Source organism: Methylobacterium sp. 190mf, assembly GCF_900107945.1.
Lineage (GTDB): Bacteria > Pseudomonadota > Alphaproteobacteria > Rhizobiales > Beijerinckiaceae > Methylobacterium.
In genome coordinates, this window is the sequence record NZ_FNVI01000036.1 from 1 (window position 1) to 43,973 (window position 43,973).

The 43,973-nt window shown below is 63.6% G+C and carries 41 protein-coding genes and 3 pseudogenes; 19 read left to right on the forward strand and 25 right to left on the reverse strand.

What is annotated here, in order from left to right; all coding sequences use genetic code 11:
- Window positions 1-348, reverse strand: a 348-nt coding sequence (locus C4T42_RS28130; protein WP_181049231.1) for a cytochrome b/b6 domain-containing protein, incomplete at its 3' end; no start/stop codon positions are given.
- Window positions 349-522: 174 nt separating this feature from the next.
- Between C4T42_RS28130 and C4T42_RS28135 the strand changes: the two genes are divergently transcribed.
- Both C4T42_RS28135 and C4T42_RS28140 read left to right on the forward strand, forming a co-directional pair.
- A complete protein-coding gene (locus tag C4T42_RS28135; protein WP_020096138.1) occupies window positions 523-1,509 on the forward strand; it encodes an AraC family transcriptional regulator in 987 nt (328 codons plus the stop codon).
- A gap of 664 nt (window positions 1,510-2,173) precedes the next feature.
- Window positions 2,174-3,040, forward strand: a complete 867-nt coding sequence (locus C4T42_RS28140; protein ID WP_020096139.1) for an alpha/beta hydrolase — start codon at window positions 2,174-2,176, stop codon at window positions 3,038-3,040.
- Between the two features lie 198 nt (window positions 3,041-3,238).
- On the opposite strand, the gene C4T42_RS28145 is transcribed toward C4T42_RS28140, so the two are convergent.
- Both C4T42_RS28145 and C4T42_RS28150 read right to left on the reverse strand, forming a co-directional pair.
- Window positions 3,239-5,950 carry a hypothetical protein gene (locus C4T42_RS28145; RefSeq protein ID WP_020096140.1) on the reverse strand — a complete coding sequence of 904 codons (2,712 nt, stop codon included), beginning with the start codon at window positions 5,948-5,950 and terminating at the stop codon, window positions 3,239-3,241.
- Between the two features lie 11 nt (window positions 5,951-5,961).
- The gene (locus C4T42_RS28150) at window positions 5,962-7,899 is read right to left on the reverse strand and encodes an amylo-alpha-1,6-glucosidase (RefSeq protein ID WP_103986288.1); all 1,938 of its coding nucleotides are present in this window, start codon (window positions 7,897-7,899) and stop codon (window positions 5,962-5,964) included.
- Window positions 7,900-7,902: 3 nt separating this feature from the next.
- Between C4T42_RS28150 and C4T42_RS31660 the strand changes: the two genes are divergently transcribed.
- Together C4T42_RS31660 and C4T42_RS28155 are read left to right on the forward strand one after the other, a co-directional pair.
- On the forward strand, window positions 7,903-8,094 hold the full coding sequence (locus C4T42_RS31660; RefSeq protein WP_146074056.1) for a hypothetical protein: 192 nt from the start codon (window positions 7,903-7,905) through the stop codon (window positions 8,092-8,094).
- Between the two features lie 36 nt (window positions 8,095-8,130).
- Window positions 8,131-8,394, forward strand: a complete 264-nt coding sequence (locus tag C4T42_RS28155) for a hypothetical protein (RefSeq protein WP_020096142.1) — start codon at window positions 8,131-8,133, stop codon at window positions 8,392-8,394.
- 7 nt (window positions 8,395-8,401) lie between these two features.
- Here the strand turns inward: C4T42_RS28155 and C4T42_RS28160 are convergent, their stop codons facing one another.
- The 10 genes from C4T42_RS28160 to C4T42_RS28200 all read right to left on the reverse strand — a co-directional run bounded on the left by C4T42_RS28160 (window position 8,402) and on the right by C4T42_RS28200 (window position 17,574).
- Window positions 8,402-8,614, reverse strand: a complete 213-nt coding sequence (locus tag C4T42_RS28160; protein WP_020096143.1) for a zf-HC2 domain-containing protein — start codon at window positions 8,612-8,614, stop codon at window positions 8,402-8,404.
- A 41-nt stretch (window positions 8,615-8,655) separates the two neighbouring features.
- Entirely contained in the window at window positions 8,656-9,300 is a 645-nt protein-coding gene (locus tag C4T42_RS28165) for a sigma-70 family RNA polymerase sigma factor (protein WP_103986289.1), read from the reverse strand.
- 4 nt (window positions 9,301-9,304) lie between these two features.
- Window positions 9,305-9,877 carry a chlorite dismutase family protein gene (locus C4T42_RS28170; RefSeq protein WP_026605405.1) on the reverse strand — a complete coding sequence of 191 codons (573 nt, stop codon included), beginning with the start codon at window positions 9,875-9,877 and terminating at the stop codon, window positions 9,305-9,307.
- Window positions 9,878-10,356: 479 nt separating this feature from the next.
- Window positions 10,357-10,617, reverse strand: coding sequence for a hypothetical protein (locus C4T42_RS31665; protein WP_146074057.1), 261 nt, complete (start codon window positions 10,615-10,617; stop codon window positions 10,357-10,359).
- A 1,179-nt stretch (window positions 10,618-11,796) separates the two neighbouring features.
- The gene (locus C4T42_RS32145) at window positions 11,797-11,955 is read right to left on the reverse strand and encodes a hypothetical protein (protein WP_181049232.1); all 159 of its coding nucleotides are present in this window, start codon (window positions 11,953-11,955) and stop codon (window positions 11,797-11,799) included.
- Between the two features lie 139 nt (window positions 11,956-12,094).
- Window positions 12,095-12,865 (reverse strand): SDR family NAD(P)-dependent oxidoreductase, encoded by a 771-nt coding sequence (locus C4T42_RS28180; protein ID WP_103986291.1) that lies wholly within the window; start codon window positions 12,863-12,865, stop codon window positions 12,095-12,097.
- A 2-nt stretch (window positions 12,866-12,867) separates the two neighbouring features.
- On the reverse strand, window positions 12,868-15,168 hold the full coding sequence (locus C4T42_RS28185) for a xanthine dehydrogenase family protein molybdopterin-binding subunit (protein WP_103986292.1): 2,301 nt from the start codon (window positions 15,166-15,168) through the stop codon (window positions 12,868-12,870).
- A complete protein-coding gene (locus C4T42_RS28190; protein WP_103986293.1) occupies window positions 15,165-16,172 on the reverse strand; it encodes a xanthine dehydrogenase family protein subunit M in 1,008 nt (335 codons plus the stop codon). The genes C4T42_RS28185 and C4T42_RS28190 overlap by 4 nt, the downstream gene beginning before the upstream one ends.
- A 13-nt stretch (window positions 16,173-16,185) precedes the next feature.
- On the reverse strand, window positions 16,186-16,818 hold the full coding sequence (locus C4T42_RS28195) for a 2Fe-2S iron-sulfur cluster-binding protein (RefSeq protein WP_103986294.1): 633 nt from the start codon (window positions 16,816-16,818) through the stop codon (window positions 16,186-16,188).
- 66 nt (window positions 16,819-16,884) lie between these two features.
- Window positions 16,885-17,574: an SDR family NAD(P)-dependent oxidoreductase gene (locus C4T42_RS28200; protein WP_103986295.1), complete on the reverse strand. Its 690-nt coding sequence runs from the start codon at window positions 17,572-17,574 to the stop codon at window positions 16,885-16,887.
- Between the two features lie 100 nt (window positions 17,575-17,674).
- Here C4T42_RS28200 and C4T42_RS28205 point away from each other — a divergent pair, with 100 nt between their 5' ends.
- Window positions 17,675-18,607: a LysR family transcriptional regulator gene (locus tag C4T42_RS28205; RefSeq protein WP_026605408.1), complete on the forward strand. Its 933-nt coding sequence runs from the start codon at window positions 17,675-17,677 to the stop codon at window positions 18,605-18,607.
- Window positions 18,608-18,621: 14 nt separating this feature from the next.
- On the opposite strand, the gene C4T42_RS28210 is transcribed toward C4T42_RS28205, so the two are convergent.
- From C4T42_RS28210 to C4T42_RS28220, 3 genes are all read right to left on the reverse strand, one after another.
- Window positions 18,622-19,338: an SDR family oxidoreductase gene (locus C4T42_RS28210; protein WP_020096153.1), complete on the reverse strand. Its 717-nt coding sequence runs from the start codon at window positions 19,336-19,338 to the stop codon at window positions 18,622-18,624.
- A gap of 55 nt (window positions 19,339-19,393) precedes the next feature.
- The gene (locus tag C4T42_RS28215; protein ID WP_020096154.1) at window positions 19,394-20,068 is read right to left on the reverse strand and encodes a peroxiredoxin-like family protein; all 675 of its coding nucleotides are present in this window, start codon (window positions 20,066-20,068) and stop codon (window positions 19,394-19,396) included.
- 83 nt (window positions 20,069-20,151) lie between these two features.
- Entirely contained in the window at window positions 20,152-20,787 is a 636-nt protein-coding gene (locus tag C4T42_RS28220) for a glutathione binding-like protein (protein WP_020096155.1), read from the reverse strand.
- Window positions 20,788-20,909: 122 nt separating this feature from the next.
- On the opposite strand from C4T42_RS28220, the gene C4T42_RS28225 reads away from it, so the two are divergent.
- From C4T42_RS28225 to C4T42_RS28255, 7 genes are all read left to right on the forward strand, one after another.
- On the forward strand, window positions 20,910-21,815 hold the full coding sequence (locus tag C4T42_RS28225; RefSeq protein WP_103986296.1) for a LysR family transcriptional regulator: 906 nt from the start codon (window positions 20,910-20,912) through the stop codon (window positions 21,813-21,815).
- 97 nt (window positions 21,816-21,912) lie between these two features.
- On the forward strand, window positions 21,913-22,683 hold the full coding sequence (locus C4T42_RS28230) for an enoyl-CoA hydratase/isomerase family protein (protein WP_020096157.1): 771 nt from the start codon (window positions 21,913-21,915) through the stop codon (window positions 22,681-22,683).
- 176 nt (window positions 22,684-22,859) lie between these two features.
- Window positions 22,860-23,486, forward strand: a complete 627-nt coding sequence (locus tag C4T42_RS28235) for a substrate-binding domain-containing protein (RefSeq protein WP_103986297.1) — start codon at window positions 22,860-22,862, stop codon at window positions 23,484-23,486.
- A 103-nt stretch (window positions 23,487-23,589) separates the two neighbouring features.
- Complete coding sequence (locus C4T42_RS28240; RefSeq protein WP_020096159.1) at window positions 23,590-24,705, forward strand: carbon-nitrogen hydrolase family protein; 1,116 nt, start codon at window positions 23,590-23,592, stop codon at window positions 24,703-24,705.
- Window positions 24,706-24,808: 103 nt separating this feature from the next.
- Window positions 24,809-25,105: a DUF485 domain-containing protein gene (locus tag C4T42_RS28245; RefSeq protein WP_026605410.1), complete on the forward strand. Its 297-nt coding sequence runs from the start codon at window positions 24,809-24,811 to the stop codon at window positions 25,103-25,105.
- A gap of 12 nt (window positions 25,106-25,117) precedes the next feature.
- On the forward strand, window positions 25,118-26,674 hold the full coding sequence (locus C4T42_RS28250) for a cation/acetate symporter ActP (RefSeq protein WP_103986298.1): 1,557 nt from the start codon (window positions 25,118-25,120) through the stop codon (window positions 26,672-26,674).
- A 36-nt stretch (window positions 26,675-26,710) separates the two neighbouring features.
- A protein-coding gene (locus C4T42_RS28255) for an IS630 family transposase (protein WP_103986299.1) occupies window positions 26,711-27,807 on the forward strand; the annotation gives its coding sequence in 2 pieces (ribosomal slippage) (window positions 26,711-27,242 and window positions 27,242-27,807; 1,098 coding nt in all).
- A 439-nt stretch (window positions 27,808-28,246) separates the two neighbouring features.
- Here the strand turns inward: C4T42_RS28255 and C4T42_RS28260 are convergent.
- The 3 genes from C4T42_RS28260 to C4T42_RS28270 all read right to left on the reverse strand — a co-directional run bounded on the left by C4T42_RS28260 (window position 28,247) and on the right by C4T42_RS28270 (window position 31,282).
- On the reverse strand, window positions 28,247-29,206 hold the full coding sequence (locus C4T42_RS28260; RefSeq protein ID WP_181049234.1) for a PDR/VanB family oxidoreductase: 960 nt from the start codon (window positions 29,204-29,206) through the stop codon (window positions 28,247-28,249).
- Between the two features lie 11 nt (window positions 29,207-29,217).
- On the reverse strand, window positions 29,218-29,994 hold the full coding sequence (locus C4T42_RS28265) for an MOSC domain-containing protein (RefSeq protein WP_181049235.1): 777 nt from the start codon (window positions 29,992-29,994) through the stop codon (window positions 29,218-29,220).
- 295 nt (window positions 29,995-30,289) lie between these two features.
- The gene (locus C4T42_RS28270) at window positions 30,290-31,282 is read right to left on the reverse strand and encodes an alpha/beta hydrolase (protein WP_020096163.1); all 993 of its coding nucleotides are present in this window, start codon (window positions 31,280-31,282) and stop codon (window positions 30,290-30,292) included.
- 295 nt (window positions 31,283-31,577) lie between these two features.
- Between C4T42_RS28270 and C4T42_RS28275 the strand changes: the two are divergent.
- Both C4T42_RS28275 and C4T42_RS28280 read left to right on the forward strand, forming a co-directional pair.
- Window positions 31,578-31,658: pseudogene (locus C4T42_RS28275) on the forward strand (MucR family transcriptional regulator); the annotation flags it as partial.
- Between the two features lie 368 nt (window positions 31,659-32,026).
- Window positions 32,027-33,030 (forward strand): annotated as a pseudogene (locus C4T42_RS28280) (IS481 family transposase).
- A gap of 174 nt (window positions 33,031-33,204) precedes the next feature.
- On the opposite strand, the gene C4T42_RS28285 reads toward C4T42_RS28280, so the two are convergent.
- On the reverse strand, window positions 33,205-34,113 hold the full coding sequence (locus C4T42_RS28285; protein ID WP_026605412.1) for a LysR family transcriptional regulator: 909 nt from the start codon (window positions 34,111-34,113) through the stop codon (window positions 33,205-33,207).
- Between the two features lie 190 nt (window positions 34,114-34,303).
- Between C4T42_RS28285 and C4T42_RS28290 the strand changes: the two genes are divergently transcribed.
- Complete coding sequence (locus tag C4T42_RS28290) at window positions 34,304-35,158, forward strand: alpha/beta hydrolase (RefSeq protein ID WP_020096165.1); 855 nt, start codon at window positions 34,304-34,306, stop codon at window positions 35,156-35,158.
- A gap of 643 nt (window positions 35,159-35,801) precedes the next feature.
- Complete coding sequence (locus C4T42_RS28295) at window positions 35,802-36,803, forward strand: alpha/beta hydrolase (RefSeq protein ID WP_244603299.1); 1,002 nt, start codon at window positions 35,802-35,804, stop codon at window positions 36,801-36,803.
- 466 nt (window positions 36,804-37,269) lie between these two features.
- Here C4T42_RS28295 and C4T42_RS28305 read toward each other — a convergent pair whose 3' ends face one another.
- From C4T42_RS28305 to nthB, 5 genes are all read right to left on the reverse strand, one after another.
- On the reverse strand, window positions 37,270-38,325 hold the full coding sequence (locus C4T42_RS28305) for a HoxN/HupN/NixA family nickel/cobalt transporter (protein ID WP_244603300.1): 1,056 nt from the start codon (window positions 38,323-38,325) through the stop codon (window positions 37,270-37,272).
- 188 nt (window positions 38,326-38,513) lie between these two features.
- On the reverse strand, window positions 38,514-39,005 hold the full coding sequence (locus C4T42_RS28310; protein ID WP_103986303.1) for a DUF1097 domain-containing protein: 492 nt from the start codon (window positions 39,003-39,005) through the stop codon (window positions 38,514-38,516).
- An 82-nt stretch (window positions 39,006-39,087) separates the two neighbouring features.
- Window positions 39,088-39,426: a nitrile hydratase accessory protein gene (locus C4T42_RS28315; protein WP_103986304.1), complete on the reverse strand. Its 339-nt coding sequence runs from the start codon at window positions 39,424-39,426 to the stop codon at window positions 39,088-39,090.
- Window positions 39,427-39,440: 14 nt separating this feature from the next.
- Window positions 39,441-40,049, reverse strand: a complete 609-nt coding sequence (gene nthA / locus C4T42_RS28320) for a nitrile hydratase subunit alpha (RefSeq protein ID WP_103986305.1) — start codon at window positions 40,047-40,049, stop codon at window positions 39,441-39,443.
- Window positions 40,050-40,102: 53 nt separating this feature from the next.
- Window positions 40,103-40,777 carry a nitrile hydratase subunit beta gene (gene nthB, locus C4T42_RS28325; protein WP_103986306.1) on the reverse strand — a complete coding sequence of 225 codons (675 nt, stop codon included), beginning with the start codon at window positions 40,775-40,777 and terminating at the stop codon, window positions 40,103-40,105.
- Between the two features lie 538 nt (window positions 40,778-41,315).
- Here nthB and C4T42_RS28330 point away from each other — a divergent pair.
- The 3 genes and pseudogenes from C4T42_RS28330 to C4T42_RS32920 form a co-directional block, all read left to right on the forward strand.
- A complete protein-coding gene (locus tag C4T42_RS28330; RefSeq protein WP_103986307.1) occupies window positions 41,316-42,467 on the forward strand; it encodes a transporter substrate-binding domain-containing protein in 1,152 nt (383 codons plus the stop codon).
- On the forward strand, window positions 42,467-43,102 hold the full coding sequence (locus C4T42_RS28335) for an ANTAR domain-containing protein (RefSeq protein WP_103986308.1): 636 nt from the start codon (window positions 42,467-42,469) through the stop codon (window positions 43,100-43,102). Before C4T42_RS28330 ends, C4T42_RS28335 begins: the two co-directional genes overlap by 1 nt.
- 90 nt (window positions 43,103-43,192) lie before the next feature.
- Window positions 43,193-43,312: pseudogene (locus C4T42_RS32920) on the forward strand (acetamidase); the annotation flags it as partial.
- Window positions 43,313-43,973: the final 661 nt, after the last annotated feature.

Below are 43,973 nucleotides of genomic sequence, written 5' to 3' on the forward strand. Positions count from 1 at the left end.
GGCGAGCTTGAGCCGCAGCGTGTCGCGGACCGTCTGCACGATGTCGCGTGGACGGATCGGCAGGAGGCGCTCGCGCAGGCGTCCGGTCGCGAGGCCGTAGACGAGATAGGCGCCGCCGTTGGCAACCAGCAGCCACATGGCGGCGAAATGCCAGAGCAGGCTCTCGGCGGCCCAGGAGCCGAGCCGGATCGCCTTGGGGAAGTACACGCCGTGGATGATGACGGAATCGTCGTAGATGCCCCAGCCGGAGCCGATCAGAACCACCATCGCCAGCGCGTTCGTCCAGTGCATCACCCGCACCGACAAAGGGTGCAAGCGATGTCCGGATGCGATCACGTTCTTTGTCATGATCTCGGATGCCCTTTACGTTTACCGATCAAATCCACGGGGGCTAAATGATAGTATTGTTGATATAATTACATGTCAACTAAAGTCTGTTGAAAGTTATTCACGACAATTTGATGGCAGAACGTGCTCGACGTCGGTAACACTCGAGCGATGACAAACGCATGCGGAGGATCCATGTCGGGCGATATTCTCTCAAGTTTGTTCTCCACGTTGTCCGTGCAGGTTCAGGCATTTGCGTACTGCGAGATCCAGGCCGGGTGGCAATTGGCAAAGAACGGCATGACGGACGCGATCCTCGTCCACTACGTTTTGGCAGGCTCCGGAACGATCGCCGTCGAAGGTCAAGAGCCTCTGTGTTTCGGGCCAAATCACATGGTGATCCCGCCTCGCGCTAGGCGGCACGCAATCGGTTTCGCCGGAGCCACCCGAACAGTTACAGCTGAAGACGCGCGCCGGGTCTTTCCGGATGGACTCATCGCGCTGACCGCCGGTGATGGCAGCCGCGACATCTTATTGGCGTGCGGATCCATTTCGGCGCGATACGCCGGCGCCCTCGGCCTGTTCGACCGCCTGCACGAGCCCTTGATCGAAGATCTGTCGGGCAACGGCCAACTGCGCCACGCTTTCGCATTCATGGTCGAAGAGTTAGTCCGACCAAGTCTCGGGACGCAGGAGGTCACGAGTGCGCTGATGAAGCAGTGCTTGGCGATCCTGCTTCGGATCCATCTGCAGGAGAGAGGAGCTCAGTCGCCGATCTTCGAAGCGCTGCGCGATCCGAGATTGGTCCCGGCAATCGCGGCAGTCCTTGATGCGCCAGGGGCGCCGCACACGGTCGAGAGCCTGGCAGCGCTCTGCGGGATGAGTCGCTCCGGTTTCGCCGAGCGCTTCTCTGCCACATTCGGCGAGGGACCGATCGAGTATCTGCAGCGCGCGCGACTTCGGTTGGCAGCCAAGTTGCTGACGTCCTCGCCCATGTCCGTAAAGGTCATATCGGAGAGCATCGGCTACGCCAGCCGCAGCTACTTCTCGCACACTTTCAAGGCCACTTACGGGTGCGATCCGAGCGCGTACCGGGTTCGAGCCGCGAACTTGGCTAGAGAGCTGGAGCCGCCGTCCGACCTTGGAGGCGCCATTGCATGGCGGAACCCCGAAGAGCCTTGAGCGTGCATGTTGATGAGATGGTTCCGGGTTCGACACAAGCATCAAGGGCACTGTCATGATCGACAGGGGCGTTTTCGCCAGGATGACTCACTTATGGAAGCCGCGCGGCGTGCGTTATCGTTCAAATCTGGTGCTGTGCTGTGGCTTCGGTGGTTTGAGGAAGCAAAACTGGCTATAAGCGAGCAGCGGAGGCGCTGCTTGAGATCCTCGCACGCAATAATCCACTCCGGGGAGCGTCGCGGTGCTCAGGCGGAGCGGAGGTCCGAATATCGACCGCTTGCAGCGGCCTGCTGAGATCGAAGCTTGTCGTGCGGCGGGCCCGAAAGCTTCCAACAAACTGGTCTGCTCCATCGATCGATCATACTGGCTGTGATCGGGGTATGGATGCTCGGCCTCGTTGGGACGGTACTCGTGCTCAGTCGCCTATAAGCTTTCTCCGGAGTCTGTCTCTCCTGTATGAGGATCATTGATTGGTTCGGAAGCAGTGCCACGTCTGCTTCCGGCAATCTTCTTGTCTGGATCTCGCAATCGCGAGCGAACGGCGCAGGACCGCGACCTCTGTGTCATGGGCGAAGTTGCGCACTCCCTGCGGGCACGATCGACTTTCAATTACGAGGTTCTGCCGTCGTCGCGCCTCGTCCTCCAAAATCAGAAGGGATGTCTCATGCCTCCGCTCGTTGAACCCGGCACGCACAGCATCGCCGTGAACGGTGTGGATCAGCATTATCGCGTCTCTGGTAGTGGGCCTTATTGCATCGTGCATGCCGGCGGGCCCGGCATCGAGGCCAGCTACTTGCGAATGCCCCTGCTCGAACAGAACCTGACCATGGTATACTTGGACCCGATTGGGACGGGGTTGTCTGGACGCCTCGCGACCCATCCTATGGGGTACAGCGTAGACCGCTTCTCCGATCAGGTGCTCGCTTTCATCGACGCTGTCGGTATCGCCAATCCTTACCTTCTCGGCCACTCGCACGGTGCCTTCGTGATGCTGGATGCGGCGCTCAAGCGACCGGTCGGCGTCGCGGGCCTGATCCTGTACGCGGGCGCGGCCTACACGGGTGGTGACTTCATGGCAGCCGCGGGCGCCGAGATCGCCGCCTTCGTGGTCCGACACGAGGGGACGGCGGAAGCCATAGCGGTCGAGAAGGCTTGGGCCTCGATCCCCACTATTCGCACCGACGCGGCATATACTGCGGCGTTGCGCGACCTTCTTCCAGCCTATGTCTCGGATTTCCGGCGGCGGCTCGACCTTCTGGAGACCATGCGGCGCCAGCTCCAGGCGACCATGCTCGTCGGCGATGGCCAAGTCTTCGACGTCCGCGATCGCCTCGCAACATTGCGGGCTCCAACCCTCGTCGTGACCGGAACCGACGACTTCATCCTCGGCCCACGCCATGCGGCGTTGCTGGCGGATCTGCTTCCGCAGGCGCAGCTCAAGATCTTCGAGGAGAGCGGCCACTTCGTCCATATCGAGGAGCCCTACGCGTTCGCGGAGACCGTCATCCGGTTCACAGGGCGTCCAGGCTGAGCTTCGTCCATCGTAGGTCGGCCAGGACGGGCTTAAGGACCGATCCCGGCACGTGCGCGCTTTTAGCGACGCGCTCACGCGCCACGGCGGCTATCGGCGGTTCTCATCCATCGACGCGCTGAACCGACTGGTGATGGACGAGATCCTCGAAGCGTTCCTCCCCCGCCGGCTAAGTCGCCGCCGGGGCGCCACCAACGCTCAGGATTGGATGGCGCGGGTCGTTGGCAGGGTGGCAAGGCGACCGGGCCTGAGAAGCAGCGCCACCAGGCCCGTCCACCCGGTCTGATGCATCGCTCCGAGGCCTGCGCCCGTTTCGCCGTCGAAATATTCGTGAAAGGGAATGCAGTCGCGCACGTGGGGATCGTCGGCGAGCGCGCCGTAAGATGCAAGCACTGGCCGGCGGCCGTCAGGGCCGCGCAGGAACAACCGGCAAAGTCGGCGGCTCAACTCGTCGGCGATCTCCGGCAGGCTAAGGTAGCGACCGGATCCGACCGGACACTCGAAGCGGGTCTCATCACCGTAGAACGTTCCGAAACGGTCGAGCGCCTCGATGAGAAGGATGTTGATTGGCATCCAGATCGGGCCGCGCCAATTGGAATTGCCCCCAAACGTGGCGGTCGTTGACTCGGCCGGTTCGTAGTCCACGGCGTAGTGTGCCCCATCCCAATCCAGCACGAAGGGATGTGCGGCATGCGCCTTGGATAAGGAGCGGACACCGTAGTCGGATAGCAACTCGGTCTCGTCGAGCATGCGCGCCAGGAGCGCCTTCATGCGGTGTCGGCGCAGCAGCGACAGCAGCATCCGGTCACCATCCGGGCCGGGCGGCGGTCCCTCGCCCGCGCCCTGGCTCCAGTGCGAGACCAGGGCGGCGAGATCCGGCCGGTTGCGCAGCATCCACTCCGCCCGGCGCGCGAAGCCGGGGAAGCGATCGCGCAACGCGATATCAAGCACCTCCACGGCGCAAAGTGGGATCAGCCCGACCAGCGAGCGCACGCGCAGCGGCACCGTTCGGCCATCGGGCAGGTTCAGGACGTCGTAGAAAAACTCATCCCTCTCGTCCCAGAGCCCGACCCCGCTACCGCCGATGTCGGTCATCGCCGCGGCGATGTGGAGAAAGTGCTCGAAGAATTTGGTCGCAATGTCCTCATAGACCGGGTCCTCCGCGGCCAGTTCAAGGGCGATCCGCATCAAGTTGAGGGTGTACATCGCCATCCAGGCAGTTCCGTCGGCCTGGTCGATGGTGCCGCCGGTCGGCAGTGGCGCCGAGCGGTCGAAGATCCCGATGTTGTCCAGCCCAAGGAAGCCGCCTTGGAAGACGTTGCGGCCGTCTGCGTCCTTCCTGTTCACCCACCAGGTGAAGTTCAGCATGAGCTTGTGAAACACCCGCTCCAGGAAGATCCGGTCGGGCCGCCCTGTGAGAGCCGCATCCATCTGATAGACGCGCAAGGCCGCCCAGGCATGCACCGGCGGGTTGACGTCGCCGAAGGCCCATTCGTAAGCCGGCAGCTGACCGTTGGGATGCATGTACCACTCGCGCGTCAGCAGCACGAGTTGGCCCTTGGCGAAGTCGGGGTCGATCAGCGCGAAGGTCACGCAGTGGAAGGCGAGGTCCCAAGCCGCGTACCAGGGGTATTCCCAGGTGTCGGGCATCGAGACGATGTCGGCGTTGTTGAGGTGCGCCCAATCGCTGTCGCGACCGCGACGCCGCTCCGGGGGGGGCTCCGGCTGTGTCGGATCGCCCATCAGCCAGCGGCGCACGTCGAAGTTGTAGAACTGCTTCGACCAGAGCATGCCAGCGAGCGCTTGGCGTTGGACGAGGCGCGCGTCGGGGTCGGTCATGCCGTCCTGAAGAACGGCGTAGAAGGCGTCGGTCTCCGCAATCCGGCGCGCGAACACCGCCTCCGAACCCGCCTCATCGAGGCTCGGCGCGTCAGCCGGGCATAGCCGGTAACGGAGGACGATCGTCTCGCCGGGGGCCAGCACGTGCCGAGTCAGCGCCGCGCACTTGGTGCCCTCGTTGAGCGGGTTCACGCGCGTGCGGGTTCCCGCCACCACGTCGTCGTTGATCGCATCCTTTGGGTGGTACGATCCGCCCGCACCGAAGAGGCGAGCTGAGTTGGTCTCGTTCTCGCAGAACAGGAACTCGGCCGGCTGCAGAGCCGTGAACATCCGTGGGGGGCCGGCTGCCCGTGTCGCCTCGACGCGTGAACCGTCGACGCGGCGAAGGAGCGGCCGCTTGGGATCCTTGTGCCACGACCACGTGTTGCGCGACCATAGGTGGGGCAGGACGTGGATCTCGGCCGCTTCCGGTCCACGATTGATGACCGAGACCCGCATCAGCACGTCTTCCGGCCCGGCCTTGGCGTACTCGATCGCGACGTCGAAGCAGCGGTTCTCTGCCAGCACCCCGGTATCGGCGAGTTCGTACTCGGGTACGTCGCGGCCCTTGCGCCGCCGGTTCTCAGCCACGAGGTCGGCGTAGGGGAACGCCGCGTGCGGATACCTGTAGAGCATCCGCATGTACGAATGCGTCGGCGTGCCGTCGAGGAACCAGTACAGTTCCTTAACGTCCTCGCCGTGGTTGCCCTCCGCGTTGGTCAGACCGAACATCCGCTCCTTGAGGATGGGATCATGCCCGTTCCAAAGGGCCAGCGCGAGGCACCAGAGCTGCTTGTCATCGCTGAAACCGGCGATGCCATCCTCGCCCCAGCGGTAGGCCCGCGAGCGTGCGTGATCGTGGGGCAGGTAGTCCCAGGCGGTGCCGTCCCGGCTATAATCCTCGCGGACCGTGCCCCATTGCCGCTCGGCGAGATACGGACCCCAACGGTGCCAGCCCTCCGCGGCGCAGTTCCGCAGGCGGCGGCCCTCCTCGGTCTCGAACAGGGGGGAAGTCTTCCGGTCCTCGGGCATCGTGGTCTCCTTCAGAACGCTTCGAGGCCAAGCATCCGGCGAATGCGGATATACTCGCCGAGCGACCATGCCTGGAACGGGCAACCGCCGGGCCCGTGGGGTGCATCGCCGTCAGCGACCTCGCTGACATGACCGAGACCCGCCACGCCAAGGTGTTGCTCCAGCGGCGGCAGGAAACGGGCCTGCCCCTCCTTCAGGGCTGCCTCGCTGCGGCCCCGTACGGAGAGCCACGCGTCGACGAAGGGGCCGAGCAGCCAGGGCCAGACCGTACCCTGGTGGTAGGCTCCGTCTCGCCTCCGTGCGTCACCCCCATAACGACCGACGTAGGCGGGATCGTTCGGCGACAGGGTACGCAGGCCAAGCGGCGTCAGGAGCTCGTCCTCGACCGCATCGACGATGGACTTGGCGGACTCGCCGGTCAGCAGCGGAAACGGCAGGCCGCCGACGACGAAGATCTGGTTCGGACGCAGCGACGCATCGTGCGCGCCTGGAACGTGGTCGACATCGACCACGTCGAACAGGCCGCCGGCCGGGTTCGGGAACCGCCCGGCGAAGCTCGCCCGCGCCATCGCCTCGATCCTGGAAAAGCGTGGCTCCCAGCGCGTCGCCGCGATGTGGAGAGCGTTGATCCAGAGGGCCTGGATCTCGACCGGCTTGCCGATGCGAGGCGTGACGACCCAATCGCCGACCTTGGCGTCCATCCACGTAAGCTGTAAGCCGGGCTGACCGGCCGCAATCAGGCCATCCGCATCGGCCCGGATGCCGAAGCGGGTGCCGGCGGCGTAGCCGTCGAGGATCGCAAGGCAGGCTGCTCGGAGCGCCGGTTCGGATTGGGGGCTGCGCCCGGCCGCGCCCGAGGCTGCCAGGAAGTCGTGCACGGCGATCACGTACCAGAGCGAGGCGTCGACGGAATTGTATTCCGGCTGCTCACCGGAATCGGGGAAGCGGTTGGGCATCATGCCCTCGCTCACCGCACCGGCCCAACCCGTCAGGATAGCCTCGGCGGTTTCGAGATCGCCAATCGCCAGCAGCAGGCCGCGCAGGGCGATGAAGGTGTCGCGGCCCCAATCCGTAAACCAGGGGAAGCCCGCCATCAGGGTGCTGCCCCGGCCTCGATCGACCCGGTAGCTTCCGGCGCTCCGACGGAGCGTTGGACCTGCCCGCGCAACGCGCGCCGTGGCGACCATCCGGTCCGCCAAGGCCCGGACGCGGACCGGCGCGCTCTCGCCCGCGCGCAGCAACATGAGCCCGGGCTCGGGGTGCGCAAGGTCGAAGCTGAAGCTGCCGGGCGCCGCGAGATCCTCGACGCAGTCGAGCCCGCGCGCCTGCTCCGCGACATAGATGAATTGGTGGTACCAGTCCGGCGCATGCCGATAGGTGCCGGTGGTCAGGGCGGAGATCGCGGGCCGATCCGGGTAGGGGCGCCACGTGACGCAGGATCCGATTTCCGCGCCGCGAACCTGCGGCGTGAAGTCGAAGGCCGGGTTGGCAGATTGCAGGGCGTGATAGTCCCGTCCCGAGAGCAGCGGGACGACGGCGAGCGCACAGGGCCCGGCGCCTGAGATTCGCCGCCAACGTAGCAGCGTGTCGCAGGAATCGGGGTCGACCAACAGCTCTTGGGTGATCTCGGTGCCGTCTGCGAGCCGAAACGTCCAGGTCGGCCAGGGCTCGCGGGTGAAGGCCGCCACCCGCTCGAAGCCCCGCGGATGGATCACGTCCGGATGGTAGCGCTGGGTGCTAAGACCGGTATGTCCGGCCGCGGTCTCGACCCATGCCTCGATGCCGTTGACGAGAACCGTCCGACCGGCCGGCGGGTGCGCCGCCGTGAGCAGGAGCGCGTGGTAGCGGCGCGTCCGGACGCCCGAAACGGTGCCCGAGGCGAAGCCGCCGAGCCCGTCGGCCTCCAGCCACTCGGAATCCTCACCCGGCAGGGGCATCGCGTCAGTCATTCCGTGTCCCGCTCCGCCCGCGCGCCATCCGGCGTGCGCCGCCACACACAGATCTGGCGCGCTGCCGGCACTCAGGATCATGGCGCGATCATCGCGCCGAGGAGAACCCCGATGTTCGATCCAGCCCGCGCCCTTCCTCCGGTCGTCGGCGTGATCGCGGCCTTCTTCAGCCTGATGATCGTCGTCTTCGCCTGAACGCTTCCCGCTCCGAACCACGAAGGGACCAAGACCATGACCCGATCTGCTTTCGCCGCCATTGCTCTCATCGCCATCGCCGGTCTTCCGGCCCACGCCGCGCCGGTCGACCACTTGCCGGCCGCGGTCGGCGCAGCATCGACGATGCCACAGGCACCGTTCCGCCACGTAGCGTCGAACGGGACCACCAAGCCGACGGGCTCGGCCCTCGACGGACGCGTGGGGACCACCGCGGCGCTCGACCGGAAGAGCCGCGACCTACACCACCTGATCGCGACCTCGATCTGCACCGGCTGCTGACTGGCGCTCACCGCGAGGCCTCCCGCAAGGCCGCTACGAGTTCGTCCTCGCGAGTGGCGTCGAGGGGCGGATGCGGGAGCCGGCCGAGAGCGTCGCGCGTCAGCGCGATCTGCCGCACGAAACGCAGGCAGTTCTTGCAGGTCGCGAGATGAAGCCGGATGCGCCATCGAACGTATCCGGATACCTCCGCGTCCACGAACGCGCTTGCCTGCTCCGCCACCTCTCGACACCGCATTCAATCATCCTCGCCCGTACGGCTCGTCACGTTCGCGCTGCGTCGCGGCTCAACGCCTCGAATACCCTTCGGATCTTCAGCCTCGCCCGATCGAGCAGCGCGCGCTGACGCGCCTGGCTGAGGTCGAGCAGTTCCTGCGTCTCACGTGGGCCGAAACCCTCGACATCGCGCAGCCGGATAACCGCGGACTCGTCCGGCGGCAGGGCGGCGATGGCCGCTTCGACCGCGTGCCAGACCTGCCGCCCCGCGAGCCCCCGCTCCAGGTCGATCTCGCTCCAGTGCCATGGCGCCTCGCGCCAATGGCCGTCGGCCAGGAAGGCGTCGGCGTCGAAACCGGACCCCGCGTGCTCGTCAAGGCGAGGCATGAGTTCGGCGAAGGTCGCGGTGCGCCTAGCCGAGACCGAGGCCTTGCGCGCGATGTTCAGGACGATCCCGGTCAGCCACGTGCCTAGGGACGAGCGCGCCTCGAATCCCGCGATGTTGCGCATCACCGCGATCCAGGCCTCCTGCACCGCTTCCTCGGCCGCGTCCGGCGGCAGGTGCGCGCTACGGGCGATCGCCACGAGGCGCACATGATAGCGACGCACTAGAACTCGGAAAGCAGCTTCCTCACCGAGCCGCAGCCGCGGTAGCAGGACGTCGTCGCCCGGTTCAGTGCCGGCCGCCGCCACCGGATCAATTCGCCGCGACACGCGTCAGCCGGATATCGACTTCGCGCTCGACGAAAGTCCACTCGTGGGTCGCGCGCAGGGCCGCGACGAGCGCCTCGAAGGCGGACTCGTGCTCGGGCGCAAACTCGAACCAAGTGAGAAAGTCGAATGGCTCGCCGAGGTCGCGGCAATGATGCAGGCGGCGCGCCACCGCCGGCAGGTAGCCGAGGCCGATGCGCGTGTGATGGGAGGTTTCCTCGAAGATCGCCCTGCGCTCGTCCTGAGCTAACCCCCACCAGCTCGGCGATTTCTTTATCGGGATAAGAGCGGCCCGCGTTGCCGTAGGTCGGTCCAGAGATGGCTGCACGGCGCCTAAACAGTCAGCTTCGCCGCGGGTTGTGTAGCGCAAGTTGCTTACCGTGCCGCGCAGTCGCCAAGCCACGCTGGCGGCTGTGCATAAAGGTGTTTCGGAGGGGCAACCGAGATGATTGATGGAGAGTCGGGCTGAATACGGCAGCCCATCGCCGGCTGGCGTCTGGGTACGCGTCACCCGCCAGATGCCGGTTTCGCCGCCAACGAACTCAACTGTACTGACCATGCCGTGTCTCTCCGGGTGATGGTTCTTCGCCCGAACCATCCGTCGCGTTACGCGGTCGACCGCCGATAGGCGTCGAGGTGGGTCAGCGTGACAATCTTACGATCGCACCAAAGCCGAGTTCTTCATGAAGAAGCTCAAGGTAGATGGCATTAAGACAGCATTGTCCAAGATATTCCACAATGAGATGCCTGCTATAACGTGCTGCATTTACATGACGAAAGTCAGCGAAACTGGTGCGGTGCGCTCATATTCCTACACATCATATCGGTCAGGAGCAAAGCGCATAAAGCGCACTCAATGTTCTCACCTTAATATTTGAGGACGTGGGGGCTTGCATTTACGATGTAGATCCGATGAAGCCGTAAGAGGCGCTTCAAGTTTGGGAGAATTTCTCCAGGATTTGTAGATATGCATCTGCCGACCCTGCGCGCGCCTTCGCCGGAGTTCATGTAGGCCGCGACTGACCATAACGAAGCGGATCAGCCCTGATGCTTATGTCGAAGATCGATGCATCTGGCGGGATCGACACTCTCTGTGCGCAGGGTCCAGACGATGCGCCCACTTTCCCGCGCTTTCAAAAAGACCGCGTTGGCGCCAAGCGCTGCCATATCAAGATCAATAGTCCGAGCCGTAGCGATGGCGATCTCGACGGTAAAGGCTTCGACGATTTGTGTGTAGAGCGTGGGGCCAACTGTCCCATCGGAGTGTCGATTGACGACGCAGTAGAGATAGTCAGCCATTACACCCCGCCGCGGGTTGCTGGATGCGAGCGGCGTCCGCTGGGATTTGATACTCCGGGCGAACTGCCCGCAATCAAGCTTAGCATCTTGAGCGACGCGCTTTTAGAAGGGTTGTTATGGCAAGATCCCTGAGAGGGTTGAGCGTGCAGGCGGTAAATTGCGTTCGAATCGGACTTCAGTCCTCAGAGCATTGTCACAATCAGCGCCGTACAGTCTCGCCAGGAAGTTCCGATTGTGGAAGCCACGCGGCGTGCTGTATCGTTCAAATTTGGTCCTGCGATGCTGCAATGGTGTTCCAAGGAAGCAAATCCGCCTATAAATCGCGGGCGGGATAGCCGTCGCGAAGCTCCCCTGTGACGATTCGCTCGCAGTGCGCACTCCAGAAAGTGCTGTTTTTGGACATCTCTCCGGCTCGCATCTCGATCGCTTAGAAGAGTGGGTCGAAGCCTGCTGCCAGGTCAGTGACGAAGTTGCGTCGTCGCCGCGGTCACGATCCGAGATCTAGATTTGGGGTTCTGCCGCCGTCGGGCCTCGTCGTCCAAAATAGGAAGGGATGTCTCATGCCACCGCTCGTTCAACCCGGCAGGCACAGCATCGCCGTGAACGGCATGGATCAGCGTTATCGCGTCTCTGGTAGCGGACTTCTCGATGCAAGGCGCCCCTCCATCAACGCCAACCACGCTTGCGCTTTCGTTGGAGCCGTTACGATCCGTCAGAGAATCTGCGGATGACCGAGTCCGTATTATCGATCGCGAAGGCTTATTCTGGCTCAGCGATGCACAGTGGGCGGTGATGGTCCCTCATCTGCCTACCGGGATCGCTGAGCATCTTGACGGTCGTCGCACACTTTCAGGCATCGTCTATGTCTCGTTGACGGGAACCAAGTGGACGGATTGCCCAGCAGTATATGGTCCGCGCGGTTCCACTTACCGGCGCTTCAGCCGGTGGCGCCATCGACCTTTCTGGTCTGCCATGCTGAAGAATCTGTCCGATGCTGGGTGGACCGAGGAAGCTCGCGCCCTCGATCCCGTCGCGATGACGCGATCACGTCCGCGCCGGCGCGGCCTGAGGATCGACCGCAAGTGGCGATCGCCGAAGCGACAGTCCGACCGACGCGCTACCAGGTAATCGGCGTCCACAAGACTGAACATGTGGCAGATATCCTGCCGCTACGTCGTCTCACCAGTTGTAGCTGATGCCCGCCAACCCCTGTCTCGCCCGACCGTAGAAGCAGGCGTTGGCCGTCTGGCCATACAGGCGGCGATCACGCACCCCTTGCGCGACAGCCCGGTCGAAGGTCAATCCAACCGCCTCAAGCTGATCAATGGGCAGATGCACGGTCGGATCGCCTTCGACTTTCTGCGGCAGCGGGTCCCTTACGTGGCATGATCTACGGCCAAAAGCCGATGTGGCTGCACCTATCAGCCCTCGAACGTCCGTTAGCGCCAGAGGTGCGGATGAGCCCGGATTTCGAGCACTAGGGCAGCGGCACGCCGGAAAGCGAAGCGCAGCGGTCGAACAGCGCCTCCTGCAAGTCAACGCTACGGGTGCCGGGCTCCGGCGATTTCTCGCGCTGGTGATAGAAGTACCGGCCCGTGACATGGGTCGCCGGGTCATCCCCGACTGCCAGCCACGCCTGGGTCACGGGCGCGGCGGCCATATCGTCCGGTGCACCGGGACCGCCCATACGGGTCGGTACCCAGCCCGGTTCGAGGGCGTTCGACCGTACCGCGGGCCACCGTCGTGCCACGCCGAAAGCCAGCAGGACGTCCAGGAACTTCGTCTCCGCGTAAGCCTGCGGACCGCTCCAGCGACGCCTGGTCCATTGCAAGTCGTCCATGTCCGGGATGCCGCTCGGATGCATGCCCGAGCTCAGGTAGACGAGGCGGTCGGGCTTCTCCACCAAGGCCGTGAGCAGGTAGGGGGCCAGAACATTGATCGCGAAGAGATGGCACAGTCCATCCTCGGTCTCGATTCGGCGGGCTTCCCGATAGCCGATGCCGACATTGTGGATGACGGCGTCGAAGCGCCCGATCGCGTTGGCCTGCTCGGCCACGGATCGCATCCCGGCGATCGTGGCGACATCTCCGATGACGACACGGATCGCGTCCGGAAGCGACCGTCGCGCAGCCTCGCCGCGATCGTTGTTCCGTGCATGCAGCACGACGGCATGGCCGTCCCGGGCCAGGCGCTGGCCCGCCATGAGCCCGAGACCGTCCGAAGATCCAGTGATGAGGATGCGGGCCATCGTCAGACCTTCAGCAGTGCTTCGGCTAGGATCGGCGTTTGCCGGAGACGCCTCCCAGTGGCGTGCCAGACCGCGTCCGAGATGGCCGCGGCGACACCGGTGATACCGATCTCACCAACGCCCTTCACTCCGGCCGGATTGATGAACGGATCGGGATCATCGAGAAACGTGACGTCGATCGTTGGGACATCGAGGTTCACCGGGATCATGTACTCGGCAATATTCGTGTTGGTGAACCGGCCGAAGCGCGGGTCCATGTGCGTCGCCTCGAACAAGGCTTGGCTCATCCCCCAGGTGATGCCGCCGATCAGCTGGCTCTCGGCGAGCTTGGGGTTGAGAATGCGTCCGCAAGCATAGACCCCGGTGAGCTGCCGCACCCGGATCAACCCAAGATCGGGATCCACCGCGACCTTGGCGAAGATGGCGCCGAAACTGTGCATCCCGCGCGGCCCCTCACGCGCATCGCGTTCCGGATCGCCGGAGCGAACCTGACCTACGCCGCCGGGGTCGAAATAGCCGTCGCACGACAGCTCGGTGAGCCCTGCGCGGCGCAGAACCGTTGTGACCGTCTCGCCCGTGCCGCCGCCGGCGGCGAAGATGCGACCGTCGTGCAACTCCAGATCATCGACGGTGCGGCCATGCAGCGGGCACTCGTCCTGCCCGGTGGCCATCTCCAGCAGCTTGGCCTTCAGGTCGCGCGCGGCCTTCATCGCAGCGGGTGCCAGCGAGCCTGTCAGGGAGGCGCCCGCCTGCATCGGCGCCTCGGGCAGTGAGCTATCGCCGATCAGCGCCTGTACCGCGTCGATCGGCAGAGCGAGTTCGTCGGCGACGATCTGGCGAAGGAAGGTCGCGCTGCCGGTGCCGATATCGGTCGCGCCGGAGGCGACATGCGCTGTCGCGTCCGCCCTGATGGTCACGCGCGCCTGCGCGCGCTGCCGGTAGACCGTATGCGAGGCGCTCGCCATGCCCATGCCGACCAGCATCCCGTCCGCGCGTGTCGAGCGCGGTTCGGGATTGCGCGAGGACCAGCCGAACCGCTCCGCACCGACACGATAGCAATCCTTCAGCCGCTTGCTCGACCAGGGACTTCCATCGACCGGATAGACATCCGCGTGGTTGCGCAAGCGTAACTCGATGGGGTCGATGCCGAGTTCTGCCGCGAGTTCATTGAGCGCGCATTCCTGCACCAGCATGCCGGGGGCTTCGCCGGGCGCCCGCATGAAGGTCGGCGCCATCACGTTGGCGCGCCGGAGCCGGCAGCGCGTCTCCAGCGCCGGCAGGTCGTACATGAAGGTGAACGGATACCAGCTCGGCTCGACCCAATCCTCCCACGCAGGCGTGGCAGAGAGTTTGGTCACATCGGCCGCGACCAGTTTGCCGTCGCGCGTCGCGCCCAGCCGAAGGTCGATGCGCTGCTCCTCGCGGAAGCCGACCGAGGTGTACATCTGGGCACGGCTGAGCACGAGCCGCACGGGTCGGCCGACCTCGCGCGCCGCCAGCGCCACCAACCAGCTATGGGGCCAGACCGGCCCCTTGCAGCCGAAGCCGCCGCCGACATAGTGCGTCACCACGCGGACGTTCTCGCGCGGCAGGCCGAGCAGCTTGGCCATCCCGTTGCGGTGATTGTAAACGTGCTGGCTGGTCTCGTAGAGCGTCAGGCGATCCGCGTCGTCCCAGACTGCGGTGGAGGCGACCGGCTCCATCGGGTTGTGATGGTTGTTGGAGAGCTGCCAGCTGCCTTGGATCGCCACGTCGGCGTCATTGAGCGCAGCCGCTCCCGCGCCGCGCTTAACCGCGCCGGGAAGGTACCCGGCGAGGAAGCCGAGCCACACTCGCTCGGGCTCGTGATAGGCTTCGCCGGAAAGATCGGTGCCGCCGTCCAGGCCGACAACCGGTTCCTCTTCCGCAAACACATAATGAATGACCGCCGCCGCGTGCTGCGCGGCCTCAAGCGTCTCCGCCAAAACCAGCCCGATCGGCTGGCCGGCGAAGTGGATTGTCATGTCGGCCATCGGCACGAAGGCCGAACCGTACATGATGTCCCAATCGGGCTGTTCGGGCTCGCTCGGTAGCTTCGGCATCGTCTCGGGGGTGAAGACGCGCACGACGCCGGGCACCGCCTCGGCGGCGGTCGCGTCCACCGAGCGGATCGCGCCGCGGGCGATCGGGCTGGGCACTAGCACGGCGTGCAGCAAGCCGGGCACGGCGATGTCGCCGGTGTATGCGATCGCGCCGGAGACCTTGAGACGCGCTTCGGTGCGGGACATCGGGCGGCCGGTGAAGGGCTGGATGGCGGCCTTCATGCGCGTGTCTCCGCATGGCGACGAGCGAGAGTCTGCAGCGCGCGGCCAATGGCAGCCCGGGCCTGGGGAATCTTGTAGGCATTGCCGGATTGCGGACGTGCGCCGTCCAGGGCCCCGTCGGCGAGGCGAGCGAGCGCTGACGCGTCGTCGGGACGATGTCCGGCCAGGAGCTCGGTCGCTCTCTCGAAGCGCCACGGTTTCGACGCGAGGCCACCCAGCGCGAGCCGCGCTTTGCGGATCGTGCCGTCCGCCTCGAACTCCACGGCGGCGGCAACTGAAACCGAAGCGTACTCATACGAGCTGCGATCGCGCACTTTCAGGTAGTGCGACTGGCGGCTCAAAGCACTGATCGGTACGGTCACACCAGTGACGATTTCGTCGGCGGCAATCACCGTCTCAATCTCCGGCGTCTGGCCCGGGAGGCGATGCAAATCGGCTGCGGCCACGCTGCGCGCGCCGTCCGGGCCGTGCAGATGAACCGCGCCGTCTAGGGCCACCAGCATGACTGCGAAGTCTCCGGGATAGTTGGCGATGCACTGCTCCGATATGCCGAGGACTGCCAGATTACGGTTTTCGCCAGCCATCGCGCCGCATCCGCTCCCGGGGTCGCGCTTGTTGCAGGGAAAGTGACGATCGCGGAAGTAGACGCACCGCGTCCGCTGGAGCAGGTTGCCGCCGATCGACGCCATGTTGCGTAGCTGGGCGGAGGCCGCGAATAGCAGTGACTCCGAGAGGCCTGGAGCATGTGCGCGCACGGCCGGATGACCGGAGACATCGCTCATCCGGGCGAGCGCGCCGATGTGGAGTGCTCCGTCCGTCTTTTGAATCGCGTCCATGCCGGGCAGGCGATTGACGTCGATCAATACCGTGGGATGCATCACACCAGACTTCATCAGGTCGATTAGTGTCGTGCCGCCGGCGAGAAAACGTGCACCTGGATATTCGCGTGCGAGATCCAGCGCCTCATCGCGTGTTCGTGGCTCGATATAGCTGAAGGGCTGCATGGCGGATCCTCCCTCAGGCATCTCCGGGGGCGGTGGTCTCGGCCACCTCGCGCACGGCGGCGACGATGTTCTGATATGCGGCGCAACGGCACAGGTTGCCGCTCATCCGCTCGCGGATTTCGTGCTCATCGAGGTCTTCACGGCCGGTGAAGGGCCGCGACGGATCGGTAGCCGCGCTCGGGCAGCCCTGGTCAACCTCCGCCAGCATGGCAACGGCGGACACGATCTGTCCGGGCGTACAATAACCGCACTGAAGCGCGTCGTGCTCGACGAAAGCGCGTTGCATCGGGTGAAGCGTGCCGTCGCTTCCGGCAAGTCCCTCGATGGTGGTGATGGCGCCGTCGCGCGCCGATAGCGCCAGCGTCAGGCACGACAGAACACGTCGACCGTCGATCATGACCGTGCAGGCGCCGCAGGCGCCGTGATCGCAGCCCTTTTTGGTGCCCGTAAGCTTCATCCGCTCGCGCAGTGCGTCGAGCAGCGTCGTCCAGGGCTCGACGCTCACCTCACGGGTCACGCCGTTGACATGTAGCCGCAAAGGCACCGCTGTGAGGGGATCAAGTACGGCGAAGGTCGGCTCGGGCGGCACCGATCCGTGGGATGATGGACGGTGCTGTGCTTCCGCCGAGGCTGCTTTGATCACCATTCCCGAGCTCCTCAAGTGCCCCTGCCTGCTGTGGTGCTCAATCGATTCGCGTCGGAGGGCGCGCGGTCACCAGGGGAGCGGGTTGTTGAATCGATCGACATAGCGCAGCCCGGCCTTGCCTCGGTTCGCATCGACCATGTCGACCACGAGCGGGATGCTTTGCTCCACGGACAGAATGGCGTCGCTGCCGCCCATCTCGGTCCGTACCCAGCCCGGAGCGACGAGGAGCAGCGCGTGCCTGTCATCGGCGTGTTTCGCCGCATAGCCCTTCATAAGCATGTTGAGCGCAGCCTTGCTGGACGCGTAGAGCTGCCAGGAACCTGTGGCGTTCGCGATGCTGCCGAGCTCCGAACTCATGATCGCGATGGTTCCGCCGGTCGGCACCAGATCCCGCAGAATTTCGACTGCACGCACGGGCGAGAAGGCGTTGGTCAGCATCATGTCGAGAAAGTCCGTCTCGCGCGCGCCGACCGGACTCGCCTCGATATCGCGCGCGATGCCCGCATTGATGAACAGGACATCGACGCGTCGACCGCCCAGGCGCTCGCGAAGCGCGCGAACCGTGCCCGCATCGTTGATGTCGACCACCTCGACCTCGAGGCTGCTGGGGAAGCGGGTCGCGAGTTTCTCGAGCGGATCGGAGCGGCCTCGCGCCGTGGCGATCACGCGCCAACCGCGCCCGAGCCACTCCTCCACGAGGGCAAGACCGAGCCCGCGCGATGCACCGACGACGAGCGCCGTAGATTGCCCTGTCATGCCAGCCTCCTTTGCATTGGCTCAGCTCTATCTGGCGCAGAAGCGGCTCAGGAATTAGCGTCGTTCTGTCAGATCATTCCGGACCGGGAATCATGGAACGATGCCGTATGACAGTCGGCTGCTGGCCGGGGTGACGATCCTGATGGCGGTGGTCGAGGCCGGAACTATGACTCGGGCCGCCGAGGCCCTAGGTCTCACTCAATCGGGGGTGGGACGCGCCATTCAGCGCCTGGAGGCCCGTGTCGGCGTTCGGCTGCTCGATCGCACGACCCGGACCTTGCGGCTCACCGACGAGGGGCGACGCTTCTGGGAGCGGGTCGGCCCGCATCTCGACGGGATCGAGGACGCGGCCCTGGAGGCCGCTGGCAGCGCTCAGACGGTGCGCGGCCGTCTGCGGGTGAACGTCGATCCGTTCTTCTCGCGCTTGGTCCTGTCGCGGGAGCTGACGCGCTTTCTCGCGATCCACCGCGAACTGCGGCTCGAACTCATCATGCGAGACCAGATCGGTGACCTCGTCGCCGACGGGTTCGATATGGCGCTCCGGTTCGGGGATCCGCCGGTGGCGGGCTTCACCGCACGCAAACTCCTGGAGACCCGAATCCTCACCGTCGCCGCGCCAACATACTTGGCGGCGCACGGCCGCCCCGCGCACCCGCGCGACCTGATCGATCATACGTGCATCGACTATCAAGATCCGCTGACAGGGCGTCCCTTCGAATGGGAGTTCCGCCGCGGCAACGAGGTCGTGCCGGTGCGGCAGCCGGCACGCCTGATGGTGTCGGATGTCGAGACGATGATCGGCGCCTGTTGCGAAGGTGCGGGGATCGCTCAGGTCATGCAACTCGGCAGCCGGAACATCGTCGCGAGCGGCAGGCTCGTCGAGATCTTCCCGGACTGGCCGGATGAGACCTTCCCCCTGTACGCGATCTATCCATCGCGGCAGCATCGCGCCGCCAAGGTCCGTGCCTTCACCGAATGGTGCCTGCAGCTGCTCGGCGGCGACAACGAACTCGATGCCGCGGCAATACGTTGAGCGGCGTCTCGACGCTACAGCGCCGCCCGGCCGATCGAGGCACCGCCGTCGACGTAGAGCGTCTGCCCCGTCATGAACGCCGCCCCGTCCGACATCAGGAACGCGATGGCTGCCGCGATCTCCTCCGGCCGTCCGAAGCGGCCCACCGGCACCCCGGCGAGGTAGCGCTGTTCGCCCGGGCTGCCCGGTGGGTTGTTGGCGCGAAACAGCTCCGTCTCGGTCGGCCCAGGCGCCACCGCGTTGACGGTGATCCCGGTCGTGGCGAGTTCGAGCGCCCAGGAGCGGGTGAAGCTGACCAGTGCCGCCTTCGCGGCCGCGTAGGCCGTGCGCTCGACGCTGCCGAGGACGGTCAGGCTGGCGATGTTGACGACCCGGCCCCAACCGCGCTGCCGCATGCCCGGCAGGATCGCCTGCACGGTCTGGACCGCCGGGTGGAGGTTGACGCGCAAGACCTCGTCCAGCGCGGGGATCTCGACAGTTCCGAGCCGCTGTGGGCGCACCAAGCCCACATTGTTGACCACGCCGTCGAAGGCGAAGCGTCCGGTCAGCTCGGCGAGGACCGCATCGGTCGCCGCATCGTCGGCGAGGTCGACTGTCACTAGCGTGCCGGGGAAGCCGTCGAGACCGCCGCGCGCGAGGCCGACGACGTGGTGGCCCGCGCCGGCGAGGTGGTGGGCCAGCGCCAGCCCGATGCCCTTGCTGGCACCGGTCACGAGAAAGGTTCGGGACATCTTGAATCTCCTAGAGGCCGCGCGGACGCCGACGCGACCCGGGCGTCGTGTCTGATCAGGCGGAAACGGAAGCGGCGCGGCGGAGCGCCGGCAGCATGTCGTCGGGCTCGGGGCGGCGGGTGTAGTCCGGGTTCACCTCGGCGTAGAGGATCACGCCGTCCTGCCCGACGACGAAGCGCCCGGGCATCGGCAGGGTCCAGCTCGCGTCGCCGTTGAACGCCGGCAGGTCGTTCTTCAGGTTCTTATAAAGATCAACCAAGTAATCTGGCAGCATGAAGCGCAGGCCGAACGCGGCCGCGACCGCGTTGTGCGGGTCCGACAGGATCGGGAATCCGAGCGCGTTCTGGCGGACCGACTTCCGGCTATTGGCCGCTGTCTGCGGTGAGATGGCGACGAGGCTCGCCCCAAGCCTCTCGAACTGCGGCAGCGCCTCCTGGAGCGCCTGGAGTTCCATGTTGCAGTAGGGGCACCACACGCCGCGATAGAAGCTGATCACGAGCGGCCCGCGCGCCAGCAGGGTCGCGGAGGAGACGGGCTGCCCCTCCGGGTCGGTGAGCGTGAACGCCGGCGCCCGTTCTCCGGCCTTCAGGGCGCGGGTAGCAGCGCCGGAGGCGATCAGCTCCGCGGTGGCCCGGTGCATCGTCTCGATCACTGAGGGCGGGACATTGTAGGGCGGCTTGCCGGCCTGAAATTCGGCTTTGAAGGCGTCAAGCTTGGATTGCAGAGTCATGGATCTTCACCTTGGGTGAGAGGATGGTGGGCCGGCTCGCAGGGATGGATCGGCGTGGGACGAGTCCGGTGGCGTGCGGCCGGTCAGGTCTGCGGGATGAGCGCGTTCACCCGCTCGACTGCACGCTGGACAGCGGGACGCGACGCGACCGAGTCGTACCAGCGGGCGACATGCGGCGTGTTCTCGAAGCTCACGCCGGCGAACTCACGCCGCCAGAGCCAGCCGAAATGGGCGATGTCGGCGATCGTAAAGGCATCGCCGGCGACGTGGCGGCGTTCAGCCAGGATGCCATCGAGCACGCCCAGCGTGCGGTTCGCTTCGGCCGAGAAGCGAGCGATGGCGAGCGGCTGCGGCTCCGCGGCCTGACGTTGGAAGAAGCCCGCCTGCCCGAATGCCGGGCCGAGCCCGGACGCGTGGAAGAACAGCTGCTCGAACACGCGCGCCCGGCCCTCGCCGTCCGGCGGCATGAGCCGGCCGCTCATCTCGGCGAGGTAGACCAGGATCGCCGCGGACTCGGTCAGGACCAACCGTCCATCGGCCGCCGTCGGATCGATCAACACCGGCACTTTCGCGTTCGCGTTCAGCGCCACGAACGCTGGTGCCTTCTGCTCACCCTGACGCACATTCACGCCGTGCAGGACGTAAGGGAGATCGAGTTCCTCCAGCGCGATGGGAACCTTGATGCTGTTGGGCGTGGCAAAGGCATAGACCTCGAACATGTCCACATTGCTCCGGCGGGACCACCGCGCCGATGCGGTGGAGACGGCCGGATTGATGCGCCTCCCCCGATGGACAGGGCAGACGGCACAGGGCGATAACGCTCATTCCAAGGAGGAATGGCGTGGACCGGTATCAAGCGATGGCCACCTTTGTGCGGGTCGTGGAGTCCGGCTCCTTCTCAGGCGCCGCCCGGCTCCTCAACGTCGGCCAGCCCGCGGTCTCCAAGACGATCGCGCAGCTGGAGAACCGGCTGCAGGTCAGCCTGCTCGTCCGCTCGACCCACGGCCTGAGCCCTACGGAGGCGGGCCTGCGCTACTACGAGCGGGCGCGGGCCGCCATCGCCGAGGCGGACGAGGCCGAGCGCGTCGCCCGCGGCGCGGGCGCCGGGCTCTCGGGGCGGCTGCGCGTCTCGGCGGCGACCACTTTCGCCCGGCTCCACGTGGTGCCGATGCTGCCGCGCTTCCTCGCCGAGCACCCGGATCTCGACATCGAGATCATCCTCGACGACCGGGTGATCGATCTCGTCAGCGAGGGGATCGACTTGTCGCTGCGCATGGGAGCGCTGCCAGACTCGGCCGCCGTCGCACGCAAGCTCGCGACCGGGGCGCGCTCGGTCCTCGCCACCCCCGGCTATCTCGCCCGCGCGGGCGAACCGCGCAGCCCGGCGGACCTCGCCGGGCACGAGGCGGTGATCTACAGCCAGCTGCCCGATGTCTGGTCCTTCACGCGGGACAGCACCGAGGTGTCGGTGACGGTGCATGGCCGCGTGCGGGTCAGCGCGGCCGAGGGCCTGCGTGCGGCCGTGCTGGCCGATATCGGGCTCACCATCGCGTCGGACTGGATGTTCGCTCCCGAACTGGCGAGCGGCGCGGTGCGGCGGCTGCTCCAGCCCTGGGCGTTGCCCGACATTGACCTGTGGGCGGTCTTCCCCACCGGCCGCATGGCCAGCGCCAAGGCACGTCTCTTCGCCGCCTTCGTCGAGGCGACGATGGTCGGGGCTCGGGAGCCCCATTCCACGGCGGCATAACCCTTATCGCTTCGCGGGGTCGTCCGCGGCCGAACGGATCCGTCTATCTCGTCCTCATGCCGACCGAACGAGTTCGGCCACCACGAGGACAGCACCGATGGCCCGTTTCGAGACCTACCGCGACGCCTTCCCCAACGCCCGCCTGACCCGCAAGCCGAACGGCGTTCTGGAAGTCATGCTCCACACCGACGGTGACAAGCTCGTCTTCAACGGCCACACCCATGAGCAGTTCGTCGACCTGTTCCACGCCATCGGCGAGGACCGCGACAACCGAGCGGTGATCCTGACCGGGGCGGGTGACGCGTTCATGGACGCGATCAACCCCGACGGCTTCGATTTCTTCACGCCGCAGGGCTACGACAAGATCCTGCGGGAGGGCCGCAAGGTGCTCAGCAACATCCTCGACATCGAGGTGCCGATGATCACCGCGCTGAACGGCCCGGTCCTGCTGCACAGCGAGTACGCGCTGCTCACCGACATCGTGCTGGCGACGCCCGACACGGTCTTCCAGGACAAGCCGCACTTTGAGTTCGGGATCGTGCCGGGCGACGGCATGCACATCCTGTGGCCTGAGGTGATCGGCTCAATCCGCGGGCGGTACTTCCTGCTGACGCGGCAGGTGCTGGACGCGCAGACGGCTAAGGACTGGGGCGTGGTCAACGAGATCCTGCCGCGGGACCGGTTGCTGACGCGGGCGCACGAGATCGCGGACGGGATCGCCGCCCTGCCGCCGCTCACGGGCCGCTATACGCGGATCGCGCTCACGCAGCGCCTGCGCCGTCTGGTCGAGGAAGGCTCCGGCTACGGCCTGGCCCTGGAGGGCATCAGCGCCGCCGACGTGGCGCGAAGCATGGCCCCGGCGGTTTGATCGCTCGACTCGAACCTGCATCGCCCCAGGCGTGAAATCGCGGCTTGGGGCGATCCAAGTAGCCGCCGGGCGGCGTGCAGCCCATGCCGCCCTGACAGCCTGGGATCGGTGTCTTTCCCGTGCTGCCTTTGCGGGCGCCGTGCCGGCGGTGGAGCGTCCTACAGGATGAAACACAGATGGCGGGCCGCGTGCGAGCCGCCAGCATGGAAGGTATTGCCGCGTATTCCCTGTCGGCCAGATTTGCCGAGTTGACAGCGACAATGCCCGGTATCGTTGTCGAGCTTGTTTCCGAACGCCACCTCATCAATCTGACTAAGCACGAGCCCGACATTTCCGTGTCGTTCGTACCGCCCCAGGGCCCGCGCCTAAGTGTGCGGCGGGTTGGCGAATTTCGCTTGCCCCCGTTCGCCTCAAAATCATACTTGATCAGACGAGACGGGCCCGATACCCGCACCGACCTGCAAGACCACGACTTCGTGGATCATGTCGATGACCTCATCGCCATCGAGCCGGCGCATTGGCTGTCGGAGATCCGGAAGCCGACCGACGTGGTCTTCCGCTCCACTAGCATGGCCGCCCAGCAGAAGGCCGTCGCGGCAGGCGCGGGCATCGGCCTGCTGCCGCTCTTCTCGGCAAAGACCAACCCGGCGCTGGTCCCCGTGCTTCCGGACGCGGTAGTGGTGCGCCGCGATCTCTACCTCGGCGTGCACGAAGACATCGGATGTGTCGGCCGAGTTCGCGCGGTCACCCGCTTTCTCACCAGCCTGTTCACCGATGAGGCAGCCCATCTGAACGAATTTTGAGCAGAGGGCGGCATCAGCGCACTGCGCGTTGCATATTTCCGGCCTTCGCCGAATGGCGGGTCTCTGTTGAAACGGCGGTGTCCCTCGAATTGGAGCCGCGCGAATGCCCGCCGAATACCCGCAGTTCAAGGCTGCCGCCTGTCACGTCGCGCCGGTCTACCTCGACAGCGCCGGCTCCGCTGAGAAGGCCGTGGCGCTGATCGGCGAAGCTGCTCGCGCTGGTGCGGACCTTGTGGTCTTCCCCGAAGGCTACATGCCGGGCTTTCCCCTCTGGGTGGCCTTGCGCGCGCCGATCCACAACCACGACCTGTTCAAGCGACTGGCGGCCCAGTCCGTCCGACTCGACGGCCCCGAGATCGGCGCGGTGCGTGCCGCGGCGCGGCGGCACGGCGTTCTTGTCTCCCTTGGGTTCAGCGAAAGCACCCAGGCTAGCGTCGGATGCCTTTGGAACTCGAACGTGTTGATCGGGCGCGACGGCGCCATCCTCAACCACCACCGCAAGCTCGTCCCGACCTTCTACGAGAAGCTCGTCTGGGCGAACGGTGACGCCCGGGGCCTGCGCGTGACGCAGACCGAGATCGGACGGGTCGGCATGCTGATCTGCGGCGAGAACACGAACCCCCTGGCCCGCTACGCCCTCATGGCACAGGGCGAGCAGGTCCACATCTCGACCTACCCGCCGGCTTGGCCGACCCGCCCGCCGGGCGAAAGCGCGGCCTACGATCTGAAGCGGGCCATCGAGATCCGCGCCGGGGCGCACGCCTTCGAGGCCAAGGTCTTCAACATCGTCTGCTCCGCCGTCCTCGACGACATGGCGAGATCGGTCCTATGCGACGGCGATACCGCCCTGGCCGACATCGTCGAGCGGACGCCCGCGGGTGTCTCCATGGTCTTGGATCCGACCGGGTCACATGTCGTCGAGCCACACCAGGGTGGCGAGCGCATCCTCTATGCCGACATCGACGTCGCGGACTGCGTGGAGCCCAAGCAGTTCCACGACGTGGTCGGCTACTACAACCGCTTCGACATCTTCCAGTTGAACGTCGACCGGACGCCGCGTGAGCCGGCCAGCTTCGAGGCCGCGGCCGCAACCTCGTTCGCGCAAGGGGCCGACCGCGCGGGTGGTGACCCGGGCGCCTTTGGTCCGGTGCTCGCATGGTCGGGGCCTGACGGCGGCGACCAAGCCGTGGCTCCCCCGCTGCGGCGCCTGGGCAACTGAGGCATTCCCGACGCGGCCGGCTCCCATGGCAAGACCGCGCCGCCCCGAGAGTTTGCGTTCAGAACTCCCTTTTCTCGAATCCCACAAGCAATGGAGACCCGGCATGCTTTCGCCCGACAGGCATCCCGTTTCCGAGCACGATCACCGCATCATGGACCTCTCCCGGAAAAGAGCGCGGGTCGCCACGGCCCTGAGCGTCGTGATGATCCTGATGTACTTCACGTTCATGGGGATGTTCGCCTTCGCGAAGCCGACGCTTGGCACGATCCTCGTCCCGGGTCTCTCGCTCTGCATCCTCCTGGGGGCCGGCGTCATCGTCGGCTCCTTCTCGCTCTGCCTCGTCTACGTGGTCTGGGCGAACCGCTTCTACGACCCGGCCGTGCGCCGCATCACGAACTGAGGGCCGGGCACGATGCAAGCCGCGAACAATCCCCTCGCCGTCACCTTCTTCGTCGTCTTCATGGCGCTGACGCTCGGCATCACCTACTGGGCCGCTCGGCGAACGCGGACGACCGAGCAGTTCTTCGCCGCCGACGGGCAGATCACGGCTTGGCAGAACGGCTGGGCGCTGGCTGGTGACTTCCTCAGCGCGGCGGCGCTGCTGGGCATCGCCGGTATCATTACCTCGAACGGCTTCGACGGGCTGATCTACTCCATCGGCTTCCTGGTCGGCTGGCCGATCATCTCGTTCTTGATCGTCGAGCCGCTGCGCAATCTGGGCAAGTTCACCTTCGCCGACGTGGTCGCCTACCGCCTGCGCCAACGGCCGGTGCGGACGGCCGCGTCCGTCGGGACGCTGACCGTCATCCTCCTGTACCTGATCGCCCAGATGGTCGCGACGGGCTCACTGATCAAACTCCTGTTCGGGCTGCCCTACACCGTCTCGGTCATCGTGGTCGGGACAGCGATGCTCGTCTACGTGCTGTTCGGCGGCATGCTGGCGACGACCTGGGTGCAGGTCATCAAGGCGGTGCTCCTGTCCATCGGCGGCCTGATCCTGGCGCTGTTGGTGCTGGCGCACTTTGACATGAACCCGCTGCACCTCTTCTCGGCCGCGGCCGAGAAGTATGGCGACCGCGTGCTCCAGCCGGGCTCCAAGGTCGCTGGGAGCGGCTGGGACGCGATCTCCCTGGGTGTCGGGTTGATGTTCGGGACCGCCGCGCTGCCCCATGTCCTGATGCGGGCGTTCACGGTCCCGGACGTGAAGGAGGCCCGGATGTCGATCCTCTACGCGACCGGCATCATCGGCTCGTTCCACCTCCTCGTCTTCGTGATCGGATTCGGGGCGATGGTCCTCGTCGGACCCGAGATCGTGACCAAGGCCGGGGGCGGCGGCAACATGGCCGCCCCCCTCCTGGCCCTCACGATCGGGGGAAGCGGGTTCTTCGGCTTCATCTGCGCCGTGGCGTTCGCGACGATGCTCGCGGTCGTCGCCGGGCTGACGCTGTCCGGGGTGGCGACGGTCTGCCACGACCTCTGGGTCAACGTCGTTCGCCAGGGGCACTCCTCCGAGCGCGAGCAACTCACGGTCGCACGGATCGCGACGGTCGCCATCGCCGCCCTGGCGGTGTTCCTGGGCATCGTCTTTGAGGGCCAGAACGTCGCCTTCATGGCGGGGCTCGCCTTCGCCGTTGCGGCCTCCGCGAACTTCCCGGCACTGCTGCTGTCCATCGCCTGGAAACGGTTCACGACCCCGGCGGCAGTCGCCAGCATCCTGGTCGGGACGTTCTCCGCCCTCCTGATGATCTGGCTGTCACCCACCATTCAGGTCGACGTGCTCGGGAAAAACCTCACCGAAGTCTCGCGATCTTGGTGGTTCATCCCGATGAAGAACCCGGCCATCATCAGCATGCCGCTATCCTTCCTCGTGGCGGTCGCTGTCTCACTCATCACCCGGGAGGAAGGCGCCGAAGTCACCTTCCGTGAGATGCGCCACCGGATCATGTTCGGTAATACCAAGTCTCGTTGAGCAGGACTCACGCTGGGTAGCGGTGGCGAGCGGGTTGTGATTCTGTCCTCGGGTTTGGAGCCTGAGGAGGATGGGATGGCCGCTCCTGTGCCGCTGCGGCCAGACTTCGATGCCGCGGCCCTGCGAACTCTGGCCAAGAGCTCGCGCGATCCGGATCAGACCCGCCGCCTTCTGGCTCTGTCGGCGATCTACGCGGGCAGTCTGCGCTCCGAGGCGGCCGCTCTCGGTGGGGTTGGGCTTCAGACCGTGCGGGACTGGGTGCTCGCCTTCAACGCTGAGGGGCCACATGGGCTGATCGGCGGCAAGGCTCCCGGTGCCCGCCCGCGGTTGAATGCGGATCTGCGTGCCGCGCTGAAGGCCCTGGTCGAGCAAGGCCCGGTGCCAGCCGCGCACGGGGTGGTGCGCTGGCGGTTGGTCGATCTGGCTCAGATCCTGTTCGAGGACCACGGCGTCTCAGTCTCCGAGCAGACGCTGAGCCGAGTTCTGCGGAGCATGGGCTACCGGAAGCTCTCAGCCCGTCCGCGCCATCACGCTCAGGATCCGGACGCCATCCCGGCTTTTAAAAAGCCTTCCCGGCTCGCTTGGCGGAGGTCGCGCAGGCTGTCGGAGGCAAGCCGATAGAGATCTGGTTTTCCGACGAGGCTCGGGTCGGTCAAAAGAACTCCATCACACGTCGTTGGGCCCGCCGCGGCACACGGCCCGCAGCCTCAAAGGACCAGCGCACCGCCTCCGCCTATCTCTTCGGTGCGATCTGCCCGGCTCGTGGCACGGGAGCCGGGCTCGTCATGCCCCGCTGTACCACCGAGGCGATGAACCTGCATCTGGCCGAGATTGCCAGGGCCGTCACCGCTGGTGCGCACGCCGTGCTGCTGCTCGATCAGGCTGGCTGGCACATGACCCAGAAGCTTATCGTGCCGGCCAACATCACGCTGCTGCCGCTGCCAGCGCGCTCGCCCGAACTGAACCCGGTCGAGAACCTCTGGCAGTTCATCCGTGAGAACTGGCTCGGCAACCGGATCTTTGCGTCATACGAGGCCATCCTCGATCAGTGCTGCGACGCCTGGAACAAGCTCATCGATCAGCCCTGGCGCATCATGTCCATCGGCCTGCGGGCCTGGGCTCATGAGTTCTGATCAGTGAGAGTTGGTATAAGTCCCAGGATGCGTATCCGGGACGGTGACCCCCAGGCTGCGCTTGGCACCGGCGACGGGCTGCTCCAAAGCGTTTCGCCACCGCGTTCTTGCACCTCGGCACCGGGGCTGGCACCCGGCCGAGCCGGTTTGCTGCGCCGGTTCGTCGAGGGTCTCTCGCTTAAACGTGCCGTGGACGAGGCTGCGCTCGCGTTACCCTGGTCGACAAGCCCGATCGAGGGGCAGATCGGCGGCATTTCCCGGGAGGCGACAGCAACTAATGAGCTTGGCTTAGGTCTCCGCGCTCACCCCGTAAGGCCAATCGAAACAACCGGATCGTCGATGACATCCATCGGGGACGACCACCTACGATGTCAGCTATTCTCGGGCAGCACGGCTACGCCTCGCCCCGCTTGCAGATGGAAGTAGGCGGAGTTGCCTGTCAGAAGTCCAGTTCCAGTTCGGCACCACCGGCTGCACGCGAAACACACGGCATGATCGACGAGAGGCGATCTTCCGGTGCGAGATACATGTCGCGATGATCCGCCTCGCCCGCCACCAATGTCATCCGGCATTTTCCACACGTGCCACTTTCGCAGGAGGCGTCCGGCTTCAAGTCTGCCCGACGCAGCGAATCCAAGATCGTTTCGTCCTCGCCGACATGAAAAATCCTTCCCGTCGAGACTTGCCTGACGGAGAATGCCTGGTCTCCCGCCCTGGTTTTGGGGAGCGAGCCAAAGCGTTCGAAATGCACATGGCTGCGGGGCCAGTGAATTGAATTGAGCCCGATGCTTCGCATCAACTGATCCGGTCCGCAGCAATACAAGTGGGTTCCAGTGCCGTTGTCCTTCAGCATGGGCCGGATGTCGAAACGTCTCCCGCCATGTTCTGACGAGAAGTGACACGTCAATGCGCCTCCAAGCTCCATCCGCCCGAGATCCTCCGCATAGGCCGCTTCAGCCTGAGAGCGGGCAAGATAGAGCAGCCTAAATTCGTTGAGCGAATCTTTGGTGAGCCGGCGAATCAGCGACATCATCGGAGTGATACCGATCCCGCCGGCAACAAGAAGATGACGTCGCCCGTGCCCGAGTCTTAGGCCATTCTGCGCCAACTCCACTTCGAGCACGACGCGTTCGTGAGCCTCGTCATGCATGCTCTGTGAACCGCCGCGCGACGTCGGCTCACGCTTGACCGCTATGACATAGCGGTGTCGTTCGCGATCGTCATTGCACAGCGAGTAGTTCCGGCGCTCCGAGGACGGCGTTTGCACGATGAGGCTGCTTCCCGCTTCGAACTCAGGCAACGGGCCGCCATCCGACCGTCGAAGGTCGAACTCACAGATCGCCTCCGTCAGCATCCTTCGCGCGTGTATCTGAAGCGACATACCGTTTCCTGAGGTCATGGTCGCCTCCGTCATCGGATCGTGACAGGGGAACCGATCTCTACGGATCCCCCTTCGAGAACTTCGGCATAGACTCCCATGTCGGCATGACCATAGTTCTTCATGAGCGAGCGTGGGATTGCCATGTTCCGCTCGGCCGTCGTTGGGTCCACGTCAGTGGCGGCGCAGCGCCGAGTTCTCCTGAAAATCCGCAGTCTCGCGGAGCCGATCTCAATCTCCCTGCCCAGCAGTTCGAATTCCTGAAACGCATCAAGCCCGTCGAAATAGAGGTTGGCTCGGAAGCGCATCGGATCGATCTGAGCGTCAATGCGTGCTCCGAACTCACGAACGCTATTAAGATTCATCAATGAGATCGCGTTCATCATCAGCTTCGAATGGACGGAGATGTCGGTAAAACGATTATCTCCTCCGACCGCTATCGTCGGTTCTTTGCCAGCATCAAGATCAAACATGTGTGAGAAGAACTTACTCAGTCTCCGCCGGCCGGCTTCCGTATCCAGATTTTCTTCCAGAACAAGCTGGCCTTGCACGCGTATTTCGAGCCTATGCGTTTTGGTGTCGAAGAAGGTCGAGAGGCCTGCAAGCCGCTCCTCCTTCACGAGGACTATGAAGCGCGTTTTCGGCAGTGGCTGATAGTTGACCGCGTCATAACCACTGTCGTGGCGTGCAAGGCCATAGATCCGGTCCATGGGAAAGCCCTCGCCCTGGACCAGCCGCACGTTGGACAGAGCTTGCGCGCTCAACCCCTTCACCGGGTAGTGGTACAATCCGGAGACGGTTGGCGCCATTGCAGCCCTCCTTGCCATTCAGATCAAAGCGATGCCGTCGCCTCGCATGACCGAGGCCTGGAACGGCGAGTGGGGAAGCGCTCTACGGCTCGATCCGAAGCGCGCCTGTTTTTAACATTCTGCTGGCTCATGTGAAACATTCTGTTCAGACGAGAGCAGGTTATCTGACTGCGCCTTCCTTGCGCGTCGCCGCGCGAAGAGTCTTGAGCTCCGAACCACCGACCAACGCCGGCGACAAGTGGTTGGCGAAGATGCGGGTCTGCCCGGAGAAGCCAATGCAAACCTTAGATGAATCTCAGAAGAAGCCTCTGATCTCGCGCGCAATGTCCGCCCCGTTGGTTTCCAGCGCGAAATGCCCGGTGTCGAGGAAAGTGACGCGCGCGTCCGGAATGTCACGCCGGAAAGCCTCGGCTCCGGGCGGTACGAAGAAAAGATCGTTGCGACCCCATACCGCGAGGAGCTTCGGGCGGCGCTCGCGGAAGAAGGCCTGAATCAGCGGGTAGCGCTCCAAGTTGCGCTTGTAGTCGAGCTTGAGCTTGACTTGGCGACCCGCGTTGCCCGGTCGCGCTAGGATGGCCGCATCAAGCGTGTACGCCTCCGGTTCAATCACGGACGGGTCGGGTACGCCGTGGAAGTAGGGCGCCTTGACGCCCTCGAGCGTCATGCGGGCGCGGATGGCGTCCACGGCGGCCTCGTTCGGCTTCGCCCAGTAGGCCCGGAGCGGCGCCCACGCCGCCTCGCCGAGCCCTTCCAGATAGGCGTTGCCGTTCTGAGACACGATGCCGGCGATGCGGTCAGGATGGGCGAGCGCCAAGTCCCAACCGACCGGAGCGCCGTAGTCGAACGTATAGAGAAAGTAACGCTTGAGGCCGAGGGCATCGACGAAGGCCTCCACTGTACGCGATAGTGACGCGAAGTCATAGACGTAGCCTCGGTCGTCCGGAACCACCGTGAAGCCGAAGGACGGCAGATCCGGCGCGATCAGGCGAAACCGGTCCGCCAGGCTTGGCATGAGATGGCGGAAGTAGAAGGAGGAATTTGCGAAGCCGTGCAGGAGCAGGAAAACCGGCGCATCTGGGCGGCCAGCCTCTCTGTAGAAGACGTCCACACCGTCGGCCCGGATCATGCCGTGACGAACGTCGTCCTCCATTGCTGGCTGGCCCTCAGCAGGGATGGCGCCTGCCGTGCTCAATCCCGCCGCGAGGGCAGCGCCAACGAGCAGATGCCGCCGCGTTGACTTGGCCTGCACGCCCTTGGTTGTCTCGATCCCATGCTGATGAGGGGTCATGGCTCGTCTCACGATTGCGGGATGATGAGCGGCTCGACCCGTTCGCCTCTCAGCAAAAGATGTCGAATCCGCCGATCGGGCCTGTGCGAAGGACATCCCAAAGGAGTTATCGATTGACACCCGTGATCCGAAATGTGGCGTCGGGCGGTAAGGCCGAGATATCTCGGGACCACTCGGCCGAGAACCCGCTGCTATCGGGAGGCATCTTCCCGATTTTCGAGACGGTGGTCAGATTGACGTGGCGTGTGTTTTGTACTGGGTCAGGTTCCAGACTTGGTAAGTCCTACCGTCCGAATATCCGATGGTCGCCCCGAGCTACTCTGCGCGGCGTTCGAAGATCGCCAGGAAGATCCAGCTTGGCTCGAAGGCCGACTAGGTCCTTCAGGCGGTAACCGTAGGGACAATCGCTGGCTGCCGCCCCGCTTCCGACCCATGCCAGCCATGTCGACGACCATCGGCCGTTCCCGAAAACGGACCTTAGCCTGGCGCGCGTACTCCGGCCAGGATTCCATGGCAATACATTGACCGCTGTCGGTCAAGCAACAGCACAATTTGCGAGCGAGTTCTGGGCAGGGCGCCTGTCAGGCGCAGATCAGACGCGACCCTCGACTTGGACCGCGCAGGGCTTGACGCCCGCGCGACGTCGCGGCGCTCAACAGCACGATGCAGACACGCCAGACGTGCCTCTAGATGTTCGGTCCCGCAGTGTGGTGGTACGATTGATGCCGCATGGAGGGACGCGCTATGGGACAGGTTCTCCACGGCAGCGCCACGACGACAGGACGATCCGTCGGGCAATCCAAGCTCGTCAAGAGAGCGTAAGGGCCACTGCCAAGCGCTACGGCATCAGCGCCACGACCGTGCAGAAGTGGCGCTCACGCCAGACCAGCACGGATGCGCGGATGGGGCCGAAGGAGCCCCGGTCCAACGTGCTCAGCCTGGAGGACGAGGCGGTGATCGTCGCCTTCCGGCGGCATACCCTGCTGCCGCTCGACGACTGCCTCTACGCGCTGCAGCCGAGCCTGCCGCATCTGACCCGCTCGTCGCTGCACCGCTGTCTGCAGCGTCACGGCATCAGCCGCCTGCCGGATCTCGACGGCGACAAGCCCAAGCGCTCGCGCTTCAAGGCCTACCCGATCGGCTACTTCCACATCGACATCGCGCAGGTCAGCACCGAACAGGGCAAGCTACACCTGTTCGTAGCCATCGACCGCACGAGCAAGTTTGCCTTCGTTCAACTGCATGAGAAGGCAACACAGCGGATCGCGGCAGCCTTTCTGCACGATCTGGTCGCCGCCGTACCGTACACGATCCACACGGTGCTGACGGATAACGGCATCCAATTCGCCGACAATCATCCGGTGGACGAGCAGGCCGAGGCCAAGGCGGCGGCCTATTGGGCGACCCAGGATCGGCCGCGCATCTACCGCTGGCACTCGTTCGATTGGGCCTGCGAGCAGACGAAGATCGAGCATCGTCTGACCAAGCCGCGCTGCCCGTGGACGAACGGTCAGGTCGAGCGGATGAACCGCACTATCAAGGACGCCACGGTCAAGCGCTACCATTACGTCAGCCATGACGAGCTCCGGCAGCACCTGCAGCTGTTCGTGGATGCCTACAACTACGGCCGCCGGCTCAAGACCCTGCGCGGCCTCACCCCCTACGAGTTCATCTGCCAGACCTGGACGAAAGAGCCCGAACGTTTCAGGCTCGACCCGTCACACCACATGCCGGGACCGAACATCTAGACCGTATTGCCGCCGGCGACCGAGGCCTCAGCCCCGTTCCGGTCCGAAGTCGTCAGCATGGAGGTGATACCTATGCGCATTCATAAAGCCTGTCAGCATCCGCCGCGCCCGTCATCTTCCCGTCTAGGACACTTCCGTCGGGAGCCGATCACTAGGGGAGCGAGGGCTGTGACTTCACCCCACGGCACCCAGCGTAGAGCGGATGCGCGGCGTCGCAAAGTCCAGGAATGCTCGTAGCTTCAGCGGGAGGCGTCCGTTCCCTACATGGACGAGGCTGACTGGGATCGGGTCGAGCTCGAACGGCCGAAGCACGAGCGCCTGCCGCCCTGCCGCGACGAGGGGAGCTGCTTGGTACGATAGCACCTGAGTGAGACCGACCCCGGCCGCCGCGGCGTCGAGGGCTGCCTCGGCGGTGTTGACGTGTAGGCGCGACCGGACCTGCACCGCTTGGATAGCCTTGCGATCCGACGTCGCGAATAGCCACCCTGGACCGGCGGCCAAATCGCTGAAGGTCACGCATGGGATCTCAGCGAGGTCTGAGAGCGTCTGCGGCGTTCCGTGGGCGGCCATGAAGGCCGGACAGCCGCAGACTACCCGGGTGATGGTTCCCAGCCGGACTGCGATCAAGTCGCTGTCCGGCAGGTGTGCGATGCGGACAGCTAAGTCAACGTGGTCCTCGACGAGGTCCAGAGCTCGGTCTGTCAGGATTAGCCGAACGGTGATGTCGGGGAACCGGGAGAGGAAAGCGTTGATCACCGGCAGCACGTAGAGGCGTCCGAAGACCAACGGCGCCGTCATCGTCAGCTCGCCCCGGGGCTCGCTGTACTCGCCCTTCACTGCACGCTCTGTCGCGTCGATCTCGCCGAGCAGGCGTCGACATGCCTCTATATAGGGAGCAGCGGCATCCGTCGGCGTGAGCGTGCGGGTCGTGCGTACAAGCAGGCGCACCCCGAGATGATCCTCCAAGTCCGCGACCTTGCGGCTGACGGTCGGTAGCGGAATCCCGAGCTTGCGCCCGGCCGCCGAGAGGCTCCCGGTCTCTACGGCGGCGACCAGGATTGTCATGGCCTCGAGCCGATCCACCATAGCCTCTCATTTTTCGCGAAGGTCACTCTCGGTCAAGCTTGATTATCCCATCCTCAGTGAGAGGCTACAAGCCATCCTGCCAACGGCGAGCGCAGCTGACCCTGCTCATGTCCACAGCACCGTCAGCCACCTCCGGGTCAGTTCTCTGACTCGGCCGCCGTCACGCTCGCCCCGAAGGACGCTTGTCATGACCCAGATCCGCTATCGCACTGCCGACGTCGACGGCTTCACCATCTTCTATCGGGAGGCCGGAGACCCGACGAACCCGACGCTTCTCCTGCTGCACGGCTTCCCTTCGTCCGGCCATATGTTCCGTGACCTGATCCCGCTCCTGGCGGACCGCTTCCACCTTGTCGCCCCGGACCTACCGGGCTTCGGCCTGTCGGAGATCAAGCCGCGCGACACCTTCGCCTACAGCTTCGACGCGCTGGCCAAGGTCATCGGCCGCTTCACCGAAGTGATCAGGCTGGAGACCTACGCGCTTTACGTCTTCGACTACGGTGCGCCCACCGGCTTCCGCGTGGCCATGGCGCATCCGGAACGGGTGACCGCCATCATCTCGCAGAACGGCAACGCCTACGAGGAGGGGCTAAGCGAGGGTTGGAACCCGATCCAGCGCTATTGGCGGGACCCGAGTGCCGCCAACCGCCAAGCGTTGCGGGAACTGCTCACCCCCGCGTCGATCCGCTGGCAGTACGAGCACGGCGTGCCGGATACCGCGCTGGTCTCGCCCGACGGGAGTGCCCTCGACGCATGGTACATCCAGCGGCCCGAGGTCGACGAGATCCAGCTCGACCTGTTCGGCGACTATGCCAGCAACGTCGCGCTCTATCCGGCCTTCCAGGGCTATTTCCGGACGCAACGGCCGCGCCTGCTCGCGATCTGGGGACAGAACGACCCGTTCTTCCTGCCCGCCGGAGCCGAGGCGTTCCGCCGCGATATACCGGATGCGCAGGTACGCTTCCTCGACACGGGACACTTCGCACTGGAGACACATGCCGCGACCATCGCAGACGCAATCGTCGTCTTTCTGAATGCTTGAAAGTCGATGCGATTAGCGTTCAGGTCGAGCTTGAGCGTCTCGCGTGCAAAATGGCGCTAGATCATCATCGGAGGCTTCGCGCACGCCATCTGGCTTCGCGAAGAGACATACACCCGTGACATCTCCGAATGATGGCACAACACGCTGACTTCAAGATCACTCCGAGCGGCCACCTCCGCGATGGTCGCTCTGAACGCGGCTGCCTCGCAGCGGGCCGATCCCGACGTTGGGGGGAGTTCTTGCCCGAAGCCGCCCCCTCGTACACCGCGGTTTGGACCGAGACGAACCCTTCTGATTCGGGCTGCGGCCCGAAGTAGAGGTACAATCCGGAACGGCGTCAGCGTCGGCCCCTGGTCGGCCAAATGACCCGTTCAGCTATAATACTGAAAACCCTTCTGAATAAAAGTCGCAACAAAATGATAAGTCGTGCCGCGGGAAGCGGCCTCAAGCAGCTGCACGTGCTTCGCGCTGTCATCGAGGTCTGCGAAGCACCTATCAGGTTATAAAAAGGCTCAAGTTGACATCTGAGTCATATACGGTGCCCGAAATCGTGGATTCAGTTCGTAATGGCGGTCGTCCCGATGGGCGCAGTCGAAACACCGACCTCGAAATGTGTCGGTGAGCATCTCTCAAGGAGAAGATCATGTTTAAAGGATTCACTATGAACATGCTTGGCATGGCGGCAATAAACACGCTTGCCGCAGCGGCCCTGACGCTCGGGATACCGGCTACCGTCGAGTCCGCCGCTGCGCGCCAGGAAAATACCCAGCCTGCGAGTCCGATCGTTCACTATCGCTCCGCCGAGGTGAACGGTCTTAACATCTTCTATCGCGAGGCAGGACCCAAAGATGCTCCTACCGTACTCCTGTTGCACGGCTTTCCGAGTTCGTCGTTTCAATATCGCAACCTTATACCAGTTCTCGCCGCCCGCTATCACGTCATCGCGCCCGACTACCCAGGTTTCGGTCGATCAAGTGCGCCAGATCACACCGCATTCGCCTATACGTTCACGCATTTGACAGACGTCGTGGACGCATTTCTCGACCAGATAGACGTCAAGAGCTATACTCTCTACATACAGGATTACGGTGCACCGGTTGGCCTTCGCCTCGCACTCCGACATCCGGAGAGAGTCACCGGCCTCATCGTTCAGAACGGAAACGCCTACAAGGATGGCATCCAAGATTTCTGGAAGCCTGTCGAAGACCTTTGGGCTGATCCGACGGCCGCCAATCGCAATGTGCTGCGCAAGGTGCTTACACCTGAATTGACGAAGTGGCAGTATCTAAACGGCGTAAAGGACCCTACTCGGGTGGATCCCGACACGTGGATGCACGATCAGACGTTGCTCGATCGGCCTGGCAACGACCAAATACAGCTGGACCTATTTTACGATTACCGCACAAACGTCGCTCTCTATCCAGAATTTCAGGCGTTCTTTAGAGCCCGCAAGCCTCCGACTCTCATCGTGTGGGGCGCCAACGACGCGATCTTCCCGGCTGCCGGCGCCAAGGCATATCTGCGCGACAATCCGCAGGCCGAACTCCACCTAATAGACTCAGGCCATTTCGCGCTGGAAGATAAAGCGGATGAGATTGTCCCCCTCATTCAGGATTTCCTCGGCCGTACGCTACCAAACCGCTGATCCGTTGCGCCCGGCGACCCGGGTCGTTGGGCGCATCCACCGACGTTCCACTGGCAGACCTGCTGCAGGATCGAAGGCCTTACTATAAATACGAATTACCTGAAGCTGGCGTGCCGGTAGGCTTCTATCTTGTGACCGAGGACATACTGAAGTTGGCAGTGCACGCCTGCCTAGAGAACACCCAGAGCTTCGAAAGCCTTCCAAGCTTCCGAGCAACCCAGGCGCGGCGCATGGCGCCGTGGGCCATTACGAGTGAGGGGCATCTGTTCCGCGGGATTATGCCGAGACGGATCATCTATCCCACGATCGCCGTCGAGTACCGGAAGCGGAACGCTGACGCTTAATCGGCCTTCGGGCAGTATCACCAAGCTGCCTCACCGGACCGCCATTAACAGTCTACTACTCGCACTCGTTCAGATCAAAGCCTCGGAACGGGCGCTCACTTTTGTTCTTCAGCTCGGAAGGCTCAGTTCTGTGTAAGCGAGGCTTCATCAAAGCCATATATGCGGTAGACGATAAATGAGATTAACCATGCGATGGCGAACAGGCCGATGATCCCGAAGCCGACCACGGTGAAGCTACTGTTAACATCGCTCAACCAGGTCCAAAACTGACCCTGAAAACCGAGCTTGTCACCGACCAGATTCAATGCTTCAAGCGCGCCGACGACCAGCGCAATCACAACCGAAACCAGCGTAATCGTGAGATTGTAAAGTAATTTGCGCAAGGGATTGACGTACGCCCAGCTGTAGGCCCCTAGCATCAGCACGCCGTCTGTCGCATCTACCAAGGCCATGCCAGCGGTAAAAAGTGCCGGAAATACGAGGATTGTCCAAATCCCGCTGCCTTTGCTCGCCTCCACAGCTGAAAGTCCAAAAAGGCTCACCTCGGTGGCCGTATCAAAGCCCAACGCAAATAGAAAACCCAATGGATACATGTGCCATGGACGGGTCACCAACCGGAAGAGCGGTCGCAAAAACCGAGCAAGAAAACCCTGCTGTGTGAGCAGCATGTCGACGTCTTCTTCAACGTAATGGCCTGAAGACCGAACTCGACGGAAAGTACGCCACACACCACTGAGAACGACGAAATTCGTGACCCCAATCAGGATCAGGAAAGCGGCGGACACGCTCGTGCTGACGAGGCTACCCAGATCACGGTAGCCATCCGACGTCGTGATCAGGCTTTTAGCAGCAAAAATCACGGCGGCAGCGGCAATGACGATGATGGTCGAGTGACCGAGCGCGAACCATAGACCGACCGAAACAGGCCGTTGGCCATCTTGCATGAGCTTGCGCGTGACATTGTCGATGGCGGCGATGTGGTCTGGATCGACGGCATGCCGCATACCAAAGACATAAGCTAACAATGCGGTCGAGAGCAGCGCCGCTTGATCGACGAAAAGCGTATATGCCCAGAGCCAAACCGCCAGGTTGGTCAGGAGCAGACCGAAGTAGAGGACGCCAATTTGACAGCAGACAGGCCGCGGAAAGGTTCGGCCTATTAGGTCGTCGAAGCGCACGGCTTTATTCCTTTTCACCTAGAACGTCGACCAGTTGGCAGCCGCGCGATATGAAACTTCGGATTGACAATAAATTAGTTCTGCGATGGCTTTGCTTTATTAGATCGCAATGCTATCGCGCAAGTATGAATGGCTTGCGGTGGCGAGTAGTTGATTACGCCGCCTTAAAGACACCTTTGTCAAAAGATTTATGAATCGCCGCCGTGAGGAGGGCTGAGGCATAGGCGAAGCATGCTCCGATAGCCATTGAAAAAGGGGACAATGAACAGTGCGTGGTGACTGGACAACGATAGCATCGCCGTTGGCTTAAAGGCTTCAGGACGCGGCGTGAGGAAGGAGAATGTGCATGGGTAGCCGTAGGTTGCCGCCGGTACCGACGAGAACGTCCGGATATGGGCGCCCAGAATGTAGATAATGATGGACGTGGCGATGATTGCGGACCCGACGAGCGATCCCGGGGGAACACTCGCGAATGCAAGGGCCGCCGTCCAGGCGACCCAGACACCAAACAGATTTGACACCAGCGTGGACCTGAACGCCGCGGCACGGCCGCCCGAATGGTAAAAAAAAGACGCCCACGCGACGAAAGCTGCCCAGATCAGGAACGTGTCGGTTGCCAGGAACAATCCAGTGAAGAGTCCGCCAAGAAGGTCAACGCTGACTGCTAAAGAATTGATCATTATGGAACATCTTGGCTGCGGCGCGGGCGATGTGTCGCCCGCGCCGACCTTCGAAGATTGAGGCCCAGTAATGCCCGGCGATTCAAATTACTTCGTCACGCGTGCGATGAAGAAACTCCTCGGTACGCTGATCTAGTTCTCTGGGGTCGATTAGGCCTTTATCGAGCGCGAGCTGCTCGAATGCTGCGAGCCATTGTTGATAGTAGTTCCAAGTTGGGTCGTCAGCCATGTGGGACTTATCCCAGTCGCCGATGGTTCGAATCAGGCTCTGTCGGAAATCCTCCCATCGATAGGACTTCGCTTCGGCGAGGGCGAGCGCCATCCCAAAAGCGCGCCCCTGCCAGGGTTCATCGAACAGCAGGCTTTCGCAATTCCGCGGGATCGCGCCACGACCGGTGAGATCGTCGAGATAGGCATCCATAGGTGGTCTCCGCGTCAAGTGACTGCGAGACCGAGGCCTTGCATCGCCTCGGTCGATACCAAAGCCGCCAATTGCTCTTCCGTCCAACCGTCAGTTCCGGCCGGCCGCTCCGGAATCACGAAGTAGCGAACTTGGGCGCTCGAATCCCAGATCTCGATTTTCTTGTCTTCAGGCAGGACGACGCCGAAATCGGAGAGTACGCCGCGCGGTTCGCGCACGACGCGGGCGCGGAACACGGGATCCTTGAACCAGTAGGGCGGCAGCCCGAGAAGTGGCCAGGGCCAGCATGAGCAAAGAGTGCAACACACGAGGTTGTGTGTGCCGGCCGTATTCTCGACCACCTTCAGGTTTTCGCCCTCGATGCCGTCGCGCATGCCGAGTTCCGCGATCGCGGCGTTGGCATCGGCAAGCAGGCGGGATTTGAACGCTGGATCCGTCCAGGCTTTCGCCACGACTTTGGCGCCATTGAACGGACCCATTTCGTGTTCAAAGAAGTTGATGACCCGATCGACCGTGTCGGTGCCGATCATGCCCTTTTCGCGAAATAGTGACTCCAGAGCTTTTGTCCGCGCCGCGTAATAACTCTCGCTCTCGCGGTGATGGTGGTGATGGTCGTCACTCATGTCGCGCCCCTGGCTGTCAAATCAGTTTATTGTTCATAATAGATCCGCAGTGACTACGCGGCTTCGAGGTAAGCCTCAAAGCAGTCGTTGTACAACATGTCACCCTTATCCGGGATGTCGTTCCACAAATCGCGCGTTTTGAACTTTATGAGATAAACGGGTTGTGCAGTGCAGATCCCGTCAGTCGGAACGTTGTCGGCGTAGAGATATGCACCTGGATAAACTGTCTCGACAATGCCGGTTTTGTTCCTTAAATACCCAGGGAGGCGGGTATGTACTGCGGGAGGCATATCTTTTACGCGTACCATGTCGCCGACCTTAAATAAGGGGTCAACCGCGACGTCCCGATAGGGGTTGGCGCCCTTGTAAAAATACTCGATGACGCGAGGCGTGACGTCGCTGTTTCCTGAGTTCGGTTGGTCAGCTTCAGGATTATCGAGATAGTACTTAGTTCTTTCTTCAAGTTCCTTCTGGGAGATGTAATTCTTTGAAATGAGGAAATGACACATTCCGCCAAGCCACTTAATATAATATCTATATTTAAAGTAATCGAGCGGATTCATCGCTTCCGCCAAGACGCGAAGGTCCGGCCACGCCCAAATGCCTGTGCCCATCATGGTCGTATGGACAGCGAAGAGCTGCGCCTCCCATGGCTCGACGAATACGCGTTTCTCGACGCTAACGGGACCGAGATTTTCAAGGCCACCGAGGAAATGCTGCACCTTCATATCGATGCCCCCTGCGTTCGAACGAATTAGGGAAAGCTGGCGCTTCAGACCTGCGCGCGAGCGAACTCTCTCATCAGCCGACGATCGAACCATCGGCGAAGCCCGGGAGTTTCGCCCGCCCTCGAATGCGCGGCCTCTCGAACGAAGAGGCGCGAATCGAACGCAGAAAAACCCGTCAGCGTATCGCTGCGGGCTCCGATGCCGAGTCGTGATTGCTTTCGTACGGTGCGTCTTCTTGAGCATCGTCGCCCAACGCAGAGCTAGACTGAGATTGACCGCAAATCATGTCAAGCCCGATTTTTTGGCATGTGCTTGATCGCTTGCTCGCCATTTGTCTAGCAGCAGGGCCGATTCAATCGTGAGTGCGTGCTCTTGACAATCCGTGTGGCGCCGTAAAACCTGACGCTCTGCGTCGAGCAAAGACGCTCATCATGGCGCTTATACTTCGCTCTCGGACGATGGTGCGGGGCAAGCTGTTCGCACCGGCAACGGCGCCATCTCTCGCCCGTACATCGGGCTTAACTGACGCGGCGATCCGATGAGCAAGCGCGCCTATTCCATTGGCCTGATGTTTTCGTCCACGGGACCTTACAGCACCGTCTCCAATTCCATGCTGAACGGCGCGCTGCTCGCGGTTGCCGAAGTCAATGCTGCAGGTGTCGTGGCGCTCGATGCTGTCCTGGCCAACCCTGGCGGCGACCTGACGCGGTACGCCCCGATCACCGCGGGGCTTCTCGCGACCGACGTCCGTCATGTCGTCGGGTGCTACACCTCGTCCAGCCGCAAGGAAGTAATCCCTGTCTTCGAGAAATACGATGGCATGTTGTGGTATCCTTCCCACTACGAAGGCTTTGAAAGCTCCAACAATGTTGTCTACACGGGGGCGGCGCCTAATCAGCACATAATCCCTCTTATCGATTATATGATGTCAAATTTCGGAAATCGGGCCTATTGTGTCGGATCGAATTACATATGGGCATGGGAGAATAGTCGAATTTTGCGAGAGATAGTTCAGACTCGGGGCGGCAAGGTGTTGGCCGAACGATATCTGCCGGTCGGCGAAACGGGTCTCGATCAAATTGTTGGTACCATACTCTCGCTGCGTCCTGATTTTGTATTCTCCTCCCTGATCGGAGTAAGCGGCTACGAATTCTTCCGCGCGATGCGTGAAGCCTGCCGCCGGCAGGGATTGCACCAACCCAGCATCATACCCATCGCTAGCTGCAATCTATCCGAGCCGGAACTCATGGACATCGCGTCTGATGCAAGGGATGGCCACATTAGTTCGAGCGTCTATTTTTCGACGATCCGCACGCCACAAAACGACGCGTTCGTGTCAAACTATGCTGCCGCTTATCCGAGCATGCCTTGGACTTCTGCCGACGGCGAGGCTTCTTACATCGCGGTCAAATTGCTCGCACAGGCAATAATCGAGGCCGGCACGGACGAGGTCAGCGCCGTTCGCGCGGCGCTCAGCGGTGGACGGCTAGATGCGCCTCAAGGTGGCATCCGCGTCGACGGCGAGACCATGCATCTTTACCTGACCCCGCGTATCGGCCGATCCCGAGGCGACGGTTCGTTCGACGTCATCTGGCAGGAGGCCGCAGCGGTTCGGCCCGATCCTTACCTCGTGCGGTTCTCCGCGACAGACTGGCTCGCGCCTGCGGCTCGACTCCATGTGGTGCGCTGATGACGTCGATGTTCCGCCAAAATTTCCGCGGCATGCGGGGCCACATCTTTGCGCAGGATGGCGGCGGGGTCGAGACCCTCGTGGCAGTCCTGACCAAGTTGGGTCTTGAGGTCCAGCGCCACGAAGCGTCAGACGCCGGCTTCGAGCTGGAGCCATCCGGGCTCCGGCCGGAATCCGACGTGTTGTTCGTCGATGGCGATGTTGATCGGGTGCTGACGTCGGATATGCTCGTCGTCGGTCTACCGCCGGCGGCAGTGATCGGTCTCGTGGGCGTCGAAGCGCCAAGCCGCCTCAAGGCGCTCATGGTTCAAGGCGCGACAGCGTTTCTGCGGAAGCCCATCTACGCCGGCGCCGTCTACACGGCGCTCGTCTTGGGAATCAATCAATATTTGCAGCGTAAGACCGTTGCCGACGAGTTGGAAGAGCATCAGGACCGCCGGCGGCGCCGCAGGTCGGTGATCAAGGCCGTAGTTCGCCTGATGGCACAGCAAGGGCTTAACGACGACGAAGCCTACGCCGTACTCCGTCGCGATAGCATGAGCCGACAGCTCAGTCTCGAGGAATACTGTGAGCGCTACCTAACTGGCGGCGCAGAGTCGAACGGAATCTCCGGACAGGTTTCAATTCGGCGTTGAGGTACTGATGTTCTGCAGATGACCGCATAGCTACTACGATTCGGAACTCTTGCTGTTCGTGATGGTAGCCCGTTTTGCGAGAGAGATCCTATGAGCTGGTTCGACGCTTCAGTCACGGCACAACGAGGTGTAGCCAGGGGTCGTCCAGGTGAGATTTTCACGATCACAGAGGCGACACAAGGCAAGTATCACTACGTGTATGGACCTTATGTCAGCGGGCGTTGAATACTGGTTCTTCCGCACTTCGTGTGGCGAAGTGTGCCGGCCGGCGTGACGTGCCCCATTTCCGGAGATCGGCTTTCCGGAGGACGCCATGCCCCGCCGTATCCTGCCCTCGTGCCCGATGGCCTGACCGTCGTCGGCGTCGAGCCAGCGACCGACCCGCTCATCGTGCGCGTCGTACCCCGTCCGGGCCCGACGTGCTGTCCCACCTGTCGATCGTCCGCGGGCCGCAAGCACGGTCACTGCGAGCGCACCCTCGCCGATTTGCCTTGGCAGGGCCGGTCCGTCCACCTGCGCCTCCGGCTGCGACGCTTCCGCTGTGCGAACCCAGCCTGCCCGCGGCGGACCTTCAGCGAGAGCGTCGGTGACGTCGCTGTCGCTCACGCCCGCCGATCCGAGCGGCTGCGCGTGCTCCAGCGCCATCTCGGTCTCGCCCTCGGTGGTGCACCCGCCGCCCGTATGGCGCATCGTCTCGCGATGCCCGTGAGTGGCGATACCCTCGTGCGCCTCGTGCGTGCGGCGCCTCTGCCGACACAGCCCGAGCCCCGCATCGTCGGCATCGACGAGTGGGCCTGGCGGCGCGGGCGCAGCTACGGCACCATGCTCGTCGACCTCGAACGTCACACCGTCCTCGATCTCCTGCCCGACC

What these genes read in the sequence shown, in the direction of transcription:
- nthB (WP_103986306.1), bottom strand. Translation starts at nt 40,777, where the DNA reads ATGAAGGTGCAGCATTTCCTCGGTGGCCTTGAAAATCTCGGTCCCGTT.
- C4T42_RS28135 (WP_020096138.1), top strand. Translation starts at nt 523, where the DNA reads ATGTCGGGCGATATTCTCTCAAGTTTGTTCTCCACGTTGTCCGTGCAG.
- C4T42_RS28170 (WP_026605405.1), bottom strand. Translation starts at nt 9,877, where the DNA reads ATGGTCAGTACAGTTGAGTTCGTTGGCGGCGAAACCGGCATCTGGCGG.
- C4T42_RS28245 (WP_026605410.1), top strand. Translation starts at nt 24,809, where the DNA reads ATGCTTTCGCCCGACAGGCATCCCGTTTCCGAGCACGATCACCGCATC.
- C4T42_RS28310 (WP_103986303.1), bottom strand. Translation starts at nt 39,005, where the DNA reads ATGATCAATTCTTTAGCAGTCAGCGTTGACCTTCTTGGCGGACTCTTC.
- C4T42_RS28145 (WP_020096140.1), bottom strand. Translation starts at nt 5,950, where the DNA reads ATGCCCGAGGACCGGAAGACTTCCCCCCTGTTCGAGACCGAGGAGGGC.
- C4T42_RS28155 (WP_020096142.1), top strand. Translation starts at nt 8,131, where the DNA reads ATGACCCGATCTGCTTTCGCCGCCATTGCTCTCATCGCCATCGCCGGT.
- C4T42_RS28140 (WP_020096139.1), top strand. Translation starts at nt 2,174, where the DNA reads ATGCCTCCGCTCGTTGAACCCGGCACGCACAGCATCGCCGTGAACGGT.
- C4T42_RS28195 (WP_103986294.1), bottom strand. Translation starts at nt 16,818, where the DNA reads ATGGTGATCAAAGCAGCCTCGGCGGAAGCACAGCACCGTCCATCATCC.
- C4T42_RS28330 (WP_103986307.1), top strand. Translation starts at nt 41,316, where the DNA reads ATGAGCAAGCGCGCCTATTCCATTGGCCTGATGTTTTCGTCCACGGGA.
- C4T42_RS28290 (WP_020096165.1), top strand. Translation starts at nt 34,304, where the DNA reads ATGACCCAGATCCGCTATCGCACTGCCGACGTCGACGGCTTCACCATC.
- C4T42_RS28190 (WP_103986293.1), bottom strand. Translation starts at nt 16,172, where the DNA reads ATGCAGCCCTTCAGCTATATCGAGCCACGAACACGCGATGAGGCGCTG.
- C4T42_RS28180 (WP_103986291.1), bottom strand. Translation starts at nt 12,865, where the DNA reads ATGGCCCGCATCCTCATCACTGGATCTTCGGACGGTCTCGGGCTCATG.
- C4T42_RS28215 (WP_020096154.1), bottom strand. Translation starts at nt 20,068, where the DNA reads ATGACTCTGCAATCCAAGCTTGACGCCTTCAAAGCCGAATTTCAGGCC.
- C4T42_RS31665 (WP_146074057.1), bottom strand. Translation starts at nt 10,617, where the DNA reads ATGGCTGACTATCTCTACTGCGTCGTCAATCGACACTCCGATGGGACA.
- C4T42_RS28295 (WP_244603299.1), top strand. Translation starts at nt 35,802, where the DNA reads ATGTTTAAAGGATTCACTATGAACATGCTTGGCATGGCGGCAATAAAC.
- C4T42_RS28220 (WP_020096155.1), bottom strand. Translation starts at nt 20,787, where the DNA reads ATGTTCGAGGTCTATGCCTTTGCCACGCCCAACAGCATCAAGGTTCCC.
- C4T42_RS28185 (WP_103986292.1), bottom strand. Translation starts at nt 15,168, where the DNA reads ATGAAGGCCGCCATCCAGCCCTTCACCGGCCGCCCGATGTCCCGCACC.
- C4T42_RS28260 (WP_181049234.1), bottom strand. Translation starts at nt 29,206, where the DNA reads ATGACCTCAGGAAACGGTATGTCGCTTCAGATACACGCGCGAAGGATG.
- C4T42_RS28235 (WP_103986297.1), top strand. Translation starts at nt 22,860, where the DNA reads ATGGCGGGCCGCGTGCGAGCCGCCAGCATGGAAGGTATTGCCGCGTAT.
- C4T42_RS28265 (WP_181049235.1), bottom strand. Translation starts at nt 29,994, where the DNA reads ATGGCGCCAACCGTCTCCGGATTGTACCACTACCCGGTGAAGGGGTTG.
- C4T42_RS28240 (WP_020096159.1), top strand. Translation starts at nt 23,590, where the DNA reads ATGCCCGCCGAATACCCGCAGTTCAAGGCTGCCGCCTGTCACGTCGCG.
- C4T42_RS28150 (WP_103986288.1), bottom strand. Translation starts at nt 7,899, where the DNA reads ATGACTGACGCGATGCCCCTGCCGGGTGAGGATTCCGAGTGGCTGGAG.
- C4T42_RS28250 (WP_103986298.1), top strand. Translation starts at nt 25,118, where the DNA reads ATGCAAGCCGCGAACAATCCCCTCGCCGTCACCTTCTTCGTCGTCTTC.
- C4T42_RS28210 (WP_020096153.1), bottom strand. Translation starts at nt 19,338, where the DNA reads ATGTCCCGAACCTTTCTCGTGACCGGTGCCAGCAAGGGCATCGGGCTG.
- C4T42_RS28230 (WP_020096157.1), top strand. Translation starts at nt 21,913, where the DNA reads ATGGCCCGTTTCGAGACCTACCGCGACGCCTTCCCCAACGCCCGCCTG.
- C4T42_RS28200 (WP_103986295.1), bottom strand. Translation starts at nt 17,574, where the DNA reads ATGACAGGGCAATCTACGGCGCTCGTCGTCGGTGCATCGCGCGGGCTC.
- C4T42_RS28335 (WP_103986308.1), top strand. Translation starts at nt 42,467, where the DNA reads ATGACGTCGATGTTCCGCCAAAATTTCCGCGGCATGCGGGGCCACATC.
- nthA (WP_103986305.1), bottom strand. Translation starts at nt 40,049, where the DNA reads ATGAGTGACGACCATCACCACCATCACCGCGAGAGCGAGAGTTATTAC.
- C4T42_RS28315 (WP_103986304.1), bottom strand. Translation starts at nt 39,426, where the DNA reads ATGGATGCCTATCTCGACGATCTCACCGGTCGTGGCGCGATCCCGCGG.
- C4T42_RS28205 (WP_026605408.1), top strand. Translation starts at nt 17,675, where the DNA reads ATGCCGTATGACAGTCGGCTGCTGGCCGGGGTGACGATCCTGATGGCG.
- C4T42_RS28270 (WP_020096163.1), bottom strand. Translation starts at nt 31,282, where the DNA reads ATGACCCCTCATCAGCATGGGATCGAGACAACCAAGGGCGTGCAGGCC.